Origin of the sequence: Microbacterium sp. NPDC097977 (assembly GCF_040302605.1) — a bacterium.
GTDB lineage: Bacteria > Actinomycetota > Actinomycetes > Actinomycetales > Microbacteriaceae > Microbacterium.
The window spans coordinates 1-42,634 of sequence record NZ_JBEOUR010000023.1; the positions used below are offsets into that span (position 1 = coordinate 1).

Below are 42,634 nucleotides of genomic sequence, written 5' to 3' on the forward strand. Positions count from 1 at the left end.
TTTGCGGCGCTGGCTATACTTGTTTACAATGCCCGCCCATCCCTGGAGCCTCGCTCCGCCTCCGTGGCCGGCGGGCGGCCCCGCCGGCGAGGTCTCTCGCTGATCACGGCCCGCCCGTGGCTCCTGCTCGCTCCCGGGCTCGTGATCCTCGCGGTGCTCATGCTCTGGCCGCTCATCCAGGTGGTCGTGTACTCGCTGCAGGACTACGGTCTGCGCGAGATCAACACGGGCGAGAGCAACTGGATCGGATTCCAGAACTACATCGAGGCGCTCACCGATCCGACCCTGTGGACGGTCGTCCTGCCGAACACCGTGGGCTTCGCCGCCGTGGCCGTGTTCGTCACGGTCGCCGTCGGCACTCTGGTCGCTCTGCTGCTGGCCCGGCTCGGCACAGCATGGCGCACCATCGTCTCCAGCTGCATCATGGTGGCCTGGGCGATGCCCGCCGTCACCGGAACCTATGTGTGGACGTTCATCTTCGACGCGGATCGCGGCATCTTCAACAGCGTGCTGCGCGACCTCGGGCTGATGGACGACCCGGTGAACTGGTTCACCAATCAGTGGTCGTTCTACGCGATCGTGCTGCTCAACGTGGTGCACCACGGGTTCCCGTTCGTCGCGATCACGGTGCTCGCCGGACTCCTCGGCGTCTCGAAGGAGATGCTCGAAGCGGCCGCCCTCGACGGCGCCAACGCCTGGATGCGCTTCTGGAAGATCATCTTCCCGACCCTCAAGCCCGTGTTCTCGGTGGTCATCATCCTGTCGACCATCTGGGACTTCAAGGTGTTCGCGCAGGTGTACCTCATGCCGGGCGGCGGCGGGGGCAACCGCCAGGTCCTGAATCTCGGCGTCTGGTCATATGTCGAGTCGTTCGGTCAGAACCGCTACGGCTTCGGCGCCGCGCTCGCCGTGCTGCTCACCCTCGTGCTGATCGGCATCACCATCGTGTACATCCGATCCCTCATGAAGGAGGACGAGCTGTGAACCCCCGCGCCTCTCTCCGCTCGCGCATCGGCACCGGGATCGCGGTCGCGGCCGTCCTGATCTTCACGCTGTTCCCCGTCTACTGGATGGTCTCCAGCGCGTTCGACGCGAAGGCCTCCAGTGGCGGGCAGTCCCTGCTGCCGCAGGAGTTCACCTTCGACAACTTCGCCTTCGTGCTGACGGAGGGCGGTTTCGGCACCTTCCTGCGCAACTCGGCGATCGTCGCGGTCGTCACCGTGCTCGTGAGCGCCCTCGTCTGCCTGCTCGCGGCCGTCGCTGTCGCACGGTTCCGCTTCAAGTTCCGCACCACGGTGCTCATGATGATCCTCGTCGTGCAGATGGTGCCGCTCGAGGCGCTCGTCATCCCGCTGTTCCTGCAGGTCAAGAGCCTCGGGCTGCTCAACAGCATCCTGGGGCTGATGGTCGTGTACGTCGCGCTCTCGCTCGCCTTCGGCATCTGGATGCTGCGCGGCTTCGTCGCCGCGGTCCCGGTCGAGCTCGAGGAGGCCGCGTACATCGACGGGGCGAGCTGGTGGCGGATGTTCCGTTCGATCCTGCTGCCGCTCGTGATGCCGGGCCTCGTCGCCACGAGCATCTTCAGCTTCATCACGGCATGGAACGAGTTCATCTTCGCCATGACGATCCTCGGTGCGCAGACCGACCAGTACACGGTCTCGATCGGCCTGAAGTCGTTCTTCGGCCTGTTCGCGAACGACTGGGGCAGCATCATGGCCGCGTCGACGATCATCACCCTGCCGGTCATGATCTTCTTCGTGATCGTCCAGCGCCGCCTCTCGGCGGGCATGGTCGCGGGTGCGGTGAAGGGATGAGCGACGACCTCACCCGTCTCGCGAACGGCGTGCTCTGGCCCGGGTTCCTCGGCACGGAGGCGCCGGAGTGGTTGCTCGCCGAGCTGCGCGAGGGGCTCGCCGGGGTCGTCTACTTCGGCCAGAACATGGGGGAGGGACTGGCGGAGCTCAGTGCGTCCATCCGCCGTGCGAACCCCGCCGCGCTCATCGGGATCGACGAGGAGGGCGGCAACGTCACGCGCCTCGAGTCCGCGACGGGCTCGACGCTGCCCGGTGCCGCGCAGCTCGGCGCCGTCGACGACGTCGTCGCGACCAGGGCCGCGGCCGCGGAACTGGCGCGACGCGTCGCTGCCGTCGGTGCCGACGTGGTGCTCGGCCCGGTGGCCGACGTCAACACCGACCCTCGGAACCCGGTGATCGGCGTGCGCTCGTTCGGTGACGACCCTGCACTCGTGTCGCGTCACGTGCGCGCCGCGGTCGAGGGGCTGCAGAGCGGCGGGGTGGCCGCGTGCATCAAGCACTTCCCCGGACACGGCGACACCCACCTCGACTCCCATCACGCCCTCCCGGAGATCACCCTCGACGTCGACGAGATCGAGCGGGTGCACCTCGAGCCCTTCCGCGCCGCGGTCGCCGACGGCGTCGACACCGTCATGACGGCGCACATCGTCGTGCCGGCATGGGGTGACGAGCCAGCGACCCTCAACTCCCGCGTGCTGGGCATGCTGCGCGGATGGGGCTTCGCCGGGGTGATCATCTCGGACGCGCTCGACATGGCGGCGATCCGCGAGACCGTGGGCATCGGCGGCGGGGCCGCGAGGGCGCTCGCGGCCGGAGTCGATCTGCTGTGCATCGGCAACCCGACCAACCTCGGAGATGCGGCACGGCCGGATCAGGATCACCGCGATCTCCTCGAGGCGCGCGACGGGATCGTCGCCGCGATGCGCGATGGCTCGCTGACCCGCGCCAGGGTGGAGGAGGCCGCGGCCCGCGTGCGGGCGCTCGCCGAGACCCTGCGGGCGCGGGCCGCCGAGGCGCAGGCTCCCCTCGGGTACGACGCGGCCGACGTCGTCGCGCGGGCGGTCACCGGCGCGACGGCGGATGCCGATGCGCTCGCTGTCGTCGACGCGCGGCGTCGCTCGTCGCTCGCGGTCGACAGCGCCTCCGCGCATGTGGTCGAGGTGCTCGCCGCCGACGGACATCGGGGCCGCGTCGATGTGGCTCGTGCCGGCGCGGAGGAGCAGGATGCCGCGCTCGATGCGGCCGTCGCCGCCCCGGGCCTCACTGTGATCCTGCTCGACCGCCCCGATGCCGACGCCGCGCAGCGGTCACTCGTCGATCGGGCGGCTGAGCGCGACCCCGCGGCCGTGGTGGTGAACGTCGGGCTGCCGGCCCGACGCCCGCTCGCGCTCCCCGTCGTCGAGGTCGGTGCGGCGAGCCGGATCGGCGCACAGGAGGCCAGGCGTCGGCTCACCGGCGGCACGAGTTCTCCCCGCATTTCGTCATCCGACGACACCCGGCGGGCTCTCTGAGGCAGGATGTCACCGTGGACGCCGATGTTCTAGCGCTGGTACGGAGATCCGTCCCGCGACTGACTGCCGCCGAGGCCCGAGTCGCGGAGACGATCCTCGGCGACCCGACACTCGTCGTCGATCTCGCGATCAACGATCTCGCCAGGCTCTGCAACACCTCGCTGTCGACCGTCGCGCGTTTCGCGCAGACCCTCGGTTTCACGGGATACCGGGAGCTGCGCGTCGCGGTGGCGCGCACCGTCACCCTCGCCCAGGCGCAGCGTGCACGGTTCGGACTCGACACCACCGCGATCGACCCCCATGACGAGCCGGCCGCCATCGCCGCCAAGCTCGCGGCGCAGGAGATCGACGCCATCGAGAAGACCGCCCTGGGGCTCGATGCCGACGCGCTCGACCGCGTCGCGCGTGCGGTCATCGATGCGCGGCACGTCGACCTCTTCGGGCAGGCGGCGTCGTCTCTCACCGCGCAGGACCTGCAGCAGAAGCTCGCCCGCATCGGATGCTCCGTCGCTCACTCCGCCGATCCGCATCTGGCGCTGACGACGGCTTCTCTGCGCACCCCCGGCGACGTGGTGATCGCGTTCTCGCACGGCGGTGAGACGCAGGAGGTCGTGCGCGCGGTCGAGGTGGCGAGGGACGCAGGGGCGCTCTCGGTGGCGATCACCGGCGTGCCGGATTCGACCCTCGCCCTCGCGGCGGACGTCGTGCTGCTGACCTACGCGCAGGAGTCGCCGTTCCGGATGGCCGCGATGTCGAGCCGTATCGCGCAGCTCGCGCTCGTCGACATCCTGTTCGTGCGGATCGTCCAGCACCGGGGCGAGCCGGTGGTGATCCCGCTGCAGCTGACGCACGACGCCGCCGCCTCGCGTCGCCGCCGCTGAGTCCGACGCCACGGCCTGGTCGTGCGGGACCGCTCGATTACGAGAATTTCCGTAACAGGAATGCAACCTGGAAGTGTTTTGCAGAGGTCGGTGCACTGGGTAGCGTCGAGGCAACACCGGTTCCGAAGTCGACGACGCCTTCGGAACGCGCACAGCTGCGCTCGACAGGAAGGTCACACAATGCACCATGAAGTCATGCGTCGGCGAGGTCTCATCGCCGTCACCGGAGCGGCGCTCGCCGCGCTGGTCCTCTCGGGATGTGTCGCCAGCGAGCGCGGCGACGACGGGGCAGAGGGCTCGGGAGATGTGGACGGCACGTTCGTGTTCGCCGCATCGTCGGACCCGGCCAGCCTCGACCCGGCATTCGCGCAGGACGGCGAGAGCTTCCGCGTCTCGCGCCAGATCTTCGAGGGTCTGGTCGGCACCGAGCCAGGCACGGCCGACCCCGCCCCGCTGCTCGCCGAGTCGTGGGAATCGTCGGATGACGGCATGAGCCACACCTTCGCCCTCAAGGAGGACGTCACCTTCCACGACGGCACCCCCTTCAACGCCGAGGCCGTCTGCGCGAACTTCGACCGCTGGTACAACTGGACCGGCCTCGCCGCCTCCGAGGCGTTCGGCTACTACTACAACAAGCTCTTCAAGGGCTACGCATCCGACCCCGCGAACGCCGTGTACAAGTCCTGCACCCCCGACGGCGACTACTCCGTGACGATCGAGCTCAACAAGCCGTTCGCAGGCTTCGTCGCCTCGCTCTCGCTGCCTTCGTTCGGGATGCAGAGCCCGTCGGCCCTGCAGGAGTTCGGCGCCGACGATGTCAGCGGCTCCGCCGAGGCGCCCGTGCTGTCCGAGTACGCGATGGGTCACCCCGTCGGCACCGGTCCCTACCAGTTCGACGAGTGGGCACCGGGCGAGCAGGTCTCGCTCAAGGCCTATGGCGACTACTGGGGCGACGCGGGTCAGATCGACGAGATCATCTTCCGCACGATCGACGACCCGACCGCGCGTCGCCAGGCTCTCGAGTCCGGCTCGATCGACGGCTACGACCTGGTGGGCCCCGCCGACACCCAGGCGCTCGAGGACGACGGCTTCACCATGGTGTCGCGCCCTCCCTTCACGATCCTCTACCTGGCGTTCAACCAGGCGATCCCCGAGCTGCAGGACCCCAAGGTCCGTGAGGCGCTCTCATACGCGGTCGACAAGGACGCCCTGATCAGCCAGGTCCTGCCCGAGGGCACCGAGAAGGCGATCGAGTTCGTCCCCGACACCGTCAACGGCTACAACCCCGACGTCACGACGTACGACTACGACCCCGAGAAGGCCAAGTCGCTGCTTGCCGAGGCCGGCTACGACGAGGCCAACCCGCTGAAGCTCACCTTCAACTACCCGGTCAACGTCTCGCGTCCGTACATGCCGGACCCCGAGCAGATCTTCACGGTCCTGTCGTCGCAGCTCTCCGAGGTCGGCGTCGAGACCACCCCGGTCTCGGAGGAGTGGGTCGAGTACCTCGACCGCACCACCGGCACGTCCGACCACGGCATCCACCTGCTCGGCTGGACCGGCGACTACAACGACACCGACAACTTCGTCGGCGTCTTCTTCGGCCAGCAGAGCTCGGAGTGGGGCTTCGACAACCCCGAGCTGTTCCAGAAGCTCGACGAGGCTCGTGGCGTCTCCAACCTCGAGGACCAGACGGCCCTCTACGAGGAGATCAACGAGATGGTCGCGCAGTTCATCCCCGGCGTTCCGCTCGCGCACCCGGCGCCGACCCTGGCGTTCGACCCGCGAGTCAAGAGCTACCCCGCCAGCCCGGTGAACGACGAGGTCTTCACGGACATCGTCCTCACCGAGTAGGTCCGACCCGACGCGAAAGCCCTTCGTCTCGTCGCTCCGCTCCTCGCTCAGGGGCCGGAACACCAGCTCCTCCTCGGGGCCGGAACACCAGCTCTTCCTCAGGGGCCGGAACACTATCCCCTCCTCAGGGGCCGGAACACCCGGTCCTCGCTCAGGGGCCGGCATTCCGGTCCCTGGACGGGCCGGCATTCCGGTCCCTGGGCGGGCCGGCATTCCGGTCCCTGGGCGGGGCCGGAACACCCGGTCGCTCAGGGGCCGGAACACCCGGTCCCTGAGCGGGCCGGCACTCCGGTCCCTGAGCGAGCGGAGCGAGACGAAGGGTCCGCAACCGATCAACGGAGACCTCTTGCTGCGCACCATCGGCAGGCGACTGCTTTTCCTCATCCCCACCCTGATCGGGCTCAGCATCCTGCTGTTCGCCTGGGTCAGGGCCCTGCCCGGTGGCCCCGCGGTCGCGCTTCTCGGTGAGAAGGCGACCCCGGAGGCCGTCGCCAGGGTCAACGAGCTCTACGGATTCGACCGACCGATCCTCGAGCAGTACTTCATCTGGGTCGGCCGCCTCCTCCAGGGCGACTTCGGCACGTCGATCCAGACGAACCGGCCCGTGGTGGAGGAGTTCTTCCGCCGCTTCCCCGCGACGATCGAGCTGAGCGTGCTCGCCTTGATCTTCGCGGTCGGCGTCGGCATCCCGCTCGGATACTGGGCGGCGCGACGACACGGCAAGTTCACCGATCACGCATCGGTGGTCATGAGCCTGGTCGGCATCACCATCCCGGTCTTCTTCCTGGCCTTCATCCTGAAGTACGTCTTCGCGGTGCAGCTGGGCTGGCTGCCGTCGGACGGGCGGCAGAACCCGCGCATCGATGCGACGCATCCCACCGGGTTCTACGTGTGGGACGGCATCATCACCGGCGAGTTCGACGCCGCGTGGGATGCGATCCTGCATCTCGTGCTCCCGGCGCTCGCGCTCGGCACGATCCCGCTCGCGATCATCGTCCGCATCACGAGGGCCAGCGTGCTCGAGGTGCAGAACGCCGACTACGTGCGCACAGGTCGTGCGAAGGGCGTCGGCGCGTCCACGTTGCGCAGCCGCTTCATCCTGCGCAACGCCATGCTGCCGGTGATCACCACGATCGGCCTGCAGACAGGGCTGCTGATCTCGGGGGCGGTGCTCACCGAGACGGTGTTCGCGTTCCCCGGCATCGGCTCGTTCCTGGCGCGGGCGATCTTCACGCGCGACTTCCCCGTGCTGCAGGGCTTCATCATCTTCATCGCCATCGCGTACGCGCTGATCAACCTCGCCGTCGACGTGTCGTACAGCTTCATCGATCCGAGAGTGCGGGTGCAGTGATGTCCCGTCTCGTTCCCCGAAAAGAGGTGACGTCATGAGCGTCGCACTCCCACCCGCACAGGGCGGCGGTCTGATCGACACCGTCTCGATCGCCCAGTCCGATCTCAAAGAGGGGCCGGGCGGCTTCTGGCACGACGTCTTCCGTCGGCTGCGCCGCAACCCCACGGCCTGGATCGGCGCGGGCATCGTGCTCGCGTTCCTGCTCGTCGCGGCGCTCGCGCCGCTGCTCGCCCCGTATCCCGAGACCGCACTGCCCGGCGCGAAGTTCATCACTCCGACGAACATCCCCGGACCCGGCGAGATGCCAGAGTTCCCGCTCGGTCTCGACCGCTTCGGCGGCGACGTGCTCTCCAAGCTCATCTGGGGTGCGCAGGCCTCGCTGCTGGTCGGCGTGATCTCCACCGCCCTCGGCCTCGTCGGCGGAATGGTGCTCGGGCTGCTGGCCGGCACCTTCGGCGGGTGGGTCGACACGCTCATCATGCGCGTCGTCGACATCATCCTGTCGGTGCCGAACCTGCTGCTCGCGGTCTCGATCGCGGCGATCCTCGGCCAGACGCCGTTCGCGGTGATGATCGCGATCGGTGCGTCGCAGGTGCCGATCTTCGCCCGGCTTCTGCGTGCGTCGATGCTGCAGCAGCGCTCCAGCGACTACGTGCTCTCTGCGCAGACGCTGGGTCTCGGGCGCGGCCAGATCACGATGTCGCACGTGCTGCCGAACGCGATCGGCCCCGTCATCGTGCAGGGAACGCTGACGCTCGCGACCGCGGTCATCGATGCCGCGGCGCTGTCGTTCCTCGGTCTCGGCGGCGGTCGCCCCGAGACGGCCGAGTGGGGGCGCATGCTCACGTATGCGCAGGCGGAGCTCGCGATCGCCCCGTGGCTGGCCTTCCTGCCCGGTATCTGCATCGCGGTGACCGCGCTGGGCTTCACCCTTTTCGGTGAGGCGCTGCGCGAGGCCATGGACCCGAGGACGAGAGCACGATGAACGCTGCGAAGGAGAACACGGTGCCCGACGCCCCCCTGCTGTCCGTCGAAGGACTGGCCGTCGACTTCGCCACGATGGACGGCGTCGTGCATGCCGTCGAGGGCGTCGACCTCGAGATCGCGCCGGGGCAGACCGTCGCGATCGTGGGAGAGTCGGGGTCGGGCAAGTCGACGACCGCGATGGCCATCATCGGGCTGCTCGCCGGGGGAGGACGCGTCGCCTCCGGCAGCATCCGGCTCGACGGGCGCGACATCACCCACGCCCCCGAGAGCGCCCTGCGGTCGATCCGCGGGCGCGACATCGGCCTGGTGCCGCAGGACCCGATGTCGAACCTCAACCCGGTCGCCAAGATCGGCACCCAGGTGGCCGAGACCCTCCTCGCGCACGGACTGGCCACACGGCAGAACGTGCAGCAGAAGGTCGTCGAGGCTCTGACGGCCGCGGGGCTGCCGGATCCGGAGCGCCGCGCGAAGCAGTATCCGCACGAGTTCTCGGGCGGCATGCGCCAGCGGGCGCTGATCGCGATCGGACTCGCCTGCAAGCCGCGCCTGCTGATCGCCGACGAGCCCACGAGCGCGCTCGACGTGACGGTGCAGCAGACGATCCTCGATCAGATCGGCGCGATGACGCGGGAGCTCGGCACCGCCGTCCTCCTCATCACGCACGACCTGGGTCTCGCCGCCGAGCGCGCCGAGCGGGTGATCGTGATGCACCGCGGCAAGGTCGTGGAGCAGGGGCCGGCGAAGCAGATCCTCGAGGACCCGCAGCATCCGTACACGCAGTCGCTGGTGAAGGCGGCGCCGTCGGTCGCAGCGGCGCGGCTTCGACCCGAGGCGTTCCATGCCGAGGACCGTCCCTCCGCCTCGGACGAGACGACGGATGCCGGGCAGCCCCCCGCCGCCGTCGTCGCCGACAACATCGTCGAGATCGAGAACCTCACGAAGGTGTACCCGGTGCGCGGACAGAAGGAGGACTTCGTCGCCGTCAACGACGTGTCGCTGGCGATCCCTCGTGGTGAGACCGTCGCGATCGTGGGGGAGTCCGGGTCGGGCAAGACCACGACCGCACGGATGCTGCTGAAGATCATCGAGCCGACGAGCGGTCTGATCCGCTACGAGGGCAAGGACGTCGCCTCGCTCAGCCGGGCGGAGACGAAGGCCTTCCGTCAGCGCGTGCAGCCGATCTTCCAGGATCCCTATTCGAGTCTGAACCCGATGTTCACGATCGAGCGGCTGATCTCCGAGCCTCTGGACTTCTATCGTCGGGGCAGCAGCGCGGATCGTCGCACGCGGGTGCGCAAGCTCCTCGACGACGTCGCACTCCCGCAGTCGATGCTGCGGCGGTATCCGTCAGAGCTGTCGGGCGGACAGCGGCAGCGCGTCGCGATCGCCAGGGCACTGGCGCTGTCGCCCGAGCTGATCGTGTGCGACGAGCCGGTATCGGCGTTGGACGTGCTGGTGCAGGACCAGATCCTGACGCTGCTCGGCGATCTGCAGACCGAGTACGGGCTCAGCTACCTGTTCATCTCGCACGACCTCGCGGTGGTGCGGCTGATCAGCGACTACGTGTGCGTGATGAAGGACGGATCGCTGGTCGAGGCGGCCTCGTCCGAGGAGATCTTCACCAACCCGCGTGATCCGTACACGCGGCGTCTGCTGGCCTCGATCCCCGGCAACGAGCTCAACATCTCGAGCGCGGCCGGAGCCTGATCGCACGGTGGAGTGCCGTCGCAGCTGCTCACGCGACTGCGGCGGCACCGCCCGGGTGCAGCTCATCGGCGGACTGCGGTGTCACGGGAGTGCCGGCGGTCGCCGACAGCGTGCGTTCGACGGTACGGCGGTGCGCGATCCCCGAGATCCACGCGCGCACATCGCCGCGGTGTGCGTCGAAGTCCGAGGCGTGCGACCACACGTGCAGGTAGCAGTCCTGCAGCACGTCCTCGGCCGCATCTCGATGGGGGATCACGCTGAGGATCAGCCCGAAGATCTGCGCGCAGGTGAGGTCGTACAGACGGGCGAAGGCGCTCTGGCTCCCCGCGGCGATGTCCGCCATCAGCCCGGACTCCACGCCCGACGCCTCTTCCGAGTCGCGGGGCGGGAGGGGGCGGAGAGTCATGGATCGATGCTGGCACGCGGCCGTCCGCGGCCGGGAGGTCTTGCGCGGGGGAGGCTCGCAGTGGTAGACCGGTCGCCCGGTACGGACGTGCACCCACACGAGCGCCAGGCGTCAATACCGCAGCATCCGAGATTGGTCAAGGACTGCACTTGCCATGTCGCCGTATCGTGCGTATAGTTGGTAGTTGCGCTCGCTTCTCCATGCCCTCATATGGTGGTCGGCATTTCGTTGAGCTTCTGAGCGCACACTCCACCTGACGACAAAGGAATCGAGAAGCCCTGCGGGGCTCACGGAGGTTATTCCCTTGGCTGCTGCTCCCAACGCATCCACATCCACCACCACCAAGAACGGACGCGGAGCTTCCCGTCTTTCGTTCGCCAAGATCTCCGACACGCTGACGGTCCCTGACCTTCTCGCTCTGCAGACCGAATCCTTCGGATGGCTCGTCGGCAACGACGCCTGGAAGGCTCGTGTCGCAGAGGCCAAGAAGGCCGGCCGCACCGACGTCAACGAGAACAGCGGTCTCGGCGAGATCTTCGAGGAGATCTCCCCGATCGAGGACCTCGGCGAGACGATGCAGCTGTCGTTCACGAACCCCTACCTCGAGCCGGAGAAGTACTCGATCGAGGAGTGCAAGGAGCGTGGCAAGACCTACGCCGCTCCGCTGTACGTCGAGGCCGAGTTCATGAACCACCTCACCGGTGAGATCAAGACCCAGACGGTCTTCATGGGCGACTTCCCGCTCCAGACCGACAAGGGCACGTTCATCATCAACGGGTCCGAGCGCGTCGTCGTGTCGCAGCTCGTGCGCTCGCCCGGTGTCTACTTCGACAAGACCCCCGACAAGACGTCCGACAAGGACATCGTCTCGGCGCGCGTGATCCCGAGCCGTGGTGCATGGCTCGAGTTCGAGATCGACAAGCGCGACCAGGTCGGCGTGCGCGTCGACCGCAAGCGCAAGCAGTCCGTCACCGTGTTCCTCAAGGCGCTGGGCATGACCAGCGAGGAGATCCTCACGGAGTTCGCCGGCTACACCTCGATCGAGGAGACGCTCGCGAAGGACACCATCGTCACGAAGGAAGATGCGCTCCGCGACATCTACCGCAAGCTGCGTCCGGGCGAGCAGGTCGCCGCCGAGGCCGCGCGTGCGCTCCTCGACAACTTCTACTTCAACCCGAAGCGCTACGACCTGGCGAAGGTGGGTCGCTACAAGATCAACCACAAGCTCGGTCTCGACCAGCCGCTGAACTCGTCGGTGCTGACCGTCGAGGACATCGTCGCGACGATCAAGTACCTCGTGCGTCTGCACGCGGGCACCGAAGAGACCTTCCCCGGCATCCGCTCGGGCAAGAAGGCCGACATCCGGATCGCCACCGACGACATCGACAACTTCGGCAACCGTCGCATCCGCGCGGTCGGCGAGCTGATCCAGAACCAGGTCCGCACCGGTCTGTCCCGCATGGAGCGCGTCGTCCGCGAGCGCATGACCACGCAGGACATCGAGGCGATCACGCCGCAGACCCTGATCAACGTGCGCCCCGTCGTCGCCGCGATCAAGGAGTTCTTCGGAACCTCGCAGCTCTCGCAGTTCATGGATCAGAACAACCCGCTCGCGGGTCTGACCAACAAGCGCCGCCTCTCGGCCCTCGGCCCCGGTGGTCTGAGCCGTGACCGTGCAGGCGTCGAGGTCCGTGACGTCCACCCGTCGCACTACGGCCGCATGTGCCCCATCGAGACGCCTGAAGGCCCGAACATCGGTCTGATCGGTGCTCTCGCGACGTTCGCGCGCATCAACTCGTTCGGTTTCATCGAGACCCCGTACCGCAAGGTCGAGGGTGGCGTCGTCACCGAGCACATCGACTACCTGACCGCCTCGGAAGAGGTCGACTTCAACATCGCGCAGGCCAACGCCCCGCTCGACAAGAACGGCCGCTTCCGCGAGAGCCACGTGCTCGCCCGCCCCAAGGGCGGAAGCGGTGAGGTCGACCTGTTCCTCCCGGAGGAGATCGGCTACATCGATGTCTCGCCGCGCCAGATGGTGTCGGTCGCGACCTCGCTCGTGCCCTTCCTCGAGCACGACGACGCGCAGCGCGCCCTCATGGGTGCCAACATGCAGCGTCAGGCCGTGCCGCTGCTGCGCAGCGACTCGCCGCTCGTCGGAACCGGTATGGAGGGCTACACCGCCATCGACGCCGGTGACGTGCTCACCGCCGAGAAGCCGGGTGTCGTCTCCGAGGTCTCCGCGGACCGCGTCACCGTCATGCTCGACGAGGGCGGCACGCAGGACTACCACCTGCGCAAGTTCGACCGCTCCAACCAGGGCACGTCGTACAACCAGAAGGTCGTCGTCAACGAGGGCGACCGCGTCGAGGTCGGAGAGGTCATCGCCGATGGTCCCGCCACCGAGAACGGCGAGCTGGCACTCGGGAAGAACCTCCTCGTCGCGTTCATGACGTGGGAGGGCTACAACTTCGAGGACGCGATCATCCTCAGCCAGGACCTGGTGAAGGACGACACCCTCTCCTCGATCCACATCGAGGAGTACGAGGTCGACGCCCGCGACACGAAGCTGGGCAAGGAGGAGATCACCCGTGATCTCCCTAACGTCAGCCCCGAGCTGCTGAAGGACCTCGACGAGCGCGGCATCATCCGCATCGGTGCCGAGGTCCGCCCCGGCGACATCCTCGTCGGCAAGGTCACGCCGAAGGGCGAGACCGAGCTGTCGGCGGAAGAGCGTCTGCTCCGCGCGATCTTCAACGAGAAGAGCCGCGAGGTCCGTGACACCTCTCTGAAGGTGCCCCACGGTGAGCAGGGCACGATCATCGCCGTCAAGGAGTTCAACGCCGAGGACGGCGACGACGAGCTCGGCTCCGGCGTGAACCGCCGCGTCGTGGTCTACATCGCCCAGAAGCGCAAGATCACCGAGGGCGACAAGCTCGCCGGCCGTCACGGCAACAAGGGTGTCATCGCCAAGATCCTCCCGATCGAGGACATGCCGTTCCTCGCGGACGGAACCCCGGTCGACATCGTGCTGAACCCGCTCGGTATCCCCGGTCGAATGAACTTCGGCCAGGTTCTCGAGACGCACCTCGGCTGGATCGCCAAGCAGGGCTGGAAGGTCGAGGGAACCCCCGAGTGGGCCACCCGCCTCCCGAAGGATGCCTTCGAGGCAGCCCCCGGCACCAAGGTCGCCACCCCGGTGTTCGACGGTGCGAGCGAGGAGGAGATCGCCGGTCTTCTCGACGCGACCATCCCGACGCGCGACGGCATCCGTCTGATCGACTCCAGCGGAAAGGCCCAGATGTTCGACGGCCGCTCCGGTGAGCCGTTCCCGGCGCCGATCTCGGTGGGCTACATGTACATCCTGAAGCTGCACCACCTGGTCGACGACAAGATCCACGCGCGTTCGACCGGACCGTACTCGATGATCACCCAGCAGCCGCTCGGTGGTAAGGCGCAGTTCGGTGGACAGCGATTCGGTGAGATGGAGGTCTGGGCCCTCGAGGCCTATGGCGCCGCTTACGCTCTGCAGGAGCTCCTCACGATCAAGTCCGACGACATCCTCGGCCGCGTCAAGGTGTACGAGGCGATCGTCAAGGGCGAGAACATCCAGGAGCCCGGCATCCCCGAGTCCTTCAAGGTGCTCATGAAGGAGATGCAGTCGCTCTGCCTGAACGTCGAGGTACTCTCGGCCGACGGCACGCTCGTCAACCTGCGTGACACCGATGATGAGGCCTTCCGCGCTGCGGAGGAGCTCGGCATCAACATCTCCAGCCGCTTCGAGGCCGCCTCGATCGACGAGATCTAAGGCCCAGGTCGCCGTCCGGGCGTGACGCTCGGACGGCGGCCCGCCTCCCCGATTTCTTCAGAAGAATTCCTACACAGGAGAATTTGTGCTCGAGTCAAACACTTTCGATGAGCTTCGCATCGGCCTGGCCACCGCGGACCACATCCGCGCCTGGTCCTACGGCGAGGTCAAGAAGCCTGAAACCATCAACTACCGCACCCTGAAGCCGGAGAAGGACGGTCTCTTCGGAGAGCAGATCTTCGGCCCGTCCCGCGACTGGGAGTGCGCCTGCGGAAAGTACAAGCGTGTCCGCTTCAAGGGCATCGTCTGCGAGCGCTGCGGCGTCGAGGTCACCAAGTCCTCGGTGCGTCGTGAGCGCATGGGTCACATCGAGCTCGCCGCTCCCGTCACCCACATCTGGTACTTCAAGGGTGTCCCCTCGCGTCTCGGCTACCTGCTCGACATGGCGCCGAAGGACCTCGAGAAGGTCATCTACTTCGCCGCCTACATGGTCATCTCGGTCGACGAGGAAGCTCGCCACCGCGACCTGGGCACGCAGGAGAACAACATCCGTCTCGAGCTGAAGACGCTCGGAGACCGTCGCGACGCGAAGATCGCCGAGCGCCTGGCGCGCCTGGAGGAGGAGCTCGCTTCCCTCGAGGCCGAGGGCGCCAAGGCCGACGCGAAGAAGAAGGTCAAGGACGCCGGCGAGAAGGAGATGTCGCTCATCCGCAAGGGTGCCGACGAGGCGATCGCCAAGCTCGAGCGCGTGTGGGAGGACTTCCGCACGCTCGAGGTCGGAGCGCTCCGTCCCGAGGACGACGTCTTCCACGAGCTGCAGGACCGCTTCGGTCAGTACTTCGAGGCCTACATGGGCGCCGAGTCGATCCAGCGCCGCCTCGCGGCGTTCGACCTCGTCACCGAGGCCGAGAACCTGCGTCTGCAGATCTCCGAGGGCAAGGGTCAGCGCAAGATCCGCGCGATCAAGCGCCTGAAGGTCGTCAGCTCGTTCCTGGAGACCGGTATGAGCCCGGCCGCCATGGTGCTCGACGTCGTTCCGGTGATCCCGCCGGAGCTGCGCCCGATGGTGCAGCTCGACGGTGGCCGCTTCGCGACCTCCGACCTCAACGACCTCTACCGTCGTGTGATCAACCGCAACAACCGTCTCCGTCGCCTGATCGACCTCGGTGCCCCCGAGATCATCGTCAACAACGAGAAGCGGATGCTGCAGGAGGCCGTCGACGCACTGTTCGACAACGGTCGTCGTGGTCGCCCCGTCACCGGTACCGGCAACCGCGCCCTGAAATCCCTCAGCGACATGCTGAAGGGTAAGCAGGGTCGTTTCCGCCAGAACCTGCTCGGCAAGCGCGTCGACTACTCGGGCCGTTCGGTCATCATCGTCGGACCGCAGCTCAAGCTGCACCAGTGCGGTCTGCCCAAGCAGATGGCTCTGGAGCTCTTCAAGCCGTTCGTCATCAAGCGTCTGATCGACCTCGGTCACTCGCAGAACATCAAGGCCGCGAAGCGCGCCGTCGAGCGCACCCGTCCCGAGGTCTGGGACGTGCTCGAGGAGATCATCCGCGAGCGTCCCGTGCTGCTGAACCGTGCGCCCACGCTGCACCGTCTCGGCATCCAGGCGTTCGAGCCCCAGCTCGTCGAGGGCAAGGCCATCCAGCTGCACCCGCTCGTCTGCGCGGCGTTCAACGCCGACTTCGACGGTGACCAGATGGCTGTCCACCTGCCGCTCTCGGTCGAGGCTCAGGCCGAGGCCCGCGTGCTGATGCTCGCGTCGAACAACATCCTGAAGCCGTCCGACGGACGTCCGGTCACCCTGCCTTCGCAGGACATGATCATCGGTCTGCACCACCTGACCACGGTCAAGGCGGGCGCAGCCGGTGAGGGCCGTGCATTCGGTTCGGTGGGCGAGGCGATCCTGGCCAAGGACGAGGGAACCCTCGACCTGCAGGCCAAGGTCCGCATCCGCATCCCGGGTCTGACGTTCCTCGAGGGCGAAGCCCCCGAGGGCTACGAGCGTCACGGTCTCGTCGACGCCTCGCTGGGTCAGGCGATCTTCAACGACACGCTGCCGAAGGGCTACCCGTTCGTCCGCGAGCAGGCAGACAAGAACAAGCTGTCGCAGATCGTCAACAAGCTGGCCGAGGAGTACCCCAAGGTCGAGACCGCTGCGTCGCTGGACCGCATCAAGGACGCCGGTTTCTACTGGGCCACGCGCTCGGGTGTGACCGTCGCCCTCAGCGACATCCTCACGCCTCCGAACAAGGCCGAGATCGTCGCGGGCTACGAGAAGCAGGCCGCGAAGGTCCAGTCCCAGTACGAGAAGGGCCTCACGACCGACACCGAGCGTCGTCAGGAGCTCATCAAGATCTGGACCGAGGCGACCGACGAGGTCCAGGCCGCGATGCGGGCGAACTTCCCCGAGGACAACACCATCAACCGCATGGTGTCGTCGGGTGCTCGTGGTAACTGGCTGCAGATCCGCAACATCGCGGGTATGCGTGGTCTCGTGAACAACCCCAAGGGTGAGATCATCCCGCGTCCGATCATCTCCTCGTACCGCGAGGGTCTGTCGGTGGCGGAGTACTTCATCGCGACGCACGGTACCCGTAAGGGTCTGGCCGACACCGCTCTGCGTACCGCCGACTCGGGTTACCTGACCCGTCGTCTGGTGGATGTCTCGCAGGACGTCATCATCCGCGAAGAGGACTGCGGCACGTCGAAGGGCCTCGAGCTCCCGATCGCCGCTCCGAACTCGCAGGGCGAGCTGGTGCGCGATGCGAACGTCGAGAACTCGGTGTTCGCCCGCACGCTGGCCTCCGACGTGGTCGACAGCAAGGGCGAGATCCTCGCCTCTGCCGGAGACGACGTGGGCGACGTGCTCATCGACAAGCTGGTCGCCCTGGGCGTCGAGAGCATCAAGGTGCGCTCGGTCCTGACCTGCGACTCCGCCGTCGGTGTCTGCGCGCAGTGCTACGGACGTTCGCTGGCGACGGGTAAGACCGTCGACATCGGAGAGGCCGTCGGCATCATCGCGGCCCAGTCGATCGGTGAGCCCGGTACTCAGCTGACGATGCGTACCTTCCACACCGGTGGATCCGCATCGGCAGACGACATCACGCAGGGTCTGCCCCGCGTGCAGGAGCTCTTCGAGGCGCGCACCCCGAAGGCCGCATCGCCGATCGCCGAGGCCGATGGCCGCATCACGATCGACGAGACCGACAAGGCCAAGAAGGTCATCCTCACGCCCGACAACGGCGACGAGGAGGTCATCTACCCGGTGCTGAAGCGTGCGACGCTTCTCGTCGAAGACGGCCAGCACGTCACCGTCGGTCAGCCGCTGCTCGTCGGAACGCTCGACCCCAAGGAGGTCATGCGTGTCATGGGCGCCCGTGAGGTCCAGCGTTACCTCGTCGGTGGCGTCCAGGGCGTCTACCGCTCGCAGGGTGTGCCGATCCACGACAAGCACATCGAGGTCATCGTCCGTCAGATGCTCCGCAAGGTCACCGTCGTCGATCACGCCGACACGACCCTGCTCCCGGGTGAGATGGTCGACCTCAAGCGCTACCAGGCGATCAACCGCGAGGCCGTGGCAGAGGGCAAGCGCCCCGCGTCGGGCCGTCCGGAGCTGATGGGTATCACGAAGGCGTCGCTCGCGACGGAGTCGTGGCTGTCGGCAGCTTCCTTCCAGGAGACGACCCGCGTGCTCACGCAGGCCGCCATGGAGGGCAAGCGCGACCCGCTGGTCGGTCTCAAGGAGAACGTCATCATCGGAAAGCTCATCCCCGCCGGAACCGGTCTCTCGAAGTACCGCGACGTCACGGTCGAGGCGACGGAAGAAGCCAAGAGCGAGCGCTACCCGAACCGGATCTTCGCATCCGACGGCGCGTACGCGGATGGCGACTTCGGTTACGTCGACTTCGACGCGTTCTCGACGGATGACATCACGCCGGGTACGTACAACTGACGTACTGAGTGAGTGAGAAGGCCCCGGGCGATCCGCCCGGGGCCTTCTTCGTGTCCGGACAGGAGCAGTCGTGCCCGGCCGGGATCAGTCGAAGAGGTGCGCGATGATGCTCGAGGTGTAGCCGTCCGGCGCGAGGTTGGAGTACCGCGTGTCGATCAGGATGTCGTCGCGCCAGAACAGCGTGCGTCCGTCGGTGACCGGATACTGTGCGTTCGGCCAGGTCTTCTCGCACCGCGTGCCGTCGTCGGGCGTGAAGCAGCTGAAGCCCTCGTTCGTGACGAGGGCGTTGAGCATGTCGAGCGCAGGGCCGCGGTTCATGCCTGACACGGTGGTCACCAGGTTGGTGGTGTCGGCGCCGGGGTCGCCCCAGATGCAGGTGAGGGTGCCGTCGTCTCCGACGCCCGAGGGGCCGAAGGCCGCGTCGTTGAGAGGGATGCCGTCGAGCTGGGCGAGCACGTCGTCAGAGAGGATGGCGCGGCAGTCGGTGGGAAGGGCGACCGGAGTGGAGGTCGGTGTCGGGGAGGCTGAGGGCGACGGGCTCGACGTGCCCTCCGGGTCTGCGCTCGCGGATGTACCGGGGGAGGCGCTCGCGCCACCGGAATCGGACCCGCCGCCGGGCGCACCGCAGCCGGCCAGTACAGCGGTGAGCAGGAGAGCCGCAGCGCCGGCGGCGAGTCGCGCGTTCATGCGCTCACCGTAGCGCGCGGTCGATGCCTCGCGGCGCAGGCGGACCGTGCCGACACGGAAGCTCGTGGCGCGGTAGTCTCGGCGGAATGAGTGATGAATCCTCCCGAGCATCCGGCGCCGTCGTGATCGGCGATGCGCTGATCGATGAGATCCGTGGCGACGGCGGCGTGCGAGAGCTGGTCGGCGGTGCTGCGCTGAACGTCGCGGTGGGGCTGCGTCGCCTCGGTGTTCCGACGACGCTCATCGCCATGGTCGGCGATGACGAGGCGGGTGCCCACATCCGCGAATACCTCGACGACCACGGCGTGACGCTGATCTCGAGCACCGCGCCGAACGGCTCGTCCCGGGCGATCGTCGAACGCGGTGCGGACGGCGAACCCGTGTACGTCTTCAACGAGGCGGCGCAGCGGCGCAGCATTCGCTACTCGGAGGAGGCCGTGCAGGCGATCGCGGATGCCGGCCTCGTCGCCGTCAGCTGCTTCCCCTTCGACGTCCCGGCTGAGGTCGACGCTCTCGTCGACGCCGTGGGCGATGCACGCCTGGCGATCGACCCCAACCCGCGAGCGGGGATGCTGAGCGATCGTGAGGAGTTCGTGCGCGGGTTCGAGCGCGTGGCCGCGGGGGCATCGATCGTCAAGGTCGGGGCCGACGACGCGGCCCTTCTCTACGACGGCGATCTCGACGCGCTGCGTGCCCGCCTGCGCGCTCTCGGCGTGCGCGCGGTCCTCGCGACCGCGGGGGCCGACGGCGCGACCCTTGAGGCGGACGGCGCGGTCGTCACCGCACCGATCTCCACGCTGCCCGGCCGAGTGGTCGACACGGTCGGAGCGGGCGATGCGACGTTGGCGGCGGTGGCTGCGGGCCTCGCGGACGGCACCCCCGTGGATGCCGAGGGATGGCGGCGGATCCTCGTGCGAGCGATGGATGTCGCAGCCGCCACGTGCCGAGCGGAGGGCGGTCTGCTGCGCACCCCGGAGTCGTTGGCCGATGCGGACAGGGGTGTCTTCGGCAGCTGACGGGCCGATTTCTCGCGCCCGCCTCCGGCAGGTATGATTATCTATCGTGCCCCCGGTTGGCTGTTCAAGTCGGACGGGTGTGCAATGGCGAGTTACCCAAGCGGCCAAAGGGATCTGACTGTAAATCAGACTGCTCAGCATTCGGGGGTTCGAATCCCTCACTCGCCACCACAGGATTTTCTCGGACATCGCGAACAGCTGAACCCCCGGCTTTTGGGGGTTCAGCCGTTTTCTCGTTGGTAGTTCTTTGTGGGGTCGAGGATGAATTCGGCGAGGACTTCGCCGGTGTTGAGGGTGATGATCGTGGCGTCAACGTTGTGGACGAGGCAGATGATCTCGGTGCGGGTGTGGGCTCGTCCGACTCCGATGTGGAAGAGTCGTCCGTGGTGGCGGAGGGTGATTTTGCCGTCGTTGTCGATGGTGTCGTAGCGGACGCGCCAGATGTCCGGGTCGTCGGGTCGTGTCGGGGTGGCTTTCGGGATGAGTTCGTAGGCGAACCTGGGGGTTTTGCATCCGAGGGCGCGGTGGAGTCGGGCGGTGTTGTAGTAGTCGCGGAACGCGTCGAGGGTGTGTTGCAGTTCGGTGATGCTGGCGGCGGGGTGGGCTCGGAGGTGGTTCTTCAGCGTCTGCCAGAACCGTTCGATCCTGCCTCGTGTGGTGGGTTTGAAGGGTTTGCCGTTCTTCTGGGTGATGCCCCGAACGGCGAGGAGTGTCTCGAACGCGTTGCCGGCTCCGTCGCCGCGCTCTCTGCCTCCGCGAGCGAGGCGGGTGGTGTAGACCACGCCGTTATCGGTGAGGGTCGCGGCGGGGATAACCATGCTCGTGGGCTGACGCGGTAAACGCGACAGTGACGGTGCGCCCGGTGACGCGCGGGTGGGCGCTGAGATGCAGCATATAACGGGAGTGATCGTCGATCCAGCCGATCACTTCGACGTCCGCGCCGGTGGTGAGGGACACGAGGGTGAAATCGGATTGCCAGAGCTCGTTGGGGCGGTCGGCGGCGAACCGGCGCCAGGACAAGCGGGGACGCTTCTGTGGTTGTCGGGTGACCTTGCCGGCTGCGGTCAGGATCAGCCAGATCGTTACCCGGGACAGGGAGATGTGTTCACGGGCCAGGTGCTCGCTGATCGTGTCCGCCCCGGCATCGACACCGAGGGCGATGAGTTCATCACGCAACACGAGGACTCGTTCGCGGATTCCGTCGGGCGTTCGAGTGGGTGACGAGCGGGGCCGCCGCGAGCGAGGCTCGTACGCGGCGTCACCCTCGACGAGCCAGCGGTGATGGAGCTTGTGGACCAGAGTCTTCGAGACTCCGTAACGGGCGGCGACTTCACCGTAGGAGAGGTGTTGCACGGTCACGGCTTTGATGAGGATCTCGTACTTGGCCACCGTTCACGATGTCCTGAGACATCCCCGCGCCACCAGGCCCGCCATTCACGATATCCCGAGACACCCGTTCACGATGTCCTGAAACCAGGCACCTCACTCGCCACCACCACTACCGTGAGGGTTCGTAGAACTTGAGACATCAGTTCAGGGAACTCCCAGGCCAAAGAGAAACGCTCCCCAATCGTGGGGACTTTTCTCTTTGACCGGTGGCTGACGTCGCGCACCTTCTCCTCGGTCTTCGTAGTGGTCGAAGACCATGTCCACCCGGCTGATTATGCTCGGTTCGGTGAGTGGCAGGCCGGCGAGGGTGGCGGGAAGCCACCCGGTCAGTGCGGCCTCGGCGAGGTCGTGCTGCGCAGTCGCGGGGTTTCCTTGTCATGGTCTTACTGGGTGCGCAACCTTCGTGTTCTATATGTGCCGCTCTCAGTCCCAGCGACTGAACCGACAGTTTCTGCGAACGCAAGACTGCCCACAGTCCGAAACAACAGGTTTTCTGTCCAGTTGGGTGCTGGAAATGTCCGTGAGTGCCCGTAGACTGTCCACCATGGAGCACTTCCCGATTGTTACATCCCTCGTTCGCGTCGCACTGGGAAACGACTCCGAGCGCCTCAACCACCAAGTTCAACGTCTTGTTGATGCGCTCGTCGCCGACGGCGACAGCACGCAGGCTGCGGCGCTGTCGAAGCTTCTGAATAGGCGCACCCGCAGTACGGAGCTTGCCCCCAGCCGGCTCACTCGGAGCGGCCAGGCCCCCACGCACATAGCTGGGCTGGAGCAACTGCACCCACAGACCGCTGTTCCCGTTGATAAGGACTCGTCTGCGCCGTTGGCGACCATCATCATGCCCGATGATGTCGTCACCACACTCCCGCTGTTCCCTGCGCCCGTACAGGACAACATCGATGCGCTCCTCATGGAGTGGATGAACGCGGACCGCATTCGGGAGGCGGGGTTGTCGCCGTCTCCGTCCCTGCTCGTGTATGGGGCACCCGGAACGGGGAAAACCACCCTGGCTTTGTGGCTTGCCCAGCAGCTTGGACGCCCCGTTGTCCTCGCACGCCTGGACGGCCTCATCAGCTCCTTCCTCGGCACTACCGCACGCAACCTCGGTGCCCTTTTCGCATTTGCGAACCGCTACGACTGTGTCCTCGTCCTCGACGAGTTCGACGCTATAGCCAAGGTCCGAGACGACCCCAACGAAGTGGGAGAGATCAAACGGGTCGTGAACGCTCTCCTGCAGAACTTGGACGTACGCGTCGGGCGCGGTGTCACCGTTGCGCTTACCAACCATGAGGCGCTCCTCGACCCAGCGATCTGGCGCCGCTTCGAAGTGCAACTCGCGGTGCCCAAGCCCGCCTTCGCGCAGCGCGTGCAGATAGCGCTTCGGTCGCTGGACGCCGGCGAGGACAACGCTCGTGCCGAAGCGCTTCTGCTGGCCTGGGTTGCCGATGGCCTGTCCGGCGCGGAGCTGCGAACCCTGGCAACGAAGTACCGGAAGCGCCGCCTATTCGTTGACGCTGCTGCTGTCCCGCCGGCCGCCACCATCGCTCAGGTTGCCGATTCCACCTCTGTCCATATCGGAGAAGACGTCCTCAGCATCCTCCGACTTGAGCCATCGCGACAATTGAAGCCTTTGCATGCTGCAGGGTTCAGCCATGCCGATCTCGCCTACCTGTTTGATATCAGCACCAAGACCGTTCAGCGTCGCGTGACGGAGGAGTAGACGCATGCCCAACGCACCCGTACAGCTCGTACTCAACAACGATCAGCTCCGCGGTGACCGCAAGCGCGGACGCCCGGGAGACAACGGCACAGACTTCTTCGCGGGTGACAACAAGGGCTTTGCCGCACACCGGGACGCCTTGACCGCCGCTACGGCAGCTATCCGGGAATCTCTCGCCCAGTCGGAGTTCAACGGGTTCGGGCATGTGCGAGTCACCATGAGTCGGGACGCCATCGCCAAGACTCATCGCCCGCAGACCAAGCTATTCCGAGAGCGGTGGACTCCACAGGTGGGAACAGAGGGGATCGGGGAACCGATCTTCGCTGTCACTCCCGCAGCGCTGGACAAGGTGATCGCGGCAATGGAAGCTGCCGAGACAGATGTCGCGAAAAAGACGGACATCGAGACCGGAAAATCGACGTCCGCCCCGACCCGAAACCGGTGCGAAGTATCTGCCATCGCGTCCGTCTCGCTCTGGACGGAAGCGGACCGTCGAGAGTTCAGTGCGGTGGAAGCCGTCTCCTGGTTGCAAAGAGCGGGTGTGGGAAGCGGGTACATTGTCACCTGCTTCCCTGTCGCGTCGGCCGACGACATTCCAAGTGTGGTCGCCGGTGCGAGTGAAGCCTTCAGTGCGTTGGAAGCCGCCGTTCACCGTGACGGCCTGGTCGTGCAATCCCTTACCCGGGATCGTCGGCTGGGGGGCATGCTCGCGTTGAACGTCGCATCCGGTCAGACTGCGCTCGAACTTCGCGCACCCACACGGCTCTCCGTGCCCGAGACCCATGAAGCAATTCTTCGAGAGCTGGGCACAAACCCTCTCGTGCGGTCCATCGCGCTACCTCCCATCGTGTCCGCCGAACGCGGGTCAAGCGCGATGCTCAATGAACGTGCGCCGGGCCACTTCTTCGAACTTGGAGAGGAGGAGCCGCAGGCGAAAGTTGGTGTGATCGATGGAGGCGTAGGCCCGCACCTGAACGACTGGGTGGGCGCGCGTTGGGGGCAGCTGAAAGGCGATGACCGGGACACAGATCACGGGACCTTCATCTCCGGTCTTCTCATCGCGGAGAAGCGGATGAACCCTGCCTTTCCTGGCGAGCAGCGTCACGGCTGCGTCATCTACGACATCGACGTCCTCCCCGCCGACCCAGGCGGCACAGGACAAGCGTTCAGCGGGTACTATCCCGGCGGGTTCACGGAGTTCTTCGACGAGATCGAACACGCTGTCGAAGAGTATCGCCGCGAACACGGCGTGCGGGTGTTCAACCTGAGTATCAACGTCCTCGCGCCCCGCACGTCTCAGACATACGGGTGGACGGCGGAGCGGTTGGACGAGATCGCCGTCAAGCATGATGTCATCTTTGTGATCTCTGCGGGAAACCTTGGCCCAGGGGACACGCGACCTGAATGGCACACGACACCGGAGACGACGCTGGCCGCTCTCACCGCTGACACCGTCGGCTTCCTCGCAGAGCCCGGGGAGAGCCTGCGGAACGTCTCGGTCAGCGCCGTGAACCCACCAAAGATGGCCGGGCAAGTTCCGCTCGCCCTCGCTCGTTACAGCCGTCGCGGTCCCGGTCTGCGCGGGGCAACAAAGCCAGACTTCGCTCACATCGGAGGATCAGGCACACCGCTCGCCGACGGACACCAGGGGATCCTGTCCGTCAACGGCGACGGGATGATGGTGACAGGGGCTGGCACCAGTTACGCCGCGCCGCTCGTCGCCCGCCGTCTCGCCGACCTGGAAGCACTCATCGATGGGAACGTTAGCCGGGAAGTGTTGCTGGCATTGATGGTCCATTTCGCGAACACGCCAACCCTGTACTCGCACACGACGCTTCGGCCAGCGGCCCAGAACCTCATCGGCTTCGGAATGCCGGTCACTGCGGAGCGTATGCTTCAGCGCGATGACTCCGAGATCACCCTGGTCGTGAGCAGTGTCATTCGACCGAAGGAAGACAACTGGTTCGAGTTCCGTTGGCCGGACGCGCTCGTCGACGAGGGCAAGTGCCGTGGACATGCGCGCGTGACGCTGGTGGCGCGCCCACCCATCGCATATCAACACGGGGACGAGCGGGTGCGGGCGAACATCGATGCGCACCTGAAGCAGCGGGGGACTAACGGCAAGTTCGGCACCCGCCTCAAGCGCGTGAACGCTCTGCCAAAGCCGGACAAAGTCCAGAAGACCGAACGCGACCTTCTCGCGGAGTCCATGAAATGGCAGCTCGTGAAATCGTTCGAGACAGCGAAGATGACCGGAAGCGGGCCGTCCGCTGACTGGCGTTTCCAGGTGGATTATCTCGAACGCGCGGACGAGAACCTGCCTTCGGAGGGGATTCCTTACGCGGCGGTGCTCACCATCGCGGATCCCACAGGTCAGGCGCCAGTCTTCACGCAGATGCGTCAGAACCTCAACGCGGCGAACGTCCAGACTGGCGACCTGCGCACGAGTATCCGCGCCCGCGCGACGGCATAACGGGCCGCTAGGCGGTTCCCCCGGTTGTGCGCTTGAGTCGTGCATCCAAGTGGGCTGGGCGGAGGTTGTGTCCCTCGAGCAGGCGGTCGATTTCTTTCGCATCATGCCACCCGGTCGCGGCGAGACCCTCGCTGAAGGCGCGCACGTCGTGAATGAGCTGGCCGAGCACCTGCCCGTCGACGATGCGCATGCCGGTCGGCGCCGTGGCGTCTTTATAGAGCTTGCGCGAGTGGTGGACCATCACGGGTGTCGCGACATCCGTGGGGGAGTAATGCTTATCGAACCAGAGCTTTGACTGGGCGAGCTGGCCAGCGTCGCGTTTCGCGATGAACTCGCTGGTCGCGCCGCTCTTGTCTTCGATCACCCAGAACATCCCGGTGTCGAGCATCCATAGGTTGTCCGGACCGGCGCCGAGTTCCCGCTCTGGGCGCTGCGAATTGAACCCGAGGAACTTGCCGAGTTCGAACACAGCTTCTTCGAACTCCTCGGTCGCATCCGGGTCGAACGTGAGTGAGTCAAGGATGCTCTCCACGCCGACTCGCATGGTTGCCGGTGTGCCGTATTTCGCGGTCAAGCGACTCGCAATCGTGTTCGCCTGCGCGCCGGCGTACGAGAGAGGCGTGTACGTGATGCCTGCCATGGGCTTGAGGACGTAGAAGTTTTTCTTACGGGCCTCGGCAAGAAGTTGTTGGGCGCGGGTTGGGTCAATGTGGTCGACGTATGCCGCTGCTTGCTCCAGGAGGGCGCCCGCGCGGCGTTCGTCGGTTGCGGAGGTGGCCGCCTCGCACAGGATCGCGCACGCGGCAGCGAGGTCTCCGTGGGTGGCCGTATCGAAGGCTTCCCGTTCAGCGACTGTGGCCGCGTCCACTCGGGCGGGTTCCGGGGTGAGCTTGCGTAGAGCGGATTTTGCGAACCGGACCCAGCCTGGCTCCCGAGTGAGAGCGTCGTTGGCGGTTGCGAGGATCTTTTCCAGCGGGGTGTCGTCGAGACGTTTCGCGACCTGACGGGATGCTGCCAACTGCGCTCGAGTTGCCGGGCTGAAACGCGAGACCGTCTGGGGATCAATCGTCAACCGGGCGAGACGCCGCCCGAGCAAGAAGACCACGCAATGATCCTCGTTGCTTCGCACGCCGCGGCCCATGCCCTGCTCAAGGCGCTGAACCTGTCGGTCATCGATGGACGCAATTGAGGTGCTCATCAACGCGTTCAGGCGTTCATCCCCGCTGAAAGCCTGAGGGAGTCCGTCGAGAACTAGGACACGGCATGCGTCCTGGGGGAGGTCGATCCCGTCGTACTTGTTGGCGACAACTACCAACCCGACCTGGGATTTGCGCATCTTGGGGATGAAAGCTCCAAGGTCCGATGCAGTGAGCTTGTGAGCACTGTCCGGCCATGCGGCCATCGCCTTGTTGCTGGGTACGATCACGAGCGTGTTGTGCGTGCGCGACAGATCTACGACCGCGTCGCGGATGCTTTGAGCGCTGATTGAATCGTTGATCTCCTGCGGGGCGAGGATCATTCGCTCGCCGATGTCCCCGGCGGAAATAGGGTGAATTGGAGAGTTCACCAGAGTGGCATCCGCCCCGAACTCTGATACGAGTACGCTGTCGTCGGCGAGGGTGGCGGTGAGGAAGACCCGGTGTTTCGCTTCGGCGAAGCTCACCACACGCCGTACAGGCGGACAGGGTGGGGTGATCGTGACTCCTGACCGGGTAAACACCACGCGACACAGCGCCAGAACGTCGCGGATCGCGTCGTAGGAGAAGTCCGTCGGGTTGTCCGGTGCGTATGCACGCAGTGCTGCGCGCAAGTCGGACAGCCGGTTGCGGACAGCCCAGAAGGGGACGCGGGCGAATGCGCTGCCCCGATCATCTTTGATGTCCAGCAAGATGTCCGCCGATTGGGCGTCAAGATCTGCCTCGAAGAGTGCCAGCAGCGTCGAATAGGTCGCATTCGTTCGTGCGATGGTGACGGAGAACTGGGATCGGACGGTCGCCAGAGCGGCGTGCGCGTCATCGATGACGACTACGCCGATGGGGACACGGTGTCCCGGATCCCGCGATTCCGAGAAGATCGAGTGGCCGTTGAAGAGCTTCGCTGCGTTCACTACGGCGATGGCCTCCCCGGCGCGATACTCGCTCGATTCCGGGTCGGCGGTTACCGCGATTCCGAGGTTGGCGGCCTCAGCAATCACCTGGGAGGCGAGGTACTTGTCGGGAGCCACGTAAAGAGCAGGGGCAACACCGTCGTTCAGGTAGCTCTGCAAGATAACGAGCCCGTCGATGGTCTTACCGCCCCCGGTGTTCACCTTGAGGACGATGTCTCGGTTGCCCCGCTGCTTGTCCCACGCGGTGAGCACCTGCGCTTGAACATCGCGAAGGTATCCGTACCCTGGGACCTTCGATGGCAGTTGCTCGTAGAGCTCCCGGGGCTCGGTTTCCTTGCCTGCTTCGGCCTCACGCATTAGTGCGTCGTAGTCCACAACCGCTTCCCTCCCGACCCGCGCCGTACCGATGGTGCGCCGAATCCTTCATCGTTTCAGTCTGGGATCCGGGCAACTTGGCGGCCGTGCCGACTCCGTATGGGCCAATGTACCGGGATATCTGTGGTTGGCGGTACGTAGGGGCGGGTGTCATGCAACGCGCATCGAGGCCGAGCACCAAACGCCTAATAGAAGGATTCTGAATGAACGCCCCAGTCGTCACCGTTCTTGTCCTAGTCGCTCGCGAGTACCGGGGAGGCCCCGCCCGTGAAACTCGAGATCAGCGAAACCACTTCATCTCGCGATGCCGTTCGTGCTCACCGTCTCCGCCCACCGGGTACCGGCTCCTCCAACAGAGTCCGTAGCAGTCCCGAGAACTGGACAAGCTCACACACGGTGCGGTGTCAAGGGACAGGCTGGATCGCATTCGCGTGCCGTCCAGGCGTGGCTCGTCTTACATGCTGATCCTCAGACGAGCCAGGTGCGCAAGGCTGTCGCGCGCGTCTCGCCGGCCACTACGCCGGGAGTTCCAGATGGCGACCACGGGTCAACACCGCTGTCTCTCATGCTCTCAAGATTGCCATGGCTTCGCCGCGCGACCTGTACCACGTATGAACGTCCTCGCTCGTTGACTTGGCCAGAGCACGAGCGTGCGCCAAGCTGCCCCAGCGATACAGTCGAAGGCGGAGGAAGCATGCTGCAATGGAATACGCTCGGCGAGGAGAAGTTCAACCGAGCCGCTGAACACCTCATTATCAAGACAGTTGAGGCGGACAACCCAGGCCTCATTGCAGAGGCCGTGGATGGACGCGGGGGCGACGGGGGGATCGACATTGATGTTCGAGTGAAGAAGACCGGTCAGCTCATCAGCATCTACCAGTTAAAGTACTTCCCCGGCGGTTTTTCCGGGGGGCATGGCAAGGCTCGCCGTCCTCAGGTTTCGAAGTCCTACCTCTCGGCGCTGGAGCACGAGCCCGTGAACTGGTACCTCGTCATCCCCGAGAACTACACGCCTGGTGAGAGGAAGTTCGTAACAAAGCTGCGGAATGGCGCATTGGTTCCGAACGTACGCCGCATCGGCAAGACTGAGCTCGACGCGATGCTGATGAGATTTCCGGTCATCGAGGATTACATCAATAGGGACGCCGCCGTCTCGGCCCTGGCCGTCGTTGGTCGAGAAGAGACCATCCTTGCTAAGCCGGGCGACTCGTTTCGCGCTCTCGAGCGCATCAAAGAAAGAGCGGATGCTCGTAGCCCATACTGGGGCAGTGAGATCGGCTGGTTGAACGGAGCCATGTACGAACGTATCGTGGCGAAGCGGCCCGATGCGGGGGACCGCGAGCCGCTGAACATCACTGTCGAAACTGATTTCACAGGTGCCGAAGAGTTGGGTGCGCAGTATCAGCGAGCTATCGACTACGGCTTAATGGAGCCACTTCGTATTCCGCGGGAGGTAATCACTCGTGTCGAGCGTCACGGCCCGGAGTGGTTCGCTGGGGTGCTCGATGTTCACCACATAGACCTCCCAGCGACGGCGGGCGAACTTACAGTCCCCGTTCGATTGAAGCTGAAGTCTCCGGATGGTCGCCTTCTCGCGCAGCCGACGGCTCTCGAAGCGCGTGCAACGTCGGGGTCGAAGGGATTCCTTCTTACCTTGACTGTTGTGCGCGGCGTCACGTTTGAATTCTCCTTCGTCAAGGAGGATAGTCACGGCGGAGACGTCGACTTCCAGGCAAACCTCGAAGGACTCACAGGCGTCGAAGCGCGAGCCGCATACAAATTCCTTAGCGCGCTCGCGAAGGCTACATCGATGACGCTCGAGATTCGAGACATCCCGCCGCTGGACATGGAGTTCTCCTCGAACGGCACCGCGCCTAGGCCGCAAATTTTGGAGTTGGCAGAGGACCTCGCCGCCATCGAGGACGAGCTCGGCGTGCGCTTCTCATTTCCAGCGAGGCTGCCGGGTGCCGTCGAGCGCATCATGATCCGCGCCCTCCGCCGGGTGCTGGAAGGCGAAGTCAGTTACCTTCCGGGTGCTCAGCACGTGGGCGCTCGGCTCTTTGGCCCGTTGGCGATTCGTCCCGAGATGCTCACAGATTCTGGGATCAATTTCGGACTTGAGGTCGATGACTGGGAGTGGAACGTTCTCGGTCAAACCATCATTCTGGGAGACACGACAATCGCCATCTTTGATAGCCATGCCGAGGGCGGCGCTGAGCATCTAGCCGCCTTCAACGCTGACCCTGGAACGGCGCGGGATGTCGTTTTCCAACCAAACCATCCGCTTGGAGGAGTCGTCGTTTACTCGCGCGAACGCCGCGACATGAATACCGCCATCGAACCAGTCGCCTGGGGCCTCTCTGGTTTCAAGGAGCACCCGCGCATAGCGGAGTAGAACCTCTTCAATCTCAGCGTAGGGGGAGGGCTATATGCTTTCGCAGCTTCCCCAGTGAACGCCGGAACCGCTCGTTGAGTCTCTTGCTCTCGACGACGCCAGCGTTCATTGGCCGCACCCCTGACTCCAGTACGTGAGCCGATCCGAACCTACGTCAGCAATCCGAAGGATGCGGGCCATCGCTGCGACCTCGGTATGTCGACGGTGCTCGCAGCGATGAGTAGACGCCAGCGAAGCGGTCGAAGAGTCAGCAAACGGAAGCATCCGGCTGGAGTGGGCCCAGAGGACTAACTCGACGGAGCTGGAGGATTGCTCGAACCATCGAATCTGAGACCAGTTGGAATTTCGCGGGTGGACGAGAATCACGAACACTCCACCACCGGCTCAGCCGCACCAGATCGACGAAAAGCGCCTCACTCGTCTTTGGACAGGTGAGGCGCTTTGTCGCGTGCGTGGCTGTGTAGTGGGTATTCACTCACGAGCCCCTGACCGCGGTGGGCGAACATGTGGTGCACGACGATCGCCACAAGGGAGACTCGACGGAGGAGGTATCCCGTGGTGTTTCGTGAAACCCTCATCGGTCCGCGGTGGCTGGCAGTCGCAGGAGTATCGACGCTGGTGTTCCTGGCCGTCATCACCGCGATCTCGGCGCCGGTCGTGGTTGGTAACGCAGAGGAGATCGGCGGGTGGGTCATCGGGCTCCTCGTCGCCGGGATCATCCTGATCCTCGGGGCCGGACTCATCGGCCTCGACAGGCGGATCAGGGTCTCGGTGAGCGCAACGCACATCGATGCGTATCTCTCCCTGTTCCGCGTCGTGCACATCCCCGTTTCGGACGTCGAGAAGATCGAGGTCGCCGACGTGAGCCCGTCGCAGGTCGGTGGTCGAGGATGGCGTCTCGTCGGCTCCGATCGATTCGTGCTGTGGTCCTCCGGCCCGGCCGTGTGGCTGACGCTGGCCGGTGGGCGCTCGCGAGGATCATCCGCACAGACCGCCCTGAGGAACTCCGGCACGCGCTCCAGAGCGTCGCGCAGACGACAACGGGCTGACCTCTCGTCGGCCCACACGGATGCCGCTGCATCGCCCTGCACGCATCAGATCGTCGAGCACGCCGCGACCAGCCGGGCTACAGTCTGAAGCGAGTCATCCAGAAGAGAGGCATGCCGATGAGTGATCACGCGAGGCTCGCGCAGCTGGAGGCGGAGCACGGCGACCTCGTACTGCGCCGGTTCGATCGCCGGGACGCGTGGTATCTCGGGCGCGCGATCGCGGAGAGAGCTCTGACCGACGGCCTGCCCGTCGCCGTCGACGTGCGCACGTCATCCGGCATCCTCTTCCACGCCTCCCTGCCCGGTGCGACCGGCGACAACGACGTCTGGGCCACGAAGAAGGCCGCGACGGCCTTGCGGTTCGAGGCCAGCACGGCGCTGCTCGAGGCGCGCATCGAGAACGGCGCACGCGACATGTACGAGCTCGGGTGGCTGGATCCTGCGACCTACGCGGTCGCGGGCGGCGCGGTTCCCCTCCGCGTCGACGGAGTGGGGGTGGTCGCTGTCGCCACGGTGTCGGGTCTTCCTTCCGCCGATGACCACGATCTGGTGGTGGCCGGCATCCGGGGCCTCGGGCTGCTCATCGGTTGACCGCAGAAAGCCCCGGCACGCGGGAGGGCGTCCGGGGCTTTCGTCTCATCCCTGAGGCGGGACGAGTGCGTCAGTAGTCGGGATGCAGGCGCAGGCGCGACGCGATCTGCGCCGCCTGCTCGGCCGGCGTGAGTGCGATGTCGATCGTGATCGATCTCTCGTCGTCGCCCAGCGCCTCCAGCGTCGCGAACTGCGAATCGAGAAGCGTCGCGGGCATGAAATGTCCCTGGCGGCGCAGCATCCGCTCGAGGATCAGCTCGCGGTCGCCGGCGAAGTGCACGAAGGTGACGTTGTCGCGCCGGAGGATGTCGCGATAGCTGCGCTTGAGAGCGGAGCAGGTCACGATGCCGGGCTCGCCGGCCGCGATGCGCTCGTCGATCCACTCGGCGATGCGATCGAGCCACGGCCACCGATCGTCGTCGTTGAGCGCGTGGCCGGCCGCCATCTTGGCGACGTTGGCCTCGGGGTGCAGGTCGTCCCCCTCTTCGAAGGCCCAGCCGAGGCGGCCGGCGAGCATCGCGGCGACCGTGGACTTGCCGGTGCTGGCGACGCCCATGAAGACGAGGACGGGTGCGTTGACGGTCATCATGGCGCGCTCAGACGAAGATGCTCAGGACGAGGACGCCGGCGAGGCCGGTGACCGAGATGAGGCACTCGAGCACCGTCCACGATTTGAGCGTCTGCGGGATGCTGAGGCCGAAGTACTCCTTGATCAGCCAGAAGCCCGCATCGTTGACGTGGGAGAGGAACACCGAGCCCGAGCCGATCGCGAGCACGAGCAGCGCGACCATCGGGGAGTCGAGCGTCTCGGTGAGCGGCTGCAGGATGCCGGCCGCCGTGATGGTGGCGACGGTCGCGGAGCCGGTGGCGATGCGGATGACCACGGCGACGAGCCACGCGAGCACGAGCACCGAGACCGAGGATCCCGAGACGAACTGGGCGATCACGTTGCCGATGCCCGTGTCGACGAGCACCTGCTTGAACCCGCCACCTGCGCCGACGATGAGAAGGATGCCGGCGATCGGGCCCAGCGACGAACCGACGATGTCGTTGATCTTCGCGCGGTCGAAGCCGGCTCCACGGCCGAGGATGAAGAAGCCGGCGAGCACCGCGATCAGCAGGGCGATGACGGGGGTGCCGAGGAAGTCGAGCGCGATCTTCCATGGTGCGTCGGACCCCGCGGCCGAGATGTCGGCGACGGCCTTCGCGAGCATGAGGAACACGGGCAGCAGGATGCTGAACAGAGTCGCGCCGAACGACGGGCGGCGACGCTGCGTCTCGCCCTCGTCCTCTTCGGTGACGAAGAGCTCGGGCACGGGCACGTCGACCCAGCGAGCGGCGAAGCGGGCGAACAGCGGGCCGGAGATGATGACGGCCGGGATCGCCACGATCACGCCGAACGCGAGCGTCAGGCCGAGGTTGGCGCCGAGCGCGTCGATGGCCGCTAGCGGTCCGGGGTGCGGGGGCACGAGCCCGTGCATGGCCGAGAGGCCCGCGAGCGTCGGGATGGCGATGCGCATGAGCGACTGGCCGGAGCGGCGGGCGACCAGGATGATCACCGGCACGAGCAGCACGAGGCCGACCTCGAAGAACATCGGCAGGCCGATCACCGCGCCGATGAGGCCCATGACCCAGGGGAGCGAGCGGGCGCTCGCACGGCTGACGAGCGTATCGACGATGCGGTCCGCTCCGCCGGAGTCGGCGAGCAGCTTTCCGTAGATCGCTCCGAGCGCGATCAGGATGCCGACGCCGCCCATCGTCGTGCCGAAGCCCGCCGAGAAACTGGTGACCGAGGCGGCGATGTCCATTCCGGCGATCGCGCCGGTGGCGAGCGCGCCGATGGTGAGTGAGAGGAACGGATGCAGCTTCACCCAGGTGATCAGGACGATGATGATCGCGATGCCGATGACGGCGGCCGTGATCAGCTGCCCTGCGGGCCGATCCAGAGTCGGGGTGTCGGTGGCCGCCGTCGCGAGCGCGTGGGCCACCGGTGTGATGAGTGCCATGAGCTTCCTTGATCCGGGCGTGGTCTACGTCCTTATGTCGTACATAATAAGCACGCATACCACGTAATGCGCAACATATCAGCCACAATGCATCCACACGACGCACGTGAAGGGGTGTCCGGTGCATACTCGAGGTATGAGCGCCCCCGGCCCCGCCAGTCCCGTGCATGACGCACTCGTCTCGGAGCTCGGTCGCGCCATCGTCGATGGCCGACACCCGCCGGGCTCCCGCATGCTCACGGTGGAGCTGGCGCAGGAACGAGGAGTGTCGCGCTCGGCGGCACGGGAGGCCGTCCGCGTCCTCGAGTCCTTCGGGCTGGTCTGGGTACGGCGGAAGTCCGGCGTCGAGGTGCGCCCCCGCGCTCAGTGGAACGTCTACGCCCCCGAGGTCATCGCGTGGCGCCTCGCGGGTCCCGGCCGCGATGAGCAGCTCCGGGAGCTGAGCCAGCTGCGTTCCGTGATCGAACCGCTCGCGGCCCGACTCGCCGCGGAGACGGCGAGCTCCGAGCAGAAGGTCGAGCTGGTCTCGCACGTCGTGGCTATGGCCCAGGAGGATCACGACGCCGACCACGAGCGCTATCTGTCGGCGGATGTCCGCTTTCACCGGCTCCTGCTCGAATCGTCCGGGAACAGCATGCTCGCAGCGCTCGGCGGAACCGTCGAGGCCGTGCTGCGGGGGAGGACCGCGCACGACCTGATGCCGCACGTGGCCAACCGGAACGCCGTGCAGTGGCATCGCGACGTCGCATTCGCCGTGGCGAGCGGAGATGCGGATGCCGCCGCTGCGGCCATGCTCGACATCGTCTCCGAGGCCGACGACGCGATGCAGCAGGCCGCGGGATAGCGGCGCGGAGCCCCGGCCGCGCGGAGTTCCTAGACTGGACGGATGCGAGCGCTCACCGAGACCGACGTCCGTGCCGCCTTCGTCAACGCCGATGACGACGAGCTGCGGGTCATGGAGATGCCTCTCGATTTCGTTCTGATCGACTGGGACTACCTCGACTTCTTCGCCTGGCGCGATCCGAGTGCCGGACGCCGCGGGTACCTGCTGACGCAGCACGACGGGGTGGTCTCCGGCATCGTCCTGCGTGTGTCCGACCCCGCCAGGGCCCGCTCCGGCATGTGCGACATCTGCCACACGATGCAGCCCGGCAATCAGGTGTCGCTGTTCTCGGCGCGCCGAGCAGGCGAGGCGGGAGCGCGCGGCGACTCGATCGGCACCTACATCTGCGCCGACCTCTCCTGCCACGAGAACGTGCGGCTCGCGCATCCGCTGGCGCCCAATGAGATCCGAGCGGCAGGACAGGTGGACTTCCGCCTGGACGGAACGCGACGACGCATGGAGGCCTTCGCCGAGCGCGTGCGGGAGCAGCGCTGATCACGATTACCCTGGGGGCATACGTCCTGCGCTCGAAGGAGAAGCCATGAACGATGCCATCCTGTTCTCGGTCGACGAAGGGATGGCTCGGCTCACCCTGAACCGTCCGTCACGCTTGAACGCCTTCAACTCCGACCTGGCCCACGCGTGGCGCGACGCCACCACGGAGGCCACCACACGGAGCGACGTCAAGGCGATCCTCATCGACGCGACCGGTCCCGCCTTCTGCGCGGGCGGCGATGTCATCGAGATGGCGACGAGCATGGGGTCCGGGGCCGAGATCACGGCCCTCGCCGAGGTCATCAACACCGGCATCCGCGCCCTCACCGAGTCCGCTGTGCCGGTCGTCGCTGCTGCACACGGCACCACGGCGGGTGGTGGCCTCGGCATCCTACTCAGCAGCGACTACGCGGTCGTGGGTGCGCGATCGCGCCTCGGCAGCCTGTATGCGAACATCGGCCTCACCCCCGACCTCTCCGTCTCGGCCCAGCTGGCCAGGGCGGTGGGGCAGCGGCGTGCTCTGCAGCTCGTGCTCCAGGACCGCCTGCTGACGGCGGAGGAGGCGGTGGAGTGGGGGCTGGTCGCCGAGCTCGTCGAGGGCGACGATGCAGCGCAGGAGGCGGCGAAGGTGCGTGCGCGCGCCGAGGAGGTCGCACGATTCTGGCTTGCGGGCGCCGCCGGCGCCTACGGCCAGGCGAAGCGTCTGGTGCGTTCGCAGCCCGAGCGCTCGTTCGTCGAGCAGCTGAGCGAGGAGGCGCGGTCCATCGGTGCCTCGATGGGCACCGCCGACGCGCAGGCCCGGATCACGGCCTTCGCCGCCGCCTCCGCGCGCAGAGACACCTGACCTGCACCGTCGGCCCGCTCCGGGACTGCGTGCACGGATCGCGTCGCCGACTCCGGTACAGCGCCGACGCGTGCAAGGATGAACGCACCCCCGCTCTACGAGAGGAACGCGATGTCGCAACCGGAGATCGCCCAGCAGCCCCCGGCGCTGGTCGAGAAGAAGAACATGTCCCTCCTCATCCGTGGAGCGATCTGGATCGCCATCGGTGCACTGATCGCCGCAGCGCTCGTGTGCGTCGTGTGGGTGCTGATCGGGGACCAGGACGGTCTGATCGGACGTGCGTTCCTCACGATCCTCCTGCTCGCGGCGTTCGCCGGCATCGCGATCCTCGAAGCCGGACTCGCCCCGAACCGCCCGGACTGGCTCGCGCTGTCGAGCATGGTGACCTGGATCGTCGCGCTGCTCGTCGGCGCCGTCAAGATCTGGCTGCCCGAAGACGATCAGTACTTCACCGGTGCCGAGCGGTTCTTCCAGCTCCTGCTCGTGATCGGTATCCTGCAGCTCGCTCTGCTGCACGTGCGGCTTTTCACCCCTGCGGCGCAGCGCCACGTGACGACGTTCACGCGCATCATCTACATCGCGACGATCGTGTTCCTCGGCGGCCTGGTGGGTCTGCTGATCTTCTTCCTCACCTTCCCGCACACGTTCGACTACGGCGAGCTGTACTGGCGCATCGTCGTCGCACTGACGATCCTCGCCGCCGTGGGCACCACGCTCATCCCGCTCCTGAATGCCCTGTTCGCACCGCGTCGGCCCGCGAGCGCTGCGATCGTCCACGCGCAGGGCGGTGCTCCCGCGTGGCCGACCTACGCCGACGGGCGCACCCCGCTGCCTGCCCTTCCCGACGGTTCTCCGGACTGGAACGCCTACTACACCGGTCACCCGTCTGTCGCCTCCCCGCAGCACGCACAGCCGCAGCAGTCGTTGCCTGCGCCGCCCGCGCCGCAGGCGTTCCCGACCGTGCCCTTCCCGACCGCCCCGGACCCGTACGCCCAGGGGCCCGCGGCCCCGCCGGTCCCGCAGGCCCCCTCGGCCTACCCGCCGGCCCCCGATGCCCCCTCGGCCTACCCGCCGGCCCCGCCGCGTCCCCCGCAGTGAGCATCGAGACGGAGCTCGTCGCTCTGGCGGCGGACGTCGCCCGTGAAGCCGGCGACCTCGCTCGTCGGCGGCGGGCAGAAGGCGTGCACCTGGCAGCCACCAAGTCGACGCTCGCCGACATCGTGACCGACGCCGACCGTGAGGTCGAGGCGCTCATCCGTGCACGGCTGCAGACAGCCCGCCCCGACGACGGATTCCTCGGTGAGGAGTCCGATGCCGACGAGGGCAGCAGCGGCATCACCTGGGTCGTCGACCCGATCGACGGCACGGTCAACTACGCCTACGGCATCCCCTCCTACGCGGTGAGTATCGCCGCGGTCCGCGGCGCGGCCGTCGTGGGGGAGTGGGAGGCGCTCGCCGCCGCGATCCATGCGCCGGCATCCGGTGAGATGTTCACGGCCGCGCGTGGCAGCGGAGCGTGGCTGGGCGAGCAGCGGCTCGCGGTCACGACCGAGACGCCGGCCGGCGCGCTGCTCGCCACCGGATTCGGCTACGACCCCACGACGCATGACGGCGACCTCGCCACGGTGCGACGCGTCATGACCATGGCCAGGGACCTGCGTCGCGCCGGCGCGGCGTCGCTCGATCTCGCGTTCGTGGCCGCCGGCCGCTTGGACGGATACTTCGAGCGGGGCCTCAAACCCTGGGATCATGCGGCCGGGGCGCTCCTCGTCGCCGAGGCCGGAGGGCACGTCTCGATCGACGGCGGCGGGTCGCCTCGACCGATGCTCGTCGCCGGCGGAATCGCAGTGCACGACCGCATCCGGGAACTCCTCGAGGACGAAAAGTGAACGATTCATGGCATTCTCAGGTGGACCAGGCTAGGGTTTATCCGATCGTTACTTTCATCGGCCCGAATCGATGACTGTCCAAAGCGCCCCCGAGCTTGACGTCTGACCGAGAGAATCTGCTTTGCCCTTCGAGAATTCCCAGGCTGCCTCTGTGCCCACACGGCGCTCCAGCCGCACCCGCACCACGGCCGTCGAGGCCCCCGCGGCCGGAGTACCGGATGTCGCATCCGAGGCTGCTCCCGTCGCTCCTCAGAACCCTTCGTCGCGTCGCGCTGCCCGCGAACGCCTGAACACCGCCGAGGTCATCGTCGCGGCGGCCGCCGTCGCTGCAGCGACAGCGGCGGCCGAGTCGGCTGAGATCGTCGAGATCCCCGACACCGACGATGTCCTCGAGCACGCGGTCGACGCCCCGGAAGCGCCGGTCCCGGCCGCCGAGGCCGAGGCGAGTGACGCCGACGGATCCGACGAGAGCGACCCGTCGCCGTCGCTGTCGTCGTCGTCGGAGGAAGAAGACGCCTTCGAAAGCGCGGCCCGCGCGTTCCGCTCTGTGGCCTCCGGCAGCATCCCGATGCCCGCCGCGGCAGCGGACCGTAACGACGATGAGGCCGAGCCCACCGTGCACGTCGCGCGCCGTCGCCCGCAGGCACGCAAGTTCCTGGCCGTCGGCGCCACCGTCGGCGTGATGAGCCTCGCCGGACTCCTCGCCGTCGGCATGACCCTCCCGGCCGAGGCCGTCGCCGCGGTGCAGGGATCCCCGACCCTGGCAGCGACCTCCCTCGTGGCCGCCTCCGGGGCGCAGAAGGCCGGCGCCGCCGATGACGAGATCCAGGCGTTCGTCACCTCGTCCGACGTGCAGAACGAGTCGCTCACGCGCTCCGACAGCTTCTCGACGGTGTCGCTGATCCAGGTGGCGTCTGAAGAGGGCATCAACTACTCCAACGAGGTCTTCACCAACGACCCCGAGGCAGCCATCCAGTGGCCGTTCAAGGTGGGCGTGGGCATGAGCTCGGGCTACGGAATGCGCTGGGGTCGTCTGCACGAGGGCATCGACTTCGTCCCCGGAGAGGGCGCCCCCATCCAGGCGGTGGCCGACGGTGTCGTCCGTATCGCCACCGAGCAGGGCGGCGCCTACGGTGTGACCGTCTACATCGACCACGTGATCGACGGACAGATCGTCACGAGCCACTACTCGCACATGCAGTACGGCTCGCTCCAGGTCAAGGCCGGCCAGACCGTGAAGGTCGGCGACATCGTCGGCCACACCGGAAACACCGGTCGTTCGTACGGTGCGCACCTGCATTTCGAGATCATCATCAACGGCAGCACCATCGACCCGCTGCCGTGGTTGCGCGAGAATGCGGGCCGGTACTCGTACTGACCCACCTCGATTTCATGAGGACGCCACTGTGATGGTATTCTCGTGTGGTTGCCCCGCGAGGGGCAGCACGCCCCGATAGCTCAGTGGCAGAGCACTTCCATGGTAAGGAAGGGGTCGTCAGTTCAATCCTGACTCGGGGCTCACGGTGTTCGTATCTGCGATGCGGATGCGGTGCGGCAGGGTAGCTCAGCTGGTCAGAGCGCACGACTCATAATCGTGAGGTCGCGGGTTCAAGCCCCGCTCCTGCTACATCAGACAAACCCCCGGTTCGCCGGGGGTTTTCGCGTATCCGGGGAAGAACCGCCGTCGCGCCATCCTCAGATCGCCCCTGTCAAGGGGGATGCCGCGGCGCCGCCGTCGCGGAGAGACTGGCACTCCCATTCCGCAGCAGCAGATCGGAGCGATCATGTCAGACCCGCAGGCAGCACCCGACGACGACGCAGGGATCGACGCGATCGGAGTCGACGCCGACTTCGTGACCACCGACCGTGATCCGGAGCCGGACTCCGTGACCCCCGGCGAGGAGCAGCGCGCGGTCGGAGACGACGACGAGGTCGACGTCTCCGACCTCCCCTGAGCGCCGGGAGCCCGTTCCCCTCGAGGTGCGGGCTCCTCCCGCCGGCAGCCCGTGTTCTCGAGCCGCCGGAGAGACGATCCGCACTTCTTTGTGACGAATCGTCCCCGGGATCCGTCCTAGTAGTGTCGCTGAACTGCGAACCGCCCCTCCGGCGGGAACACTGACTACGAAGGAGCGCATCATGGCGAACGTCACGAACGGAACCCAGGCCAAGGCACAGGCCGGCACCACGACGAACGAGGCCGCGTCCACGGGCGAGACCATCATCGAGAACAACGTCGTCGCGAAGATCGCCGGAATCGCGGCGCGAGAGGTCAACGGTGTGTACGCCCTCGGCGGCGGAGCGGCACGTGCGGTCGGCGCCATCCGCGACGCTCTCAACTCCACCGACCTCACGCAGGGAGTCCGCGTCGAGGTGGGCGAGACCCAGGTCGCCGTGGACATCACCATCGTCGCCGAGTACCCCGCAGCGCTGCACACCGTCGCCGACGACGTCCGGGCCGCGGTCGCCCGTGCGATGTCCGACTACGTCGGCAAGCAGGCCGTCGAGATCAACGTGACGATCAACGACGTGCACATCCCGTCGGACGACGAGGACGATGTCCCCGCCGAGCCCGACATGCGTGTGCTCTGAGTCGCAGGGCAGCGGACGGATGAGAGGGTTCGGACGCGGAGACCGCGCGATCGGGGGGACGGGGGTCCCATCCGATCGCGGGTCCGCTCCGAATCTCTCACAGGGGTCACACGAGGGGGTCACCAGATGGTCGGGGAACGATTTCGATCTGCGCTGGAAGAAGCGGACGACCGGCTCGTCGCCAGCCGGGCGATGGACGGCGACGTCGCCGCGTTCGCAGTGCTCGTGCGCAGGTACACCCCGATGATGCGCGCATACACACAACGAATGCTGAACGCCTCGGCAGATGTCGACGACATCGTGCAGGAGGCGTTCGTGACCGCCTGGCAGCGTTTCTCGGAACTCGACGATCCGTCCAAGGTCAAGAGCTGGCTGATGCGCATCGTGAGCCGCAAGGCCGTCGACCGCATCCGCGCGCTGCGTCCCACGGTCGACGTCGATGATGTCGAGCAGTCCGCTCCCGCGCAGACCTCGCCCGACCGCGTCGCCGAGGCGCGAGCCGGGGTCGCGGCGTTGGGAGCGGCTCTGCAGGAGCTTCCGGCCGCGCAGCGCGAATGCTGGGTGCTGCGCGAGATGGGCGGCTACTCCTACGACGAGATCGCGACCGAGCTCGACATCTCGGTGTCGACGGCACGTGGCCTCCTCGCTCGAGCTCGTAAATCCATGATCGTGCGAATGGAGGCATGGCGATGACCGACGAACACGAACACGACACTCCCGAGGTCCACGACACTCCCGAGGCCCAGGAGGTTCCCGAGGTCCAGGACGCTCCCGTGGTCCAGGACGCTCCCGAGGTTCCCGAGGTCCAGGGCGCTCCTGACGTCGAGGTGCGCGAACTCGGCTTGGATCCGAGCGATCTCGACGGGCACACCCTCGAAGAGCTGACGGACTACCTCGAGGCCGGGCGCGAGCCCACTGACCCCTCCATCGAAGGATCCCCGGGGTGCCAGCTGGCTCTCGACGCTCTCGAGCAGCTCCGCGGACTCGGCGGCGAGCTCATCGCTGCCGACACCGCGGCGATGCCCGAGGTCGACGACAGCTGGGTGGACCGGATCCTCAGCGGCATCGCGCTCGACGCGCGTGCCGGACGCCGTATCCCGTTCGCCGATCCCGACCCTGCGTCCGACTTCGGGATCACCGAGGGCGCGGTCCGTGGCCTGATCAGATCGGCGGAGAACTCGGTCCCCGGCATCCTCGTCGGTCATTCCGAGCTGGAGGGCGACGTCACCACTCCCGGTGCGCGGATCCGGATCTCGATCGAGGTCAACGCGTTCTACGGCGAGTCGATCCCGCTGGCGGTCGAGCGGCTTCGCGAAGAGGTGGCAGAGCGGGTGCAGACCCACACGGATCTCACGGTGACCGCGATCGACGTCACGGTGCGTGACGTCCAGAGGGTGAGTCGTTCGACGGAGGACAGATCATGACGACGATGGTGCATGACGGGCTCGCCGAGCGGGTTCAGGCGGCCGTGCTGGGCACTCCCGGCGTGCGGAACGTCTACCGGGCGGGCTCGCTCGTCTCGAACCTGGTGGGCACCGGCGCTGCGGCGCTGGGTGTGACCGCAGCGAACGAGCCTCTCGTCGCAGTGATGGGCGGCGAGGGCGGCGTGCGCGTCGAATCCTCCCTCGGGATCGAGTACACGGCGAACGCGATCGAGACATTGCGTGCGGTCCGGGCGGCCGTGGCCGATCTGCTCGCCGCCGACGGTCTCGCCGTCACGGCGATCGTGCTCACCGTCGCCTACGTGCATCCGCGCGAGTCCTCTCGTCTTCCGGAGACCGTCGCGCTCGTGTGAATGCGACGAAGGCGCCGACCCCTCAGGGGTCGGCGCTCTGGTCACCCC

Annotated in this window: 34 protein-coding genes and 3 tRNA genes; 30 read left to right on the forward strand and 7 right to left on the reverse strand. The window is 66.5% G+C overall.

What is annotated here, in order from left to right:
• Nucleotides 1-9 precede the first annotated feature (9 nt).
• The 8 genes from ABTZ43_RS07450 (at nucleotide 10) to ABTZ43_RS07485 (ending at nucleotide 10,105) form a co-directional block, all read left to right on the forward strand.
• On the forward strand, nucleotides 10-984 hold the full coding sequence (locus tag ABTZ43_RS07450) for a carbohydrate ABC transporter permease (protein WP_350538384.1): 975 nt from the start codon (nucleotides 10-12) through the stop codon (nucleotides 982-984).
• A complete protein-coding gene (locus ABTZ43_RS07455; RefSeq protein ID WP_149423706.1) occupies nucleotides 981-1,814 on the forward strand; it encodes a carbohydrate ABC transporter permease in 834 nt (277 codons plus the stop codon). The genes ABTZ43_RS07450 and ABTZ43_RS07455 overlap by 4 nt, the downstream gene beginning before the upstream one ends.
• Nucleotides 1,811-3,325 carry a glycoside hydrolase family 3 protein gene (locus tag ABTZ43_RS07460; protein WP_350538364.1) on the forward strand — a complete coding sequence of 505 codons (1,515 nt, stop codon included), beginning with the start codon at nucleotides 1,811-1,813 and terminating at the stop codon, nucleotides 3,323-3,325. Before ABTZ43_RS07455 ends, ABTZ43_RS07460 begins: the two co-directional genes overlap by 4 nt.
• A gap of 14 nt (nucleotides 3,326-3,339) precedes the next feature.
• On the forward strand, nucleotides 3,340-4,206 hold the full coding sequence (locus ABTZ43_RS07465) for a MurR/RpiR family transcriptional regulator (RefSeq protein ID WP_082539156.1): 867 nt from the start codon (nucleotides 3,340-3,342) through the stop codon (nucleotides 4,204-4,206).
• Nucleotides 4,207-4,386: 180 nt separating this feature from the next.
• On the forward strand, nucleotides 4,387-6,060 hold the full coding sequence (locus ABTZ43_RS07470; protein WP_056412398.1) for an ABC transporter substrate-binding protein: 1,674 nt from the start codon (nucleotides 4,387-4,389) through the stop codon (nucleotides 6,058-6,060).
• Nucleotides 6,061-6,406: 346 nt separating this feature from the next.
• On the forward strand, nucleotides 6,407-7,411 hold the full coding sequence (locus ABTZ43_RS07475; RefSeq protein ID WP_056412394.1) for an ABC transporter permease: 1,005 nt from the start codon (nucleotides 6,407-6,409) through the stop codon (nucleotides 7,409-7,411).
• 34 nt (nucleotides 7,412-7,445) lie between these two features.
• Complete coding sequence (locus tag ABTZ43_RS07480) at nucleotides 7,446-8,396, forward strand: ABC transporter permease (protein ID WP_045254698.1); 951 nt, start codon at nucleotides 7,446-7,448, stop codon at nucleotides 8,394-8,396.
• On the forward strand, nucleotides 8,393-10,105 hold the full coding sequence (locus tag ABTZ43_RS07485; RefSeq protein ID WP_149423701.1) for an ABC transporter ATP-binding protein: 1,713 nt from the start codon (nucleotides 8,393-8,395) through the stop codon (nucleotides 10,103-10,105). The genes ABTZ43_RS07480 and ABTZ43_RS07485 overlap by 4 nt, the downstream gene beginning before the upstream one ends.
• A 28-nt stretch (nucleotides 10,106-10,133) precedes the next feature.
• Here ABTZ43_RS07485 and ABTZ43_RS07490 read toward each other — a convergent pair whose 3' ends face one another.
• On the reverse strand, nucleotides 10,134-10,511 hold the full coding sequence (locus ABTZ43_RS07490) for a sigma factor (RefSeq protein WP_350538365.1): 378 nt from the start codon (nucleotides 10,509-10,511) through the stop codon (nucleotides 10,134-10,136).
• Nucleotides 10,512-10,815: 304 nt separating this feature from the next.
• Here ABTZ43_RS07490 and rpoB point away from each other — a divergent pair, with 304 nt between their 5' ends.
• Nucleotides 10,816-14,319 (forward strand): DNA-directed RNA polymerase subunit beta, encoded by a 3,504-nt coding sequence (gene rpoB, locus ABTZ43_RS07495; protein ID WP_056412383.1) that lies wholly within the window; start codon nucleotides 10,816-10,818, stop codon nucleotides 14,317-14,319.
• A gap of 85 nt (nucleotides 14,320-14,404) precedes the next feature.
• On the forward strand, nucleotides 14,405-18,280 hold the full coding sequence (gene rpoC / locus ABTZ43_RS07500; protein WP_056412380.1) for a DNA-directed RNA polymerase subunit beta': 3,876 nt from the start codon (nucleotides 14,405-14,407) through the stop codon (nucleotides 18,278-18,280).
• 84 nt (nucleotides 18,281-18,364) lie between these two features.
• On the opposite strand, the gene ABTZ43_RS07505 is transcribed toward rpoC, so the two are convergent.
• A complete protein-coding gene (locus ABTZ43_RS07505) occupies nucleotides 18,365-18,967 on the reverse strand; it encodes a hypothetical protein (protein ID WP_350538366.1) in 603 nt (200 codons plus the stop codon).
• An 86-nt stretch (nucleotides 18,968-19,053) separates the two neighbouring features.
• Here ABTZ43_RS07505 and ABTZ43_RS07510 point away from each other — a divergent pair, with 86 nt between their 5' ends.
• Nucleotides 19,054-19,983 (forward strand): PfkB family carbohydrate kinase, encoded by a 930-nt coding sequence (locus ABTZ43_RS07510; RefSeq protein WP_350538367.1) that lies wholly within the window; start codon nucleotides 19,054-19,056, stop codon nucleotides 19,981-19,983.
• Between the two features lie 86 nt (nucleotides 19,984-20,069).
• Nucleotides 20,070-20,154: transfer RNA gene (locus tag ABTZ43_RS07515), tRNA-Tyr, on the forward strand.
• 50 nt (nucleotides 20,155-20,204) lie between these two features.
• On the opposite strand, the gene ABTZ43_RS07520 is transcribed toward ABTZ43_RS07515, so the two are convergent.
• Both ABTZ43_RS07520 and ABTZ43_RS07525 read right to left on the reverse strand, forming a co-directional pair.
• On the reverse strand, nucleotides 20,205-20,765 hold the full coding sequence (locus tag ABTZ43_RS07520; RefSeq protein WP_350538368.1) for an integrase core domain-containing protein: 561 nt from the start codon (nucleotides 20,763-20,765) through the stop codon (nucleotides 20,205-20,207).
• A 4-nt stretch (nucleotides 20,766-20,769) separates the two neighbouring features.
• Nucleotides 20,770-21,372, reverse strand: a complete 603-nt coding sequence (locus ABTZ43_RS07525) for a helix-turn-helix domain-containing protein (RefSeq protein WP_350538369.1) — start codon at nucleotides 21,370-21,372, stop codon at nucleotides 20,770-20,772.
• 544 nt (nucleotides 21,373-21,916) lie between these two features.
• Between ABTZ43_RS07525 and ABTZ43_RS07530 the strand changes: the two genes are divergently transcribed.
• Both ABTZ43_RS07530 and ABTZ43_RS07535 read left to right on the forward strand, forming a co-directional pair.
• Complete coding sequence (locus tag ABTZ43_RS07530) at nucleotides 21,917-23,095, forward strand: AAA family ATPase (protein ID WP_350538370.1); 1,179 nt, start codon at nucleotides 21,917-21,919, stop codon at nucleotides 23,093-23,095.
• A 4-nt stretch (nucleotides 23,096-23,099) separates the two neighbouring features.
• Nucleotides 23,100-25,568: a S8 family peptidase gene (locus ABTZ43_RS07535; protein WP_350538371.1), complete on the forward strand. Its 2,469-nt coding sequence runs from the start codon at nucleotides 23,100-23,102 to the stop codon at nucleotides 25,566-25,568.
• A gap of 7 nt (nucleotides 25,569-25,575) precedes the next feature.
• On the opposite strand, the gene ABTZ43_RS07540 is transcribed toward ABTZ43_RS07535, so the two are convergent.
• Nucleotides 25,576-28,050: a helicase C-terminal domain-containing protein gene (locus tag ABTZ43_RS07540; protein ID WP_350538372.1), complete on the reverse strand. Its 2,475-nt coding sequence runs from the start codon at nucleotides 28,048-28,050 to the stop codon at nucleotides 25,576-25,578.
• Between the two features lie 694 nt (nucleotides 28,051-28,744).
• Between ABTZ43_RS07540 and ABTZ43_RS07545 the strand changes: the two genes are divergently transcribed.
• From ABTZ43_RS07545 to ABTZ43_RS07555, 3 genes are all read left to right on the forward strand, one after another.
• Nucleotides 28,745-30,445 carry a hypothetical protein gene (locus tag ABTZ43_RS07545; protein ID WP_350538373.1) on the forward strand — a complete coding sequence of 567 codons (1,701 nt, stop codon included), beginning with the start codon at nucleotides 28,745-28,747 and terminating at the stop codon, nucleotides 30,443-30,445.
• A 555-nt stretch (nucleotides 30,446-31,000) separates the two neighbouring features.
• Nucleotides 31,001-31,582 carry a hypothetical protein gene (locus ABTZ43_RS07550; RefSeq protein WP_350538374.1) on the forward strand — a complete coding sequence of 194 codons (582 nt, stop codon included), beginning with the start codon at nucleotides 31,001-31,003 and terminating at the stop codon, nucleotides 31,580-31,582.
• Between the two features lie 29 nt (nucleotides 31,583-31,611).
• Complete coding sequence (locus ABTZ43_RS07555) at nucleotides 31,612-32,085, forward strand: heme-binding protein (RefSeq protein WP_350538376.1); 474 nt, start codon at nucleotides 31,612-31,614, stop codon at nucleotides 32,083-32,085.
• 70 nt (nucleotides 32,086-32,155) lie between these two features.
• Here the strand turns inward: ABTZ43_RS07555 and ABTZ43_RS07560 are convergent, their stop codons facing one another.
• Complete coding sequence (locus tag ABTZ43_RS07560; RefSeq protein WP_502885346.1) at nucleotides 32,156-32,671, reverse strand: gluconokinase; 516 nt, start codon at nucleotides 32,669-32,671, stop codon at nucleotides 32,156-32,158.
• A gap of 10 nt (nucleotides 32,672-32,681) precedes the next feature.
• Nucleotides 32,682-34,091 carry a GntP family permease gene (locus tag ABTZ43_RS07565; RefSeq protein WP_149423682.1) on the reverse strand — a complete coding sequence of 470 codons (1,410 nt, stop codon included), beginning with the start codon at nucleotides 34,089-34,091 and terminating at the stop codon, nucleotides 32,682-32,684.
• Between the two features lie 136 nt (nucleotides 34,092-34,227).
• Between ABTZ43_RS07565 and ABTZ43_RS07570 the strand changes: the two genes are divergently transcribed.
• From ABTZ43_RS07570 to ABTZ43_RS07630, 13 genes are all read left to right on the forward strand, one after another.
• The gene (locus ABTZ43_RS07570; RefSeq protein WP_149423681.1) at nucleotides 34,228-34,935 is read left to right on the forward strand and encodes a FadR/GntR family transcriptional regulator; all 708 of its coding nucleotides are present in this window, start codon (nucleotides 34,228-34,230) and stop codon (nucleotides 34,933-34,935) included.
• A 42-nt stretch (nucleotides 34,936-34,977) separates the two neighbouring features.
• A complete protein-coding gene (locus tag ABTZ43_RS07575) occupies nucleotides 34,978-35,469 on the forward strand; it encodes an FBP domain-containing protein (RefSeq protein WP_056412328.1) in 492 nt (163 codons plus the stop codon).
• Between the two features lie 46 nt (nucleotides 35,470-35,515).
• Nucleotides 35,516-36,313: an enoyl-CoA hydratase/isomerase family protein gene (locus ABTZ43_RS07580; RefSeq protein ID WP_350538378.1), complete on the forward strand. Its 798-nt coding sequence runs from the start codon at nucleotides 35,516-35,518 to the stop codon at nucleotides 36,311-36,313.
• A 111-nt stretch (nucleotides 36,314-36,424) separates the two neighbouring features.
• On the forward strand, nucleotides 36,425-37,411 hold the full coding sequence (locus ABTZ43_RS07585; protein WP_056412323.1) for a hypothetical protein: 987 nt from the start codon (nucleotides 36,425-36,427) through the stop codon (nucleotides 37,409-37,411).
• A complete protein-coding gene (locus tag ABTZ43_RS07590) occupies nucleotides 37,408-38,202 on the forward strand; it encodes an inositol monophosphatase family protein (RefSeq protein ID WP_350538379.1) in 795 nt (264 codons plus the stop codon). Before ABTZ43_RS07585 ends, ABTZ43_RS07590 begins: the two co-directional genes overlap by 4 nt.
• 151 nt (nucleotides 38,203-38,353) lie before the next feature.
• The gene (locus ABTZ43_RS07595; protein ID WP_350538380.1) at nucleotides 38,354-39,580 is read left to right on the forward strand and encodes a M23 family metallopeptidase; all 1,227 of its coding nucleotides are present in this window, start codon (nucleotides 38,354-38,356) and stop codon (nucleotides 39,578-39,580) included.
• A 69-nt stretch (nucleotides 39,581-39,649) separates the two neighbouring features.
• Nucleotides 39,650-39,721 (forward strand) — tRNA-Thr (locus tag ABTZ43_RS07600).
• Nucleotides 39,722-39,755: 34 nt separating this feature from the next.
• Nucleotides 39,756-39,829 (forward strand) — tRNA-Met (locus tag ABTZ43_RS07605).
• 157 nt (nucleotides 39,830-39,986) lie between these two features.
• On the forward strand, nucleotides 39,987-40,157 hold the full coding sequence (locus ABTZ43_RS07610) for a hypothetical protein (RefSeq protein WP_350538381.1): 171 nt from the start codon (nucleotides 39,987-39,989) through the stop codon (nucleotides 40,155-40,157).
• A 181-nt stretch (nucleotides 40,158-40,338) separates the two neighbouring features.
• Entirely contained in the window at nucleotides 40,339-40,791 is a 453-nt protein-coding gene (locus ABTZ43_RS07615; protein WP_149423675.1) for an Asp23/Gls24 family envelope stress response protein, read from the forward strand.
• Between the two features lie 192 nt (nucleotides 40,792-40,983).
• Nucleotides 40,984-41,484, forward strand: coding sequence for an RNA polymerase sigma factor (locus ABTZ43_RS07620; protein ID WP_502885347.1), 501 nt, complete (start codon nucleotides 40,984-40,986; stop codon nucleotides 41,482-41,484).
• A complete protein-coding gene (locus ABTZ43_RS07625) occupies nucleotides 41,481-42,215 on the forward strand; it encodes an Asp23/Gls24 family envelope stress response protein (protein WP_350538382.1) in 735 nt (244 codons plus the stop codon). Before ABTZ43_RS07620 ends, ABTZ43_RS07625 begins: the two co-directional genes overlap by 4 nt.
• Nucleotides 42,212-42,586, forward strand: coding sequence for a hypothetical protein (locus ABTZ43_RS07630; protein WP_350538383.1), 375 nt, complete (start codon nucleotides 42,212-42,214; stop codon nucleotides 42,584-42,586). Before ABTZ43_RS07625 ends, ABTZ43_RS07630 begins: the two co-directional genes overlap by 4 nt.
• The last annotated feature ends 48 nt before the right edge of the window (nucleotides 42,587-42,634 follow it).

Excerpts from the sequence above, each read along its gene's own strand:
- ABTZ43_RS07615 (WP_149423675.1), top strand. The coding sequence starts at position 40,339 with ATGGCGAACGTCACGAACGGAACCCAGGCCAAGGCACAGGCCGGCACC.
- ABTZ43_RS07620 (WP_502885347.1), top strand. The coding sequence starts at position 40,984 with ATGGACGGCGACGTCGCCGCGTTCGCAGTGCTCGTGCGCAGGTACACC.
- ABTZ43_RS07625 (WP_350538382.1), top strand. The coding sequence starts at position 41,481 with ATGACCGACGAACACGAACACGACACTCCCGAGGTCCACGACACTCCC.
- ABTZ43_RS07580 (WP_350538378.1), top strand. The coding sequence starts at position 35,516 with ATGAACGATGCCATCCTGTTCTCGGTCGACGAAGGGATGGCTCGGCTC.
- ABTZ43_RS07560 (WP_502885346.1), bottom strand. The coding sequence starts at position 32,671 with ATGACCGTCAACGCACCCGTCCTCGTCTTCATGGGCGTCGCCAGCACC.
- ABTZ43_RS07570 (WP_149423681.1), top strand. The coding sequence starts at position 34,228 with ATGAGCGCCCCCGGCCCCGCCAGTCCCGTGCATGACGCACTCGTCTCG.
- ABTZ43_RS07630 (WP_350538383.1), top strand. The coding sequence starts at position 42,212 with ATGACGACGATGGTGCATGACGGGCTCGCCGAGCGGGTTCAGGCGGCC.
- ABTZ43_RS07575 (WP_056412328.1), top strand. The coding sequence starts at position 34,978 with ATGCGAGCGCTCACCGAGACCGACGTCCGTGCCGCCTTCGTCAACGCC.
- ABTZ43_RS07480 (WP_045254698.1), top strand. The coding sequence starts at position 7,446 with ATGAGCGTCGCACTCCCACCCGCACAGGGCGGCGGTCTGATCGACACC.
- ABTZ43_RS07460 (WP_350538364.1), top strand. The coding sequence starts at position 1,811 with ATGAGCGACGACCTCACCCGTCTCGCGAACGGCGTGCTCTGGCCCGGG.
- ABTZ43_RS07510 (WP_350538367.1), top strand. The coding sequence starts at position 19,054 with ATGAGTGATGAATCCTCCCGAGCATCCGGCGCCGTCGTGATCGGCGAT.
- ABTZ43_RS07505 (WP_350538366.1), bottom strand. The coding sequence starts at position 18,967 with ATGAACGCGCGACTCGCCGCCGGCGCTGCGGCTCTCCTGCTCACCGCT.
- ABTZ43_RS07485 (WP_149423701.1), top strand. The coding sequence starts at position 8,393 with ATGAACGCTGCGAAGGAGAACACGGTGCCCGACGCCCCCCTGCTGTCC.
- ABTZ43_RS07610 (WP_350538381.1), top strand. The coding sequence starts at position 39,987 with ATGTCAGACCCGCAGGCAGCACCCGACGACGACGCAGGGATCGACGCG.
- ABTZ43_RS07530 (WP_350538370.1), top strand. The coding sequence starts at position 21,917 with ATGGAGCACTTCCCGATTGTTACATCCCTCGTTCGCGTCGCACTGGGA.
- ABTZ43_RS07535 (WP_350538371.1), top strand. The coding sequence starts at position 23,100 with ATGCCCAACGCACCCGTACAGCTCGTACTCAACAACGATCAGCTCCGC.
- ABTZ43_RS07585 (WP_056412323.1), top strand. The coding sequence starts at position 36,425 with ATGTCGCAACCGGAGATCGCCCAGCAGCCCCCGGCGCTGGTCGAGAAG.
- ABTZ43_RS07565 (WP_149423682.1), bottom strand. The coding sequence starts at position 34,091 with ATGGCACTCATCACACCGGTGGCCCACGCGCTCGCGACGGCGGCCACC.
- ABTZ43_RS07555 (WP_350538376.1), top strand. The coding sequence starts at position 31,612 with ATGAGTGATCACGCGAGGCTCGCGCAGCTGGAGGCGGAGCACGGCGAC.
- ABTZ43_RS07545 (WP_350538373.1), top strand. The coding sequence starts at position 28,745 with ATGCTGCAATGGAATACGCTCGGCGAGGAGAAGTTCAACCGAGCCGCT.
- ABTZ43_RS07490 (WP_350538365.1), bottom strand. The coding sequence starts at position 10,511 with ATGACTCTCCGCCCCCTCCCGCCCCGCGACTCGGAAGAGGCGTCGGGC.
- ABTZ43_RS07470 (WP_056412398.1), top strand. The coding sequence starts at position 4,387 with ATGCACCATGAAGTCATGCGTCGGCGAGGTCTCATCGCCGTCACCGGA.